This is a genomic window from Delftia acidovorans NBRC 14950 (genome assembly GCF_001598795.1).
Lineage (GTDB): Bacteria > Pseudomonadota > Gammaproteobacteria > Burkholderiales > Burkholderiaceae_C > Comamonas > Comamonas acidovorans.
In genome coordinates this window covers 57,672-106,795 of the sequence record NZ_BCZP01000018.1, presented here as the reverse complement: position 1 = coordinate 106,795, position 49,124 = coordinate 57,672, and the positions used below count along the sequence as shown (strand labels likewise).

At 67.8% G+C, this 49,124-nt stretch carries 44 protein-coding genes and 2 tRNA genes; 15 read left to right on the top strand and 31 right to left on the bottom strand.

What is annotated here, in order from left to right; all coding sequences use genetic code 11:
• Window positions 1–43: 43 nt before the first annotated feature.
• The 8 genes from DA1_RS21240 to folC form a co-directional block, all read right to left on the bottom strand.
• Window positions 44–119: transfer RNA gene (locus DA1_RS21240), tRNA-Glu, on the bottom strand.
• Between the two features lie 37 nt (window positions 120–156).
• Window positions 157–232: transfer RNA gene (locus tag DA1_RS21235), tRNA-Ala, on the bottom strand.
• 70 nt (window positions 233–302) lie between these two features.
• Window positions 303–1,709 carry a glutamate--tRNA ligase gene (gene gltX, locus DA1_RS21230; protein ID WP_034395853.1) on the bottom strand — a complete coding sequence of 469 codons (1,407 nt, stop codon included), beginning with the start codon at window positions 1,707–1,709 and terminating at the stop codon, window positions 303–305.
• Window positions 1,706–2,920, bottom strand: coding sequence for an O-succinylhomoserine sulfhydrylase (locus tag DA1_RS21225; RefSeq protein WP_013801588.1), 1,215 nt, complete (start codon window positions 2,918–2,920; stop codon window positions 1,706–1,708). The genes gltX and DA1_RS21225 overlap by 4 nt, the downstream gene beginning before the upstream one ends.
• A 213-nt stretch (window positions 2,921–3,133) precedes the next feature.
• The gene (gene purF / locus DA1_RS21220) at window positions 3,134–4,642 is read right to left on the bottom strand and encodes an amidophosphoribosyltransferase (RefSeq protein ID WP_034395856.1); all 1,509 of its coding nucleotides are present in this window, start codon (window positions 4,640–4,642) and stop codon (window positions 3,134–3,136) included.
• Between the two features lie 133 nt (window positions 4,643–4,775).
• Window positions 4,776–5,267: a CvpA family protein gene (locus tag DA1_RS21215; RefSeq protein WP_012206569.1), complete on the bottom strand. Its 492-nt coding sequence runs from the start codon at window positions 5,265–5,267 to the stop codon at window positions 4,776–4,778.
• 49 nt (window positions 5,268–5,316) lie between these two features.
• Window positions 5,317–6,252 carry an SPOR domain-containing protein gene (locus DA1_RS21210; protein WP_034395859.1) on the bottom strand — a complete coding sequence of 312 codons (936 nt, stop codon included), beginning with the start codon at window positions 6,250–6,252 and terminating at the stop codon, window positions 5,317–5,319.
• Window positions 6,253–6,322: 70 nt separating this feature from the next.
• The gene (gene folC, locus DA1_RS21205; protein ID WP_013801586.1) at window positions 6,323–7,645 is read right to left on the bottom strand and encodes a bifunctional tetrahydrofolate synthase/dihydrofolate synthase; all 1,323 of its coding nucleotides are present in this window, start codon (window positions 7,643–7,645) and stop codon (window positions 6,323–6,325) included.
• A gap of 79 nt (window positions 7,646–7,724) precedes the next feature.
• Between folC and DA1_RS21200 the strand changes: the two genes are divergently transcribed.
• From DA1_RS21200 to argG, 4 genes are all read left to right on the top strand, one after another.
• Window positions 7,725–8,102, top strand: a complete 378-nt coding sequence (locus tag DA1_RS21200) for an ArsC family reductase (protein WP_034395862.1) — start codon at window positions 7,725–7,727, stop codon at window positions 8,100–8,102.
• A gap of 127 nt (window positions 8,103–8,229) precedes the next feature.
• Window positions 8,230–8,973 (top strand): glycine zipper 2TM domain-containing protein, encoded by a 744-nt coding sequence (locus tag DA1_RS21195; RefSeq protein WP_034395864.1) that lies wholly within the window; start codon window positions 8,230–8,232, stop codon window positions 8,971–8,973.
• A 127-nt stretch (window positions 8,974–9,100) separates the two neighbouring features.
• Window positions 9,101–9,418: a pyrimidine/purine nucleoside phosphorylase gene (gene ppnP / locus DA1_RS21190; protein WP_012206574.1), complete on the top strand. Its 318-nt coding sequence runs from the start codon at window positions 9,101–9,103 to the stop codon at window positions 9,416–9,418.
• Between the two features lie 118 nt (window positions 9,419–9,536).
• Complete coding sequence (gene argG, locus DA1_RS21185) at window positions 9,537–10,871, top strand: argininosuccinate synthase (protein ID WP_012206575.1); 1,335 nt, start codon at window positions 9,537–9,539, stop codon at window positions 10,869–10,871.
• A 66-nt stretch (window positions 10,872–10,937) separates the two neighbouring features.
• On the opposite strand, the gene DA1_RS21180 is transcribed toward argG, so the two are convergent.
• Window positions 10,938–11,837, bottom strand: coding sequence for a LysR family transcriptional regulator (locus tag DA1_RS21180; protein WP_034395868.1), 900 nt, complete (start codon window positions 11,835–11,837; stop codon window positions 10,938–10,940).
• A gap of 138 nt (window positions 11,838–11,975) precedes the next feature.
• Between DA1_RS21180 and DA1_RS21175 the strand changes: the two genes are divergently transcribed.
• Together DA1_RS21175 and DA1_RS21170 are read left to right on the top strand one after the other, a co-directional pair.
• Complete coding sequence (locus DA1_RS21175; protein ID WP_034395870.1) at window positions 11,976–12,845, top strand: MBL fold metallo-hydrolase; 870 nt, start codon at window positions 11,976–11,978, stop codon at window positions 12,843–12,845.
• A 98-nt stretch (window positions 12,846–12,943) separates the two neighbouring features.
• Window positions 12,944–13,309, top strand: a complete 366-nt coding sequence (locus DA1_RS21170) for an SPW repeat protein (protein WP_034395872.1) — start codon at window positions 12,944–12,946, stop codon at window positions 13,307–13,309.
• 80 nt (window positions 13,310–13,389) lie between these two features.
• On the opposite strand, the gene murB is transcribed toward DA1_RS21170, so the two are convergent.
• The gene (gene murB, locus DA1_RS21165) at window positions 13,390–14,490 is read right to left on the bottom strand and encodes a UDP-N-acetylmuramate dehydrogenase (RefSeq protein ID WP_034395875.1); all 1,101 of its coding nucleotides are present in this window, start codon (window positions 14,488–14,490) and stop codon (window positions 13,390–13,392) included.
• 104 nt (window positions 14,491–14,594) lie between these two features.
• Here murB and DA1_RS21160 point away from each other — a divergent pair, with 104 nt between their 5' ends.
• From DA1_RS21160 to DA1_RS21150, 3 genes are read left to right on the top strand one after another with little or no spacing between them, the layout of a single operon-like run.
• Complete coding sequence (locus DA1_RS21160; RefSeq protein WP_012206580.1) at window positions 14,595–15,080, top strand: YajQ family cyclic di-GMP-binding protein; 486 nt, start codon at window positions 14,595–14,597, stop codon at window positions 15,078–15,080.
• Window positions 15,081–15,113: 33 nt separating this feature from the next.
• A complete protein-coding gene (locus DA1_RS21155; protein WP_034395877.1) occupies window positions 15,114–15,779 on the top strand; it encodes a retropepsin-like aspartic protease family protein in 666 nt (221 codons plus the stop codon).
• Window positions 15,780–15,819: 40 nt separating this feature from the next.
• Window positions 15,820–16,809 (top strand): HD-GYP domain-containing protein, encoded by a 990-nt coding sequence (locus tag DA1_RS21150; protein ID WP_034395880.1) that lies wholly within the window; start codon window positions 15,820–15,822, stop codon window positions 16,807–16,809.
• A 38-nt stretch (window positions 16,810–16,847) separates the two neighbouring features.
• Here the strand turns inward: DA1_RS21150 and DA1_RS21145 are convergent, their stop codons facing one another.
• The 9 genes from DA1_RS21145 to ybaK form a co-directional block, all read right to left on the bottom strand.
• On the bottom strand, window positions 16,848–17,816 hold the full coding sequence (locus DA1_RS21145; RefSeq protein ID WP_034395884.1) for a Bug family tripartite tricarboxylate transporter substrate binding protein: 969 nt from the start codon (window positions 17,814–17,816) through the stop codon (window positions 16,848–16,850).
• Window positions 17,817–17,908: 92 nt separating this feature from the next.
• Window positions 17,909–18,955: an amidohydrolase family protein gene (locus DA1_RS21140; RefSeq protein ID WP_034395886.1), complete on the bottom strand. Its 1,047-nt coding sequence runs from the start codon at window positions 18,953–18,955 to the stop codon at window positions 17,909–17,911.
• Window positions 18,956–19,134: 179 nt separating this feature from the next.
• On the bottom strand, window positions 19,135–20,889 hold the full coding sequence (locus tag DA1_RS21135) for an FAD-dependent oxidoreductase (RefSeq protein WP_051940935.1): 1,755 nt from the start codon (window positions 20,887–20,889) through the stop codon (window positions 19,135–19,137).
• The gene (locus DA1_RS21130) at window positions 20,868–22,412 is read right to left on the bottom strand and encodes a polyamine aminopropyltransferase (protein ID WP_034395892.1); all 1,545 of its coding nucleotides are present in this window, start codon (window positions 22,410–22,412) and stop codon (window positions 20,868–20,870) included. Before DA1_RS21130 ends, DA1_RS21135 begins: the two co-directional genes overlap by 22 nt.
• 87 nt (window positions 22,413–22,499) lie before the next feature.
• Window positions 22,500–24,659: a TonB-dependent receptor gene (locus tag DA1_RS21125; RefSeq protein ID WP_034395895.1), complete on the bottom strand. Its 2,160-nt coding sequence runs from the start codon at window positions 24,657–24,659 to the stop codon at window positions 22,500–22,502.
• A gap of 189 nt (window positions 24,660–24,848) precedes the next feature.
• Entirely contained in the window at window positions 24,849–25,067 is a 219-nt protein-coding gene (locus DA1_RS21120; protein WP_013801574.1) for a DUF350 domain-containing protein, read from the bottom strand.
• An 18-nt stretch (window positions 25,068–25,085) separates the two neighbouring features.
• Entirely contained in the window at window positions 25,086–26,618 is a 1,533-nt protein-coding gene (locus DA1_RS21115; RefSeq protein ID WP_034395898.1) for a DUF4178 domain-containing protein, read from the bottom strand.
• Between the two features lie 98 nt (window positions 26,619–26,716).
• Complete coding sequence (plsY, locus tag DA1_RS21110) at window positions 26,717–27,397, bottom strand: glycerol-3-phosphate 1-O-acyltransferase PlsY (protein ID WP_013801572.1); 681 nt, start codon at window positions 27,395–27,397, stop codon at window positions 26,717–26,719.
• Window positions 27,398–27,565: 168 nt separating this feature from the next.
• A complete protein-coding gene (gene ybaK / locus DA1_RS21105) occupies window positions 27,566–28,060 on the bottom strand; it encodes a Cys-tRNA(Pro) deacylase (protein ID WP_034395901.1) in 495 nt (164 codons plus the stop codon).
• Between the two features lie 57 nt (window positions 28,061–28,117).
• Here ybaK and DA1_RS21100 point away from each other — a divergent pair, with 57 nt between their 5' ends.
• The 3 genes from DA1_RS21100 to DA1_RS21090 are packed head-to-tail and all read left to right on the top strand — an operon-like array spanning window position 28,118 to window position 29,528.
• Window positions 28,118–28,666, top strand: a complete 549-nt coding sequence (locus tag DA1_RS21100; protein WP_013801571.1) for a DUF2975 domain-containing protein — start codon at window positions 28,118–28,120, stop codon at window positions 28,664–28,666.
• A gap of 2 nt (window positions 28,667–28,668) precedes the next feature.
• A complete protein-coding gene (locus DA1_RS21095) occupies window positions 28,669–28,884 on the top strand; it encodes a helix-turn-helix domain-containing protein (protein WP_013801570.1) in 216 nt (71 codons plus the stop codon).
• Window positions 28,881–29,528: a hypothetical protein gene (locus tag DA1_RS21090; protein WP_034395904.1), complete on the top strand. Its 648-nt coding sequence runs from the start codon at window positions 28,881–28,883 to the stop codon at window positions 29,526–29,528. Before DA1_RS21095 ends, DA1_RS21090 begins: the two co-directional genes overlap by 4 nt.
• Window positions 29,529–29,565: 37 nt before the next feature.
• On the opposite strand, the gene DA1_RS21085 is transcribed toward DA1_RS21090, so the two are convergent.
• The 3 genes from DA1_RS21085 to DA1_RS21075 form a co-directional block, all read right to left on the bottom strand.
• Complete coding sequence (locus DA1_RS21085; protein WP_034395906.1) at window positions 29,566–30,627, bottom strand: aldo/keto reductase; 1,062 nt, start codon at window positions 30,625–30,627, stop codon at window positions 29,566–29,568.
• A gap of 104 nt (window positions 30,628–30,731) precedes the next feature.
• Window positions 30,732–31,826, bottom strand: a complete 1,095-nt coding sequence (gene hppD / locus DA1_RS21080; RefSeq protein ID WP_013801567.1) for a 4-hydroxyphenylpyruvate dioxygenase — start codon at window positions 31,824–31,826, stop codon at window positions 30,732–30,734.
• Window positions 31,827–31,847: 21 nt separating this feature from the next.
• Window positions 31,848–33,272 carry an amino acid permease gene (locus DA1_RS21075; RefSeq protein WP_034395909.1) on the bottom strand — a complete coding sequence of 475 codons (1,425 nt, stop codon included), beginning with the start codon at window positions 33,270–33,272 and terminating at the stop codon, window positions 31,848–31,850.
• A 320-nt stretch (window positions 33,273–33,592) separates the two neighbouring features.
• Here DA1_RS21075 and DA1_RS21070 point away from each other — a divergent pair, with 320 nt between their 5' ends.
• The gene (locus tag DA1_RS21070; RefSeq protein WP_034395912.1) at window positions 33,593–34,237 is read left to right on the top strand and encodes a TetR/AcrR family transcriptional regulator; all 645 of its coding nucleotides are present in this window, start codon (window positions 33,593–33,595) and stop codon (window positions 34,235–34,237) included.
• Here DA1_RS21070 and DA1_RS21065 read toward each other — a convergent pair.
• The 4 genes from DA1_RS21065 to DA1_RS21050 form a co-directional block, all read right to left on the bottom strand.
• A complete protein-coding gene (locus DA1_RS21065) occupies window positions 34,213–35,121 on the bottom strand; it encodes a LysR family transcriptional regulator (protein WP_034395915.1) in 909 nt (302 codons plus the stop codon). The genes DA1_RS21070 and DA1_RS21065 overlap by 25 nt on opposite strands.
• A gap of 83 nt (window positions 35,122–35,204) precedes the next feature.
• On the bottom strand, window positions 35,205–36,296 hold the full coding sequence (locus DA1_RS21060) for an ABC transporter ATP-binding protein (RefSeq protein ID WP_034395918.1): 1,092 nt from the start codon (window positions 36,294–36,296) through the stop codon (window positions 35,205–35,207).
• Between the two features lie 6 nt (window positions 36,297–36,302).
• A complete protein-coding gene (locus DA1_RS21055; protein ID WP_034395921.1) occupies window positions 36,303–38,042 on the bottom strand; it encodes an ABC transporter permease in 1,740 nt (579 codons plus the stop codon).
• A 77-nt stretch (window positions 38,043–38,119) separates the two neighbouring features.
• On the bottom strand, window positions 38,120–39,448 hold the full coding sequence (locus tag DA1_RS21050) for an ABC transporter substrate-binding protein (protein ID WP_034395924.1): 1,329 nt from the start codon (window positions 39,446–39,448) through the stop codon (window positions 38,120–38,122).
• A gap of 209 nt (window positions 39,449–39,657) precedes the next feature.
• On the opposite strand from DA1_RS21050, the gene DA1_RS21045 reads away from it, so the two are divergent.
• Window positions 39,658–40,635, top strand: a complete 978-nt coding sequence (locus DA1_RS21045) for an alpha/beta fold hydrolase (RefSeq protein WP_034395927.1) — start codon at window positions 39,658–39,660, stop codon at window positions 40,633–40,635.
• Window positions 40,636–40,670: 35 nt separating this feature from the next.
• Here the strand turns inward: DA1_RS21045 and DA1_RS21040 are convergent, their stop codons facing one another.
• Complete coding sequence (locus tag DA1_RS21040; protein ID WP_034395930.1) at window positions 40,671–43,205, bottom strand: penicillin acylase family protein; 2,535 nt, start codon at window positions 43,203–43,205, stop codon at window positions 40,671–40,673.
• Window positions 43,206–43,390: 185 nt separating this feature from the next.
• Between DA1_RS21040 and DA1_RS21035 the strand changes: the two genes are divergently transcribed.
• A complete protein-coding gene (locus DA1_RS21035) occupies window positions 43,391–43,771 on the top strand; it encodes a hypothetical protein (RefSeq protein WP_034395933.1) in 381 nt (126 codons plus the stop codon).
• A 152-nt stretch (window positions 43,772–43,923) separates the two neighbouring features.
• Here the strand turns inward: DA1_RS21035 and DA1_RS21030 are convergent, their stop codons facing one another.
• The 4 genes from DA1_RS21030 to DA1_RS21015 form a co-directional block, all read right to left on the bottom strand.
• Window positions 43,924–44,673: a sterol desaturase family protein gene (locus tag DA1_RS21030; RefSeq protein WP_013801557.1), complete on the bottom strand. Its 750-nt coding sequence runs from the start codon at window positions 44,671–44,673 to the stop codon at window positions 43,924–43,926.
• A gap of 19 nt (window positions 44,674–44,692) precedes the next feature.
• Window positions 44,693–45,685, bottom strand: coding sequence for an LD-carboxypeptidase (locus DA1_RS21025; RefSeq protein WP_013801556.1), 993 nt, complete (start codon window positions 45,683–45,685; stop codon window positions 44,693–44,695).
• 364 nt (window positions 45,686–46,049) lie between these two features.
• Window positions 46,050–47,486 carry a tRNA adenosine(34) deaminase TadA gene (gene tadA, locus DA1_RS21020; protein ID WP_080736946.1) on the bottom strand — a complete coding sequence of 479 codons (1,437 nt, stop codon included), beginning with the start codon at window positions 47,484–47,486 and terminating at the stop codon, window positions 46,050–46,052.
• On the bottom strand, window positions 47,455–48,750 hold the full coding sequence (locus DA1_RS21015; RefSeq protein WP_034395936.1) for a branched-chain amino acid ABC transporter substrate-binding protein: 1,296 nt from the start codon (window positions 48,748–48,750) through the stop codon (window positions 47,455–47,457). Before DA1_RS21015 ends, tadA begins: the two co-directional genes overlap by 32 nt.
• Window positions 48,751–49,124: the final 374 nt, after the last annotated feature.

The window sequence follows — 49,124 nt, the reverse complement described above, 5'->3', positions numbered from 1 at the left end:
GGCAGACAGCTTTTGCGCTCTTTCGAGCCAAGTGCTGCAAACTTGGCGACCCTACGGGGATTCGAACCCCGGTACTCACCGTGAAAGGGTGATGTCCTAGGCCTCTAGACGATAGGGTCAATCCTAGAACTTGCGTAAAAACCCAAGTCTCAATTTTGGTGGAGGTAAACGGGATCGAACCGATGACCTCTTGCATGCCATGCAAGCGCTCTCCCAGCTGAGCTATACCCCCTTCATGATGCAATCGCTGCTTCTTGTTAGTTGCTGCGTTTGCATCAGAGACTCGAATTATAGACAGGTTTTTAGCGGTTTTTCAAACGGGCCAGAATTTTTTCACGACCCAGCAGCTCCAGCACCGCGTCCACCGAAGGCGTGTGCGCCGTGCCCAGCGTCAGCACGCGCACCGGCATGGCCAGTTGCGGCATCTTCAGGCCCTGGGCCTTGAGCACTTTCTTGATCAGGGCGGCAATGGCTTCCTTGCTCCACTCCACCGAGGCGATGCCTTCGGCGAAGGCGTCCAGGGCGGGCGCCACGGCGTCGGTCACATGCTTGGCCAGGTCTTCGGCGTTGCGGTCGAAGGCGTCCACATAGAACAGGCGCACCCAGCCGGCCAGATCGACCAGGGTTTCGCAGCGGTCCTTGAACAGGGCGCAGATGCGCGGCAGGCGGTCGTCGGCGTCGAGCAGGGCCTGGTCCAGGCCGGTCTTGAGCACGAAGGGGCGCACCAGCTCTGCCAGGGCCGCATCGTCCAGCGCCTTCAGGTGCTGGGCATTGACCCAGCGCAGCTTGGCCTCGTCGAACTGGCCTGCGCTGCGGCCCAGGTGGTCGAGGTTGAACCACTCCAGGAACTGGGCGCGGCTGAAGATTTCGTCGTCGCCATGGCTCCAGCCCAGGCGGGCCAGGTAGTTGACCATGGCGTCGGGCAGGTAGCCTTCGTCGCGGTACTGGGTGACGGCCTTGGCGCCGTTGCGCTTGCTCATCTTCTCGCCCTGCTCGTTGAGCACGGTGGGCAGGTGGGCGAACACGGGCACGCTGGCGCCCAGCGCCTCGAAGATGTGGATCTGGCGCGGCGTGTTGTTGACGTGGTCGTCGCCACGGATGACATGGGTGATGGCCATGTCCATATCGTCCACGCAGACGCAGAAGTTGTAGGTCGGCGTGCCATCGGGGCGCGCGATCACCAGGTCGTCCAGCTCGCTGTTCTGGAACTCGATGCGGCCCTTGCACTTGTCTTCCCAGGCCACGACGCCGCCCTGCGGCGTCTTGAAGCGCAGCACGGGGCGCACGCCTTCGGGCACGGGCGGCAGCACCTTGCCTTCTTCAGGGCGCCAGGTGCCGTCGTAGCGCGGCTTTTCCTTGTTGGCCATCTGGCGCTCGCGCAGGGCGTCGAGTTCTTCCACGCTCATGTAGCAGGGGTAGACATGGCCCGAAGCCTGCAGACCGGCCAGCACCTCCTTGTAGCGGTCCATGCGCTGCATTTGATAGAACGGACCTTCGTCATGGTCCAGCTGCAGCCAGGCCATGCCTTCGATGATCACGTCCACCGAGGCCTGGGTGGAACGCTCCACATCGGTGTCCTCGATGCGCAGGATGAAATCACCGCCCGTGGCGCGCGCGAAGGCCCAGGGATACAGGGCCGAGCGGATGTTGCCCAGGTGGATGAAGCCCGTGGGAGACGGGGCAAAACGGGTTCGTACTTTTTGTGTCATTGCAGGGTATCCAGTCCGCGGGACAGATCGTTCTTGATGTCGCCCAGGTATTCCAGTCCGACGGAGATGCGCAGCAGGCCCTGGCCGATGCCGGCGGCACGGCGCTGCTCTTCGCTCAGGCGGCCATGCGAGGTGCTGGCCGGGTGGGTGATGGTGGTCTTGACGTCGCCCAGGTTGGCCGTGATCGAGCACACCAGGGTGCTGTCGGCCACATGGAAGGCATTGGCGCGCAGTTGCTCGGCGCCCTCGCCCACCACGTCGAAGGAAAGCACGCCGCCGCCCATGCCGTTTTGCTGGCGCATGGCCAGCTCGTGCTGCGGGTGGCTGGCCAGGCCCGGGTAGTAGACACGGGCGACCTTGGGATGGGCCTCCAGCCAGGTGGCCAGCTCCAGCGCGGCGGCGCTTTGCGCCTTGACGCGCAGGGACAGCGTCTCCAGGCCCTTGAGCACCACCCAGGCGTTGAACGGCGCCAGGTTCAGGCCGCCGCTGCGCAGGAAGGTGCCCATGACCTTGTCCACCAGCGCCGTCGTGCCACAGACCGCGCCCGACATGACGCGGCCCTGGCCGTCCAGCAGCTTGGTGCCGGAGTGCACGACCAGGTCGGCACCGAACTGCGCGGGCCGCTGCAGCGCGGGCGAGGCAAAGCTGTTGTCCACCGCCAGCAGCGCGCCATGGGCGTGCGCCAGTTCGGCCAGCGCGGCGATGTCGCACAGGTCGGTCAGCGGGTTGGTCGGCGTCTCGGCGAACAGCAATCGCGTGTTGGGACGGATGGCGGCCTTCCAGGCCTGCACATCGGTCTGCGAGACAAAGCTGGTCTCGATGCCGAAGCGCGCCATCTCGCCGCCCAGCAGCTTGATGGTGGAGCCGAACATGGACTGCGAGCAGATCACATGGTCGCCCGCCTTGAGCGTGGTCAGCGCCACCAGCAAGATGGCCGACATGCCGGTGGACGTGGCCACGGCACATTCCGTGCCTTCCATGGCGGCCAGGCGCTGCTCGAAGCTGGTCACCGTGGGGTTGGAGGTGCGGCTGTAGGTGTAGCCGGGCTCTTCGTTGGCGAAGCGGCGCGCTGCCGTTGCGCAGTCGGGCTGCACGAAGCTGCTGGTCATGTACAGGGCTTCGCTGTGCTCGCCCCACTGGCTTCGTTCCACGGCCACGCGCAGGGCCAGCGTATCGGGATGCAGGCCTTCGGGAAGTGTCTTGTTCGTCACGTTGATGGTCCTTGGGGTCGGGCGCGGCCCGCCGATGGCGGCGGTGCCCGGAAAAAAGGAGCTAGAAACACTTGTCACCTGGGGACTTGCTGGGCGTTGCAGCCTGCAGTCCTCCAGCACCAGCGCTTTTAGCTCATTTGTCAAAAAAGGGCGGGCCTCAGGCCCGCCCCCGTATTGTCACTGAAGCCCAATCGCTCTGACTCAGGCTCGGGCTCAGGCTTCCTGGGCGTTGGGCAGGGATAGGCGCGAGGCGTCGCTGGACTCTTCCTCACCGCCGCGGTTGCGGCCTTCATTGAGTGCCGTGACTTCGTCCTCGGAGATGTCGCCCGTGATGTAGACGCCATCGAAGCACGAGGCCTCGAAGCCCTGCACCTGCGGGTTGATCTTGCCCACGGTCTGCTTCATGGCGGCCACGTCCTGGTAGATCAGCGCGTCGGCACCGATGACCTGGCGGATTTCCTCGACCGTGCGGCCATGCGCCACCAGTTCGGCGCGCGTGGGCATGTCGATGCCGTAGACGTTGGGATGGCGCACCGGAGGCGCTGCCGAGGCCAGGTAGACCTTGACGGCACCGGCATCACGCGCCATCTGCACGATTTCCTTGGAGGTGGTGCCGCGCACGATGGAGTCATCCACCAGCAGCACCTTGCGGCCCTTGAACTCGCTGCCGATGGCGTTGAGCTTCTGGCGCACCGATTTCTTGCGCGAGGACTGGCCCGGCATGATGAAGGTCCGGCCCACGTAGCGGTTCTTGACGAAGCCTTCGCGGTACGGAATGCCCAGCAGCTGGGCCAGCTGCATGGCGCTGGGGCGGCTGGATTCGGGAATCGGGATGATGGCGTCGATCTCGTTGGGCGGCACGGTGGAGACCACGCGCTTGGCCAGCGTCTCGCCCATGTTCAGGCGGGCCTGGTAGACGGAGATGCCATCCAGCACGGAGTCCGGGCGGGCCAGGTACACGTACTCGAACACGCAGGGGTGCAGCTCGCTCTTTTCAGCGCACTGGCGGGTTTCGACCTGGCCGTCGCTGTGCACGAACACCGCCTCGCCCGGGGCGACATCGCGCTCGAGCTGGTGCAGCGTGCCTTCCAGGGCCACGGACTCGCTGGCCAGCATCACCGAGCCGTCGGCACCGCGGCCCATGCACAGGGGGCGGATGCCGAACGGGTCGCGGAAGGCCAGCAGGCCGTAGCCGGCGATCAGCGCGATCACGGCATATGAGCCCTTGATGCGCTTGTGAACGGCGCTGACGGCCTGGAACACGTCTTCGCTCTTGAGCGGCGCGCCACTGCTGGCGCGGGCCAGCTCGTGGGCCAGCACGTTGAGCAGGACTTCGGAGTCGCTCTCGGTATTGGTGTGGCGGTGGTCGGTGTCCGACAGCTCCTCGCGCAGCTGCTTGGCATTGGTGAGGTTGCCGTTGTGCACCATGACGATGCCGAAGGGCGCGTTCACGTAGAAGGGCTGGGCCTCTTCCTCGCTGGTCGCGTTGCCGGCCGTCGGGTAGCGCACCTGACCCAGGCCCACCGTGCCCGGCAGGGCACGCATGTTGCGGGTGCGGAACACGTCGCGCACCATGCCCTTGGCCTTGTGCATGAAGAACTTGCGCTCCTGCTGGGTCACGATGCCTGCGGCATCCTGGCCACGGTGCTGCAGCAGCAGCAGGGCGTCATAGATCAGTTGATTCACGGGCGCGGTGCTGACTACACCAACGATTCCACACATAGTTGCGTTCCATCCGTTTGCGAAGGTCGCCCTTCGCTGTCTGGGCCGTAGCAGCCACCCATTGGCCACGCCTGCGCCCGATTTCTCTATCCAAACTGTTTCTGCCAGCCGACTCCTGCGCTGCAGCGCCTTGTCATGCAGCCGGCAGATAGCGTCCCCATTCCTGCGGCAGCTGTGGCAAAACCACAGCCAGCGCCTGCATCAGCCATGGCGCCAGGGCTGAATCCTGCCACCACTGCCCCTGGTGCAGCGGCGTGTAGCTGATCACCATCGTTGCCACCAGGGCCAGCAGCGCCCCGCGCAGCACGCCGAACAGCGCGCCCAGCGTGCGGTCCACGGGCCTCAGGCCCACCGCCTCGATCAGCCGGCGCGACAGCCAGGACACCAGGCCCCAGCCGAACAGCGCCAGCACGAACAAAAGCACAAAGCCTGCGGCGTAGCGCAGCTGCATGTCCCAGTCCTGCATGGGCAGCCACAGCGCCACGTCGGCCGCCCAGATGCGGGCCACGACAAAGGCCACCAGCCAGCCCAGCAGAGACAGTACCTCGTACACCAGCCCGCGCCAGGCGCCAAGCAGCATCGAGGCCAGCACGCAGGCCAGCAAAACCCAGTCCACCGTGGACATACGCTATTTCTGTGCGCCCGTGCTGCTTTGCAAGATGTACGTCACCGCGTCAGAGCTTGATCACCGACGCCGGCAGGCCCTGGCCCTTGACGCGCGCCGCCGCCTTGTCGGCTTCGGCACGGCCGTTGAACGGGCCCACACGCACCCGCGTGCGCTTGCCGTCCTTGGTGTCCACCACTTGCGTGAATGTCTTCAGGCCCGCCAGCTCCAGCTTGGCGCGGATTTCCTGGGCCTTGCCGGCGTCAGAGAAGGCTCCGACCTGCACGATGAAGCGTTCGTCCGTCGCCGCGGCCGCCGTTGAAGCGGCGGGCGCGCTGCGTCCTTCCAGCAGGGCCCGGGCACGCGCGGCATCGTCGCTCCTGGACGGCTCGGGCTTGGGTTCGGGCTTTGGCTTGGGCTCGGGTTTCGGTTCGGGCTTGGGCTCCGGCTTGTGTTCGGGCTTCGGCTGCTCCGGCTTGGGCTTGGGTTCCGGCTTGGGCTCGGGTTTGGTCTCAGGCTTGGCGGCGGGCTTGGGCTCCGGCTTTGCCTCGGGCTTCGCTTCAGGCTTGACCGGAGCCACCTGGGAAACGGGAGGGGCCACAGGCACGGACGGCACGGACGGCGCCGAAGGCCTGCCCATGGGAACCTCTTCCTCATCGGCTCCCAGCGAGGCCTGGGCCGACACGCGGCCCGTCGGCGCAGCCGCGCCATGCGAATGGGCATCCACGGCATTGGCGCCGGGCACGACCAGGGGCGCAACCTTGTCGCGGTCAGGAATCTCGATGGGGATGTCTACGGGAATCGGGCGCGGCTGGGTGTCGAACAGCAGGGGGAAGCCCACCACGCCCGCCAGGACCAGCACGGCAGCGCCGATGAGGCGGTGGCGCGCCCGACGGCGCATGACATCGACGCTTTCCGCCTGTCCCAGCCGTGTGGGCCGCCTCGATGCGGACGACGAATCACCGTCGTCTTTTTTGCCGGGCCAACGAAAATTGAAAAATGCCATGGAGTGCGGACTCGTTCATATCGGCCACCACAGCGGCCACGATGGCCGCCTGCGGTGCGGATCACTGGATTCAGGTGCCCAGATGCTTGGCGTTCAGCCGGGGCGGGCCGTCCTGCAGCACGCCGCCCACCGTGAAGAACGAGCCAAAGACCACGATTCTATCAGTGGGACCTGCGGCCAGAACCGCTGCATCCAGCGCCAGCTGCGGGTTTGCGAAGGTGGCCACCGACAGCTCGCGGGGCACGCCGGGTGCGGGCGGCAGGGCTTCGATCTTCTGGCGCAGCACTTCGGCGCTTTCAGCACGCGGCGTGGGCAGGTCGGTCAGGTACCAGCGGTCGATCAGCGGTGCGATCCTGCCCAGCATGGGCGCCAGGTCCTTGTCGTGCATGGCGCCAAACACCGCATGCGTGCAGGGGAAGTAGCCCATGGCGTCGAGGTTGGCCGTCAGCGCCGCCACCGAATGCGGGTTGTGCGCAACATCCAGCACCAGCGTGGGCTGGCCAGGAATGATCTGGAAACGCCCTGGCAGCTCGACCATGGCCAGCCCCGTGCGCACGGCCTGGGCCGTGACCGGAAGGCGGCTGCGAATGGCTTCGAGCGCGGCCAGCGCACCCGATGCATTGACCAGCTGGTTGGCGCCGCGCAGCGCCGGATAGGCCAGGCCCGCATAGCGCCGCCCGCGTCCTGCCCAGCCCCACTGCTGCTTGTCGCCCGAGAAGTTGAAATCCTGGCCCAGGCGCCAGAGATCGGCACCAATGGCCTGTGCATGGTCCAGCACGCTTTGCGGCGGCATGGGATCGCTGACCACCACCGGCCGACCGGCGCGCATGATGCCGGCCTTCTCGCGGCCGATGCTCTCGCGGTCCGGGCCCAGGAATTCCACATGGTCGATGTCGATGCTGGTGATGACGGCGCAATCGGCATCGATCACGTTCGTGGCATCCAGCCTCCCGCCCAGGCCCACCTCGAGAATCGCCACATCCAGCCTGGACTGGCTCATCAGCCGCAGGATGGCCAGCGTGGTGAATTCGAAATAGGTGAGCGCCACTTCCGTGCCCTGCACGCGCGCCTGCTCCACGGCCTCGAACTGCGGCAGCAGCTCGGCGGCCTTCACGATCTCGCCGCCCACGCGGCAGCGCTCCTCGAAATGCACCAGATGCGGCGATGTGTAGACGCCGGGACGAAAGCCCGACTGCAGCGCCACGGCCTCCAGCATGGCGCAGGTCGAGCCCTTGCCATTGGTGCCCGCCACCGTGATCACGGGGCAGTCGAAACGCAGATCCAGGCGCTGGGCGACTTCGCGCACGCGATCCAGGCCCAGCGCGATATTCTTGGGGTGCAGGCGCTCGCAATATGCGAGCCATGCATCCAATGTGGGAAATGAGGTGTGCATACTGCGCGCTATTGTTACCCAGGGACAGTGTCCTTATGGGGTCCTCGCCATCCGCGGACTGCGGCAACTGCAACCAATCATGACCACCTCAAACACTGTGACGCTCTACGGCATTCCCAACTGCGACACCGTCAAGAAGGCCCGCGCCTGGCTTGCCGACCAGGGCATCGCCTACGAATTCCACGACTTCAAGAAACAGGGCGTCCCTTCCGCACAACTGCCCGCCTGGATGCAGGCCGTGGGCTGGGAAAAGCTGCTCAACCGCCAGGGCACGACCTGGCGCAAGCTCGACGCCGACACCCAGGCCGGCGCCCAGGATGCGGCCGGTGCCGCAGCCCTCATGCAGCAGCAGCCCAGCGTCATCAAGCGCCCGGTCGTCCAATGGCCGCAGGGACGCATCACCGTGGGTTTTGCGCCCGATACCTGGGCAGAGCTGGCCCACGAGGGCAAGCGCTAACACTGCCGTCAAGCCTGGAACAGCTTATTACGTGGATTTACGCGGCCGCAAACTGCTTTTCGGGCCCGAGGAATACACTTGCATGGAGCCTGGCAGGAAGTACCGCCAGCGCAACAGGAGTGCAATCATGAAATCCCTGGTTCTTTTGACGCTGGCGGCCACGACCGCCACCGTAGCCCTGGCCCAGGAGCAAGGCCGGGTGCTTTCCGTGACCCCGGTGACGCAACAGGTGGCCGTGCCCCAGCAGGTCTGCCGCGATGAGAACGTCTACTCGGGCCAGCGCAGCACTTCGGGCGCGGGCGCCGTGCTGGGTGCGCTGGCGGGCGGCGTGGTGGGCAACGCCATTGGCCACGGCGGCGGACGCGCTGCGGCCACGGCAGCCGGCGTGATTGGCGGCGCCATGCTGGGCAACCAGGCGGAAGCCTCGGGACAGCAGCCCCAATACCAGACGGTGCGCAACTGCACCACCCAGACCTACTACCAGAACCGCGCCGTGGCCTACGACGTGGTCTATGAGTACGCGGGCCGCAACTACACGACGCGGACCGCCACGCCGCCTGGCGACTGGATTGCACTGAGCGTGCAGCCCGCAGCCAACAGCGGCGCCTACGGCAGCAATGGTTACTACAGCACCAACCAGCCGCCCCAGGCCGCGTACTCCACCACGCCCGTGCCGCCGCCCGTGGTCTATGAAAACAATTACTACGGCGGTGGTTACTACCCGGCCCAGCCGGTGCAACCGGTGTATTCGGCCGGTGACTATGTGGCGCCCGTGGTGATTGGTGCAGCCCTTGCTGCCGGCGTGTACTACGCCTCGCGCCCCAGCTATCACGGCTGGCGCGGCGGCTACCGCCATGGCTGGCGCCGCTGAGGCCGCCATGCGCTCGCCCCGCAAGCCCCGACAAGGGGCTTTTTGCATGGCGGCGGCCAGCACGTACGGGCAGCGGCCGGGTGCTGGCCTAAAATGGGCGATTTAGTCCACCCTCTGCCCAGCTTCCATGACCACCGAAACCATCTCTGGCATCACCCTGACCACCAAGGCCAATGTCTATTTCGACGGCAAATGCATCAGCCACGGCTTCACGCTGGCCGATGGCACGAAGAAGTCTGCCGGCGTGGTGCTGCCCAGCCAGCTGACTTTCGGCACGGCCGCTGCCGAGATCATGGAATGCGTGGCCGGCTCCTGCGAGTACAAGCTCGACGGCTCGGACCAGTGGCTGACCTCCAAGGCCGGCGAGTCCTTCCAGGTGCCTGCGAACTCCAAGTTCGACATCCGCGTGACCGAGGCCTACCACTACATCTGCCACTACGCCTGAGCGCCTGAGCGCCTGAGCAGACCGACGCATTCGACCTGACGGCGCCCAGGCGCCTTCCGTGTTTTCCGGCAGCCGCGTCCCGCACGCCAGCCGCCATCGTTATTGAGAGAAGCATCGTATGGAAACCATCCTGCAAAACGTTCCCGTCGGCCAGAAGGTCGGCATCGCCTTCTCGGGCGGCCTGGACACCAGCGCTGCCCTGCGCTGGATGAAGAACAAGGGCGCCCTGCCCTACGCCTACACGGCCAACCTGGGCCAGCCCGACGAGGCCGACTACGACGAAATCCCCCGCAAGGCCATGGAGTACGGCGCCGAGCAGGCCCGCCTGATCGACTGCCGCTCGCAGCTGGCCGGCGAAGGCATTGCCGCCATCCAGGCCGGCGCCTTCCACATCTCCACGGGCGGCATCACCTACTTCAACACCACGCCCCTGGGCCGTGCCGTGACCGGCACCATGCTGGTGGCCGCCATGAAGGAAGACGACGTCAACATCTGGGGTGACGGCTCGACCTTCAAGGGCAACGACATCGAGCGCTTCTACCGCTACGGTCTGCTGACCAACCCCGCGCTGAAGATCTACAAGCCCTGGCTGGACCAGACCTTCATCGACGAGCTGGGCGGTCGCGCCGAGATGTCGGCCTTCATGACCAAGGAAGGCTTCGGCTACAAGATGAGCGCCGAGAAGGCCTACTCGACCGACAGCAACATGCTGGGCGCCACGCACGAGGCCAAGGACCTGGAGTTCCTGAACAGCGGCATCCGCATCGTCAACCCCATCATGGGCGTGGCGTTCTGGAAGCCCGAAGTCGAGGTCAAGGCCGAGGAAGTGTCGGTGACCTTTGACGAAGGCCGCCCCGTGGCCATCAACGGCAAGGAAATCGCCGACCCCGTGGAGCTGTTCCTGGAAGCCAACCGCATCGGCGGCCGCCACGGCCTGGGCATGAGCGACCAGATCGAGAACCGCATTATCGAAGCCAAGAGCCGCGGCATCTACGAAGCCCCCGGCATGGCCCTGCTGCACATCGCCTACGAGCGCCTGGTGACCGGCATCCACAACGAGGACACCATCGAGCAGTACCGCATCAACGGCCTGCGCCTGGGCCGCCTGCTGTACCAGGGCCGCTGGTTCGACCCGCAGGCCATCATGCTGCGCGAAACCGCCCAGCGCTGGGTGGCCCGCGCCGTGACCGGCACCGTGACGCTGGAACTGCGCCGCGGCAACGACTACTCCATCCTCAACACCGAATCGCCCAACCTGACCTACGCTCCCGAGCGCCTGTCGATGGAAAAGGTCGAGGACGCGCCCTTCAGCCCCGCCGACCGCATTGGCCAGCTGACCATGCGCAACCTGGACCTGATGGACACCCGCGACAAGCTGGCCATCTACGCCAAGGCCGGCCTGCTGTCGCTGGGCACCAGCACCGCCCTGCCCCAATTGGGCGGCAAGGAATAAGCCAACCTGCGGCACCCTGCCGCAGATTGCCAAGAGCCGCCGCAAGGCGGCTTTTTTACGCCCCTGCTACCAGCGCGCGCCCTCGAAGCGCTGCACGAGAAAATCCAGCAGCGCGCGCACGGCCACCGGCAGGTGGCGGCGCGAGCTGTACAGCGCATGCACGGTCAGCGGCTGCGGGCGCCAGTCCGGCAGCACCAGCTCCAGCTGGCCGGCCTGCAGCATGGGCTGGACCAGGTAGGTGGGCTGGAAGGCGATGCCCGCACCCTCGACGGCAGCGGCGGCCAGCACGGTGGCTTCGTTGGCGTTGAACCAGGTGGTGACGGCGATCTGCTGCTCATCGCTTTCATCGTCACGCCGCGCCAATTGCCAGACACTGCGGCCCACGCGCATGTGGCCCAGGCAGCGGTGAGCCTGCAACTGGGCCGGTGTCTGCGGCCGCCCTGCCGCGTCCAGGTAGGCGGGCGAGGCCACCAGCACCGATTCGCACACGGCCAGCGGCCGGCCGATGAGTGCGGCGCCCGGATCGGCGCTGATGCGTATGGCCAGGTCGATGCGCTGCTGCACCAGGTCCAGCGCGCCGTCGTCCACCAGCAGGTCGATCTTGAGGTGCGGGTGCAGCCGCATGAACTGCGCAATGGCCGGCGCCATCTGCGCATGGCCGAAGGACATGCTGCAGGTCACGCGCAGCAGGCCGCGCAGCTGGCTGTCGCCGGCGCGCATTTCGCCTTGCACCTCATCGGCCAGGGCCAGCATCTGCTGGCTGTAGCGCAGGCACTGTGCACCGGCATCGGTGAGCGAGACGCGGCGCGTGGTGCGGTGCAGCAGGCGCGCGCCCAGCCACTGCTCCAGCGACTCCACATGCCGCGTGGCCATGGCACGCGACAGGTCCAGCCGTTCGGCCGCCGCCGTGAAGCTGCCGCATTCGGCCACCGTGGCAAACACCTGCATCGCCAGCAATCGGTCCATGAATCTGCTCGATTTCTGCAACAAACAAGCGCATATTCTGCGGTTTATCTGCTCGATTTCAAAAACTAAAGTACGACACATGGCAGCACGGCGCTGCCACCCGTTTTCTGTCTTGTGCTTTTTTCAAAGGAAATCGACATGCTTCGCACCACCGTGCTTTCGCTCACCCTGGCCCTGTCGGCCGGCCTGTCCCATGCCCAGGCACCCGCCCCGCTGCAGATGAAGGTCTACCAGGCCGACGAACACAGCTTTGCCGTGACCTCCACCCTGATCACCGGCGCCAAGGAGGCCGTGGTCGTGGACAGCGGCTTCACCCGCGCCGACGGCCTGCGCATTGCCGCCAATGTGCTGGACAGCGGCAAGCAGCTGACCACCATCCTCATCAGCAATGCCGACCCCGACTACTACTTCGGCGCCGAGGTGCTGAAGAACCTGTTCCCGCAGGCCAAGGTCGTGGCCACGCCCGCCGTGCGCGAGAAGATCGAGTCCAAGCTGCAGGGCAAGCTGGCCTTCTGGGGCCCCAAGATGGGAGCCAACGCACCCGGCAAGCCGGTCCTGCCCGAAGCCCTGCAGGGCAATACGGTGACCGTGGACGGCCAGACGCTGGAGCTGCGCGGCACCACCGGCCCGCTGGCCCACCGCCCCTATGTCTGGGTGCCTGCGCTGCAGGCCATCGTCGGCAACGTGGGCGTGTTCGGCAACCTGCATGTCTGGACGGCGGACACGCAAAAGAGCGCCGAGCGCAAGGCCTGGCTGGCGCAGCTGGACGAGATGCAGGCCCTCAAGCCCGCCGTCGTCGTGCCCGGCCACATGCAGGCCGGCACCGCCATGGACGCCAGCGCCATCGCCTATACACGCGACTATCTCCAGCGTTTCGAGGCCGCCGCCGCCAAGGCCGCAAACAGTGCCGAGCTGATCGGCGCCATGAAGCAGGCCTACCCGCAGGCCGGCATGGCGCTGTCGCTGGACATTGGCGCCAAGGTGAACAAGGGCGAGATGCCCTGGTAAGCAGGCACTTTCACAAAAATCCTCATGGAACCTGCATGCTGCGGCCTTGATCCAACGAATTGCCGCCCTCATTCGTCGTGGCGGCAGGAGGTGCAGCCATGAAATACATGAAGCATTGGCAGGACCCGATCAATGTCCTGCTGGGAGCCTGGTTGGCGGTCTCGCCCTGGGTGCTCGGGTTCCAGGACCAGATGGCGCCCACGGCCAATGGCGTGGTCATCGGCCTGGCGCTGATTGCCGCTGCGCTGGGGGCCATCTTCATGCCCCGCGCGTGGGAGGAATGGACCGAAGGCCTGCTGGGACTGTGGATGGTGATCTCGCCCTGGGTGCTGGGCTATGCGGGCCAGATGGATGCCATGCGCAATGCCGTGGTGTCCGGCGTGGTGGTCATGGTGCTGGCGCTGTGGGTGCTGATGACCGACAAGGACTACATGAGCTGGCGCAGCAGCCACTCCGCCCACTGATGCGCTGATACAAAGCAAGCAAAGCGGCCCGCAGGCCTTCATGGTCTGCGGGCCGCTGTTTTCTTGAGGCCGTCGATCGATCAGACCACGACGGGCTCGGGCTCCAGGCGGATGCCGAATCGCTCGTAGACGCTGGTCTGTATCGCGCCGGCCAGCGTCATGACCTCGCCGCCGGTGACGCTGCGGTCCACGCTGTGCCGGTCGCCCCGGTTGACCAGCACCAGGGCCTGCTTGTCATACACCCCGGCGCGGCCCATGGATTTGCCCTTCCAGCCGCAGGCATCGATCAGCCAGCCGGCGGCCAGCTTGATGGAGCCGTCGTCCATGGGGTAGTGCACGATCTTGGGCTCGCGCGCAATGATGTCGGCGCACTGCTCGGGCGTCACCGTCGGGTTCTTGAAGAAGCTGCCGGCGTTGCCGATCTGATCCGGGTCCGGCAGCTTGGCGCGGCGGATCTCGCAGACCCAGTCGAAGATCTGGCGGGCCGTGGGCTCGGCCACGCCGGCCTCGGCCTGGCGGCGCTGCAGGTCCAGGTAGCCCAGGCCGGGCTTCCAGTCCTTGGGCAGGGCCAGGCGCACGCGCGTGATCACGGCGCGGCCCTTGAGGCCCATGCCGCGCGGCGGCACGCCGCTCATGCGCGCCCGCGCCACGGGCGTGGGTTCGGCCGGGGCGTGCTTGAACACCGAGTCGCGGTAGCCGAAGGCGCATTGCGCGGCATCCAGTGTGAAGGATTCACCCGTGGCCAGGTCGACGGCATCCAGCGACTCGAACCGGTCCTGCAGCTCCAGCCCGTAGGCGCCGATGTTCTGCACCGGCGATGCGCCCACGGTGCCGGGAATCAGCGCCATGTTCTCCAGGCCGCCATAGCCCTGCGACAGGGTCCAGGCCACCAGGTCGTGCCAGCGCTCGCCGGCACCGGCCTCGACGATCCAGTGGCGCTCGGTCTCGCGCAGCAGGCGCATGCCCGCTATCTCCATCTTGAGGACCACGGGATCGACATCGCCCGTGATCACCACGTTGCTGCCGCCGCCCAGCACGAACACGGGCTGGCGGCCCCACAGCGGATCGGCCAGGAAATGGCGAACATCCTCATCGCTGCGCACACGCACCAGGGTGTGGGCACGGGCGGCGATGCCGAAGCTGTTGCAATGCTGCAGCGGAACATTTTTCTCGACTAACATCAGCCGGATTGTCGCACCGCGTCCCCACGCCTCCGGCACCGTGCCCGCATCGCCCGGTCCCGCGCTGCGATACTTTTTCAGAACATTTACAGGAAATATTTGCCATGCCTTCTTTTGACACCGTGTGCGAAGCCGACTTCGTCGAAGTGAAGAACGCCGTGGAGAACACCGCCAAGGAAATCGGCACGCGCTTCGACTTCAAGGGCACCTCGGCCGCCATCGAACTCAAGGACAAGGAAATCACGCTGTTCGGCGATGCCGACTTCCAGCTGCAGCAGGTCGAGGACATCCTGCGCAACAAGCTGACCAAGCGCAGCGTGGACGTGCGCTTCCTGGACATCCAGAAGGCCCAGAAGATCGGCGGCGACAAGCTCAAGCAGACCATCAAGGTCAAGAACGGCATCGAGGCCGAGCTGGGCAAGAAGCTGCAAAAGCTGATCAAGGACAGCAAGCTCAAGGTGCAGGCCGCCATCCAGGGCGACGCCGTGCGCGTCACGGGCGCCAAGCGCGACGACCTGCAGGCGGCCATGGCCCTGATCCGCAAGGACCTGGCCGACCATCCCCTGTCCTTCAACAACTTCCGCGACTGAACGCCCGGCCTCCGCCCCTGCACCACAAGCCCCATGCGCCACCTGCGTGCCGTACTTCTGAGCCTGGCCGGCGTGGCCGTGCTGGCTCCGCCACCGGCGACAGCGCAGTCCGTGGCACTCCGCGGCGTGCTGGGCAACAAGGCCCTGCTGGTCATCGACGGCGGCACGCCACGCGCTCTGGCGGCCGGCGACAGCCTGCAGGACGTGCGCGTGCTGCAGGTATCGGGCGACACGGCCGAGGTGGAAATCAAGGGCCGCCGCCAGACATTGCGCCTGGGCGAAGCGCCCATCAGCCTGGGCGGCCGGGGCGCGGCAGCGGGCGATCCCGCGCTTGGCCGGCGCGTGGTGCTCAAGGCCGACAACCGGGGCCATTTCATCGAACGCGGCCAGATCAATGGCAAGACCATGGTCTACATGGTGGACACGGGCGCCAGCTCGGTCGCCATAGGCCGGTCCGACGCCGAACGCATGGGCCTGCCCTTTCTCAAGGGCCAGCCCGTGATGATGCGCACCGCCAACGGCGACGCCCAGGGCTGGAGCCTGCGGCTGGACTCGGTGCGCGTGGGCGATGTCGAGGTCTTTGGCGTGGACGCCGTGGTCGCCCCTCTTGCCATGCCCTATGTGCTGCTGGGAAACAGCTTTCTTGCCCACGTCCAGATGACCCGCCAGGGCAGCGAGATGGTGCTGGAGCGGCGCTGATGCGGCCTGCACGCGCCCCGTTTTCCGCACCCCGCCACCGATGAGCCGACGCCCCGACGATTCCTACGAAGACCTGCTGGGCCTGTGGTCCGACCTGGAGGCCGCGCTGTCCGTGCTGCTGTCCGCGCCGCTGCAGGTGCAGGGCTTCCTGGTCAAGCTGCAGCAGATCGACCTGTGGCTGCAGGAGTTGATCGCCCACGACAGCGATGCCGCGCTGTACCTGATGTTCCAGCGCGCCTGCTCCTCCACCGTGGGCTACAGCGCCTCCCATGCCCTGGTCTGCGCCTGCCTGTGCCATGTGCTGGCGCGCGAGCTGCGCCTGAACGAGACCGAGCACCGCACCCTGGTACGCGGCGCGCTGACCATGAACATCGGCATGAACGCGCTGCAGGACGAACTGGCGCTGCAGCGCGAGCCGCTGACCCCCGCCCAGCAGCAGGCCGTGCAGCGCCATCCGCTGCAAAGCCAGGCCCTGCTGGCGCGTCTGTTCGTCAACGACGCGCTGTGGCTGGAACTGGTGGCCCGACACCATGAAGCCGTGCCCCAGCAGCCCTTGGCCACACTGCCCCCGGTGCAGCGCCTGGTGCGCATCCTGGGCACGGTGGACCGCTACGCGGCCCTGATCAGCCCGCGCAAGTCACGCGAAGGCCGCAGCGCCGCCGAGTCGCTGCGCGCGCTCACCCAGCAGCAGCGCTACTCCGACGAGGTGGGCTTCGCGCTGGTGCGCGCCGTGGGCCTGTGCCCGCCCGGCACCTACGTGCGGCTGGACAACGGCGACATCGCCGTGGTGCTGCGCCGTGGCGAGCCGCCGCAGCCGCCGCTGGTAGCCAGCGTGATCGGCGCCGACGGCGCCAGCCTCTACCCGCCCGTCATCCATGAAGGCGAGGACGGCCCCCGCATCCGCTCGGCACTGGCGCGCGCCGCCATCACGCTGGAGCTGGACCCGCGCACGCTGGCGCAGCTGGGCGTGCTGGCCGCACGCGGCAGCCAATCGCTGTACCGCATGGTGCAGGTGCCGGGTCCGCTGTAGCGCGTCCTGCAGGCCGGCCATCGGCCTTAAATCGGTCGTCAATCGGCCTTGATGCCCGCCTGCCGGATCACGGCGCTCCAGCGCTGTATCTCGTTCTGCACCCATTGCGTGGCCTGCTCGGGCGTGTTCGCCACCACGGACAGCCCCATCTCCGCCATCTTCCGGCTGGCCTGCGGCTGGGCCAGTGCCGCGTTGAATTCCTTGTTCAACCGGGCAACGGCGGCCGCAGGCGTGCCGGCCGGGGCGCCTATGCCAATCCAGTAGTCGATGTCCATGGCGGGGATGCCGGCCTCTTTGGCACAAGGCACATCAGGCAGCGTTACATTGCGCTCCGAGCCCGTCACCATCAGTGCCCTGAGCTTGCCGCTTCGGATGTAGGGCAGCGCCGTGGGGACCGAGGTGATCAGGGCCTGCACCTGGTTGCCCATCAGGTCGGCCAGCACGGCGCCCGCGCCCTTGTACGGCACATGGACCAGGTCGGCGCCCGTTGCGCTTTTGAACAGCTCGCCGGCCAGGTGGGTGTTGGTGCCGTTGCCGCCAGAGCCGTAGTTGAGCTTGCCGGGCTGCGCCCTGGCCAGCGCAATGAACTCGCCCACGCTGCGCGCCTGCACCTGGGGGTTGACCACCAGCACATGGGGCACCTTCACCACCGTGGTGACCTGGGTGAACGCCTTGCGCGGATCGAAGGGCAGGTTCGGCATCAGGCCGGCTGCAATGGCATAGGACAGCTCCACGGTCAGCAGCGTCTGGCCGTCGGGCGCGGCACGCGCGGCCGCGCTCCAGCCCACCACGCCGCCACCGCCGGTGCGGTTGTCCACCACCAAGGCAGAGCCCAGTCCCGGCGCGGCGAACTGCGCGATCACGCGCGTCACCAGATCGGCGCTGCCGCCCGGCGCATACGGCACGATGATGGTCACGGGCTTGCCCTGGGCCGCCGCCCAGGCGGGGGCTAGGCAGGCTGTGCCGGCCAGCGCCAGCATGGCGCGACGAGAGATGAGGGATGGCATGGCGGTCTCCTTGGAATGATGGCTTGGACGAATAAGTCGGGTGAGATGGGATCGATGGGGCAGGCGAGGCAGATGGCTCCTGTGACGCAGCGTCATTCGCGCTGCGCCTGGCCCAGCCGGTACACGCGGCTTGCCGTTCCTTCGAAAAGGGCCTGGCGCTCGGCGGCACTTGCGCCCGCCGCCAGCCGCTTGAAGGCGTTCCAGCAGGTGGCGTAGCTGAAGGAGCCCTTGTCCACCGGGAAATTGCTCTCGAACATGCAGCGGTCGGCGCCGAATGCCTCGATGCAGGTCTCCATCCACGGTCTCCAGGCCGCAGCCAGTTGCTCCGAGGCCGCAGGCCTGTCCGCTTTCTCGAAGCCGAATCCGTTGATGCGCATGCCCAGCCCGCCGAGCTTCACGTACACATTGGGCAGCCGGGCCAGGGCCTGCATGGAGGTCTTCCAGCGCTCGAACACCTCGGCATGCCGGCCTTCATAGGCGCCGATGCGCGCCACGCCCCCGCAGTGGTTGATGATCACGGCCGTCTGCGGAAAGGCCAGTGCCAGGTCCAGCAGCTCCGGCAGCTGCGGAAAAAGCAGCCAGGCATCGAAGGAAAGCCCCAACGGCGCCAACTGCGCCACGCCCTGCCGGTAGGACCGGTCCAGCAGCAGGCCCTGCGGCGCGGCGGTCAGGGGATTGACCAGGGAACTGTCCGCGTCCCAGGTCACCAGGTGCCGGATGCCACGAAAGCGCCCCTTGCCGGCCTCCAGATGGGCCAGCAACACCTCGCGCACCGCCGCACCGGCGCGCAGGTCCGCATATCCGACGATGCCCTGCGCAAGGGCACAGGCCGCATGGCCTTGCCTGTGCTCTTGCACGTCCTGCACGCCCTCCGCCGCCTGCACCACGAACTCGGTCTCGCCCACCGGCTGCATCGCCTGCGGGCCGGCAGTGCGGTAGCGCGTCAGCGCCTGCATGTAGACCGAGGCACGGACCCTGTGGCCCGAGCCCGCGTCGGCCAGGTACTCGTCCGCCAGGTAGCGCCAGCCCGGTCGATCGTAGAAATGGTGGTGGGCATCGACGATGGCCAGCGATGGCTCAAGGATCTCCTCCTCGTGCAGGCCCAGCCAATCCGGCCTCACCGGTAGATAGTTGCCCATGTGCGTTTCGTACCCTTTTCAAAGTTCTATCCAACAGAATCAAGATCTATCAAATAGAACTATAGCCAGGCATCTACGGCACACGGACAAGGGCAAACCCGCTGGCGGACGCGGCCAGCGACGAACCGGCAGCAGCTTGCCCGGCGATCAGGAATCCACGAAAGAGGTCGGTATGGAGATCAGGCGCCAGCCCACAGGCCCGCATGGTGGCCGCGCGTGAAGGCCTCCTCCAGTACCGAGTAGCCGGCCCAGTCGGAATGCGCGAACCACAGGCGTCTCGTGCCCGGCGTGGGCAGCAGGGCCACGCGCTCGCCGGCGCACTGCGCGCTGCGGCCCCGGTGGTGCGACTGCAGCGCCACCTGGCTGAGCAGTTGCTGGTCGCCAGGCCGGGGAATGGCCATGGCGTGGCCGTAGCGCGTGATCTCCATGCGCGTGGCCTTGTGCAGCAGGTCGGGATGGGGGACGAGCAGGCTGCCGACGATGCGGTCCCGCCAGAAGCCGAAGGGCTGGCCCAGCAGTTGCGCGCGCCCGTCAGGCCAGTCGCCCAGCGCCTGGTAGTAACTGAGCACCGTGGGACGGGGCGTGAGCCGGTCCAGGCCCTGGTGGCCCGCGTCCACGTAGCCCAGACCGCCCGCATTCGGATCGGCAAACAGCACGTTGTCCCAGGCCGGATCGGCGCCGGGCCGGTCGGCCAGCGGCCGCTGCAGATGGATGTTGGCCACCAGCCAGGGCGCCCAGTCCAGCCGGCCCGCCACCGCGCGCAGGAAATCCGGCGCATCGCGTACCACGCGTGCCGCGATGAAGCTGGGCAGGGCCACGACGCAGCGCGCGGCCAGCCAGCGCTCGTGCTGCTGGCGGCCATGGTGGTAGACGTCGATCTCCACACCGTCGGCACCTTCGGCGATGGATAGCACGCTGCAATCCGTCTGCAGGTCGGTGGAGCCCAGCCCTGCCACCAGCTGCTGCGACAGCCAGCCATTGCCCTGGGGCCAGGTCAGCACGGCGTCGCCGGCGTCTTCGGCCGTGCGCTCGTCCTGGCGGCGCGGGGCCGAGAAGCCATGGCGGCTGGCGAAATAGTGAATGCCTGCCCAGGCCGATACGCGCGCCAGGCCCGCGCCAAAGTCGTCGCGGCAGCAGTACTCCAGATACCAGATCAGCTGCGCATCATCGATGCCCTGGCTGGTCAGCCAGGCCTGCATGGTCTGGCCGTCCAGCGCGGCATGGGCGGCGGGCAGCCGGCCCTCGCGCTGCCAGACACGGATGGACGGCATGGCAAAGGCCGCCCTGTCCATCTCCTGGGCCACGCTGCGCGCAAAGAGTTCGTACTGCTCCAGCGTGCGCGGCGCCACGCCATCGACGGGCAGCAGGCCCTCATGCCAGGCGCCCTGCCAGAACAGGCGCTCCTGCGGGCTGTGGCACAGATGGCGCTCGTCGTACTGCCAGCGGCCCGCGCGGCGCTGGCGCAGGCCCAGGGCCTCCAGCCAGTCCTGCACCTCGGCCGCATCGTCGCTGGGCAGGGGCAGATAGTGGGCACCCAGCGGACAGGGCAGGCCCGCAATGCTGCCGCCCTGGCTGTTGCCGCCCATGGCCTGCTGCGTGTCCAGCAGGGCCACGCCCTGCACACCCGCCAGCTCCAGTGCGCGCGCGGCGGCCAGGCCTGCCATGCCGCCGCCGGCAATCACCACCTTGGCACGGTGCACCACGGCCGGCGCCGGCAGCGCCAGGCCCTGGCCCAGGCGCTGCCAGAAAGCGCGCAAGGCATGGCCGCGCTCCAGCGCCACGCCGCTGAATCCGCCGGGCAGGTTCTCAAGCCGCGGTGGCGTTGGCGTGCAGCCGGACAGGCCCAGGGCCGCGCCGCCGGCCAGGCCCTGCAGCCATTGGCGCCGGCTCCACAGGGGCGAGAGGCCGGTGCTCAACGCTCCACCCTGCCCCATTCGCGCTCGTAGGTGTTGACCAGCACCTGGTTCGACAGGCGGTTGACCTCGGCCGGCACACGCGCCATGTCCAGCGGGAAGTCGAACATCAGCGCCATGGTCTGCGCGCTCAGAAAGCGCAGGCCCGCAGGCAGGGCATCGGGCTCGCGCCAAGGCCGGTGGCTGGCGATGACGAAGCCCCATTCGCCAAAACTGGGCACATGGGCGTGGTAGGGCGTGGCCTGCAGGCCGATGGATTCGATGGTCTGCACCACGGTCCAGTAGCTCTTGCGTGCGATCAGGGGCGAGGTGGTCTGCACCACGGCGTAGCCGCTGGCCGCCAGGCGCTTGTCCAGCAAGGCATAGAAGCTGTTGGTGAACAGCTTGCCGATGGCGAAATTGGTCGGGTCGGGGAAATCGACGATGACCACGTCGAAGGTATCGCCGCCCTGCTGCAGCCAGTGGAAGGCATCGGTATTGAGGATGTGCACGCGCGCATCGCTGAGCGCTTCGCCGTTGAGCCGGCGCAGCATGGCGTTGTCCTTGAACAGGTCGGTCATGGCCGGGTCCAGCTCCACCAGGGTGACCGACTCCACCGAGGGGTACTTGAGCACCTCGCGCACGGCCATGCCGTCGCCGCCGCCCAGCACGGCCACGCGCTTGGGCGCGCCATGCGCGGCCATCACGGGGTGGACCAGGGCCTCGTGGTAGCGGTACTCGTCGCTTTGGGCGAACTGCAGGTTGCCGTTGAGGTACAGCCGCGCGCCCTGGCGCCCCTGCGTCACCACGATGCGCTGGTAGGGCGAGCTGCTGGAGAGCACGATGCGGTCCTGGTAGAAATGGTCGTCGGCCAGGCGCGTCAGATGGTCGGCGCCCCAGATGCCCGTGCCCAGCAAGGCCAGCACGGCAGCGCAGGCCAGGGCATGGGCACGCGGGCGCCGCAGCTCATGCCGAAACAGCAGCAGTGCCCAGACCGCCACCGCCGCATTCATGAAGCCGAACAGCAGCCCCGTGCGCACCAGGCCCAGCTTGGGCACCAGCAGCAGCGGAAATGCCAGCGACACGGCCAGCGCGCCCAGGTAGTCGAAGGTCAGCACCTGGGACACCAGGTCCTTGAGCGTCACATTGCGCTTGAGGATGCGCATCACCAGCGGAATCTCCAGCCCCACCAGCGTGCCCACCACCAGCACCATGCCGTACAGCAGAAAGCGGAACGCGCCGGGCGCGTAGGCATTGGCAATGAACAGCGTGGCCGGCAGCGCGCCGCCGACCAGGGCCACCATCAGCTCGATGCGCAGAAAGTGCGCGGGCAGATGGTCCTCGAAATAGCGCGAAAGCCATGAGCCGATGCCCATGGCGAACAGGTAGCTGCCGATGATGGTGGAGAACTGCAGGACCGAATCGCCCAGCAGATAGGAAGCCAGCGCACCCGCAGCCAGTTCGTAAAGCAGGCCGCAGGCCGCGATCACGAAGACGCTGACCAGCAGGGCGATGTCGATGGGACGCGCCGGCTGCGCGCCGGCAAGAGGGGCTGAGGTTTGCACGGCCGGTATTGTGCGCGATGCGCCCCTTCCCGCGTGCAACGGACACCGTGCAAAGCGGGAAGGAGCGCAGCGCCTCGGGCTCCGCCGTCAGAACTGGTAGTTGGCGCTGACCAGAACGCTGCGCGGTGCGCCTGGCATGGAGCTGGAGCGCCAGTACTGCTTGTCGAACAGGTTGGACAGCGCCACGGTCACCGTCCAGGTGTCCTGGCGCCAGCCCACCAGCGCATCCCAGCGCGTGTAGCCGGGCAGGAGGGCCGTGTTGGCGGCGTTGGTGAAGCGGCTGCCCGTGTAGGTCACGCCGACTTCGCCATACCAGGGGCCCTTGGGCGCATAGCGCAGGAACAGGTTGCCGTTGCGCTTGGCCGTGTCACGCAGGTACAGGCCCACGTTGGCGGGGTTTTGCGCGTCTTCAGCCACCTTGGCCTCCATGAAGGCCACGCCGCCTCGCACATACCAGGAACTGGCCACGCGGCCGGCCGCGCTGAACTCGATGCCGCGCGAACGGTCCTTGCCCCGGATGGCCCAGGTGTAGGGATCGTTCTCGGGATCGGGGCGGTAGCGGATGTTGTACTTCTCCAGCTGGTAGACGGAGACCTGGGTGGACAGCGCACCGCCGAGCCAGTCGCTCTTGACGCCGACCTCGGACTGGCGCGAGTACTGGGGCTCGTCGTCCGGCACCGCGCCCACGGCGGTTTCCACGGTCAGGATGCCGCGGCCGCCATAGGGCGAGTAGCTCTTGTTCCAGGACGCATAGAAGCTGTGCTCACGCACCGGCTGCCACACCACGCCCACGCGCGGGCTGAAGCCGTTGCCGTCGGTCTTGCGCGTGAGATTGGCGATCTTGTTGGTGCTCTGGAAGTCATAGCTGTCGTAGCGCAGGCCCAGCAGCAGCTTCCACTGCTCGGTCAGGCTGACCAGGTCCTGCATGTACAGCGCCTGGCCCTTGCCCTTGTGATAGTTGTCCTGGGTCGGCTTGCCCTGCACCGGACGGCTGGGCCAGACGATGGGCTGGAACGGATCGTAGGAGAAGGTGCTGCCGGGCTGGCCGACGCGCGGCGCGCGCTCTTCCTCGCTGGCCTCCAGGCCCACCAGCAGATCGTGCTTGATGCTGCCCGTGCTGAACTTGCCCGTCAGGTCCAGCGTGTTGGACAGCGTGGTGTTGCGGGTCTGCTGCCAAGCGTAGTTGGGCGTGATCTTGCCGGTGGCGGCGCGGTAGGTACCGGCGAAATAGTGGTCGAAGTCCTGGCTGGCCTCGCGCTTGCTGGCCACCCAGCGCAGGTTCCAGCGGTTGTTGAAGTCATAGGACAGGTCGGAGCGCAGCACGCGCAGGCGATCTTCCACGTAGTCGCCCGGCGCCGCGAAGCCCTTGCGGATGGAAACGCCGGCTGGCAACTGGTCATAGACCGGACCGCGATCGGGCACGCGCCAGACGTTGTCATAGGTGTACTGGCCGGTCCAGCGCCATCCCGTGCGGGTGTCCACCAGGATGCTGGGCGAGACCATCTCGTTGCGGTTGCGTATGCCTTCGCGGAAGCTGTGGGCCTGCTCGCGGTCGGCCGTCAGGCGCACGGCCACGTTCTCGTTGAGCACGCGGTTGATGTCGATGGTGCCGCCCACGTTGTCCCAGGAGCCGCCGCGCAGCGTGATGCTGCTCTTGGCGTCGAAGCGCGCCTGCTTGCTCACCATGTTGACCACGCCGCCGCCCGCGCTGCGGCCGTAGAGCACGGAGGCCGGTCCCTTGAGGATCTCGATGCGCTCCACATTGGCCGTGCTGCGGCGCACCTGGCCGCTTTCGCGCACGCCGTCGCGGTAGATGTCGCTCTCGTCGGCCTTGAAGCCGCGGATGTACACGCCCTCGCCACGCATGTCGTAGGTGGTGTTCACGCCCGGCACGCCGTCCAGCATGGTGGCCAGGTCGTTGATGCCGTAGCTCTTGTACTTGTTGACCTCCAGCGTATCGATGGTCTGCGGGATGTCCTTGGGCGCCAGATAGGTCTTGGTCGCCGTGGTCACGCCTTCGGGGCGCACGTCGTCAGGGTCGTACTGGGAGGCGTTGACCTGCAGCGTGGGCAGGGTGTGGGCCTGTTGAGGCTGCGTCTGCGTCTGCGTCTGTGCCTGGGCCGGATCGGCTGGAACGGCTGGAGCGGCCTCCTGGGCATGGACCGCGCCCGCCAGCGCGGTGGTGATGATGCCAGCGGTCACACCCGCTGAAAGCCTTGCCCTGCGGGCGGCTTGATGGTCTGTCATGGAAACCCTCTCTTCGAATGAAGGGGGCGATTCTATTTAGAATGCAAACGAATATCATTTGCAAACTCACTATCAACAAGGAATTTGTTGCCACGCAACAACGCCGCCATGCGCAGCGCAGCCGCACCTTTTCAGGCGGGCTGCGTGTCGGCGGGAGATGGGGAGTGCGGGGGGGCCAGGCGGCCCCGTTCAGTGGATGGCGGCAGCGACGATGATGCTGATGCCCAGGCACATGGCGGCCACCACCATGGCCAGCGCCTTGTTGTGCTTCTCGACGATCTCGGCCCACATGTCCACGGGCGTGATCTTGTCGATGATGATGAAGCACAGCCAGAACACCACCACGCCCACCAGCGCATAGAGGATCGAGCCGAAGAAGGCGGCGGGGTTGAACCAGTCGAAGTTCATGATCAGTTTCTCCGTTGTTTACTTGTGGCTGCCGCCCGAGGTGTAGCCACCCCAGGAGCCGCCGCTGCTGCGGGTGTAGCTGTTGCAGTTGGGATCGGTGTTCGGGTCGCAGTTCGGGCGCGACATGCAGCCGCGCAGCATGACGAACACCAGCCACAGGATGACCACGCCGATGACGATGGTCCACAGGCCGAAGCGGCTGCCCGACATCACGCCGACCTGCGAGCGGTCCCGCAGCTGCTTGAGGCCGAAGGCCGTGGCCAGCGTGGTGGCCGAGACGGCGCTGCCATGCGACCAGGTGGTCTCGCCGTTCTCGGTCTCGCTGGCCAGAAAGGCCTTGTTCTGCGCGCCTGCGCTCACATAGTCCACATTGCGCGTGGTCTGGCCGCGCTGCACGGGCCAGTAGAACTCGCCCAGCGCATAGGTGGTCTCGGCCGTGTAGCGCGATTCAAGCTGGTACTGCCGGCCCATGTACTTGGCCGTGCTGCGGTTCTTGGAGAGCTTGGGCACGCCCGTGGTCACGCGGGCCATGCTCCAGCCATCAGAGGAATCGACCAGGAAGGCGAAGCCGGCCTTCTGGCTGAACAGCAGGTATTCCTCCCAGCCAAAGCTCTCGTCGTCGCCAGGCTCCTGGCCCATGCGGTGCTGAAAGCCCACCACCTGCCATTGCAGGCCTTCCAATGCGCCCTTGCTGCCCAGGGGGATGGCGGGGCGCACGGGCTCGTTCTGTTCGGCATAGGACAGTTCCTTGCCAATGCCCTGGCTCAGGTCCACCAGCGATCCGCAACTGGGGCAGCTCAGGCTCTTGGTGGTGGTGAAGCGCACGGGCACCACGGCGCCGCACTTGGGGCAGTTGAAGTGCCTGCCCTGCTCGCCCTTGAGCGAGGCGCCGTCGCGCAGGCCCTGCAGCCTGAGGTCGTCCAGCACCACGCGTTCGCCCAGGCTCAGCGCAGGCGGCTGGGCCGAGAAGTCCACGGACAGGACCTGGCCCTGCTCGCTGCGCAGCTCCACCAGCCAGTACGGCGTGCCGGGCTCGGGAAGCTGCGCCAGCTCGCCCTGGGCCGATACCAGCCGCGCGTTCTGCACGCTGCTGACCGTGAAGCTCTTGCCGCCGAGCACGCGCTGCGAGCCCAGCAGCCAGTCGGAGGCCTTGAACGGCCCGTTGCGCAGGGCCTCGGCCTCCCAGGGCCAGGACCAGACGAACTGGCCGTTGTCCTCGCTCAGAAAGCCCAGCGCACCATCGCTGAACGCGGCAACCCATTCGCTCCAGGCCCCCGCCTCGCTCTTGAGTTGCAGCCGCCCGACCAGGGTGAAGTGCTCGGGCTTGCCGTTGCGCAGCATCTGGCCCGTGGCGCCGATGCGCAGGGGGCTGTAGTCCTCGAAGACCTCGGCCATGGAGCCGCGGCGCTGCAGCACATCGCCCTGGCGCACCACGGTGCTGCGGCAGAACTCGCAGACGGCGTAGCTGGCCTGGGCGCTGGAAAATTCCACGGGCGCGCCGCAGCCGGGGCAAGGTGCGCGGTAGACGCGCTGCGATGGACTCGATGCCATGTGGGAAGGTCGTCAGTGGTGAGAGGGCCTGGAGCGCGGCTGGCCGGCCACGCCATTCACGCAAGCTGCGCCCGTGGAGCGCAGCGCGGTGGCGGCGGTCAATGCGGCTTGCCTTTGGCCGTGCCGGGCTTGGCCGCGGCGGCTGCCGGGTCGGCCTTCTTGCTGCCCAGCCTGGATTCCTTGCCGGCCATCAGGCGCTGGATGTTCTCGCGGTGGCGCCAGATCAGCAGGGCAGCCATGGCGACGATGGCGGCGGCAATCGGCGTCTCGGCATACCAGACCACGCCACTGCACAGGAGGTAGTAGACGGGGGCGAACACGGATGCCACCAGGGCCGCCAGCGAGGAATAGCGGAAGAACACGGCAATGATCAGCCAGGTCAGCGCCACCGCCAGGCCCAGCCAGACGCTGATGCCCAGCAGCACGCCCAGGGCTGTGGCCACGCCCTTGCCGCCCTTGAAGCGGAAGAACACCGGGTACAGGTGGCCCAGGAAGGCGGCCAGCGCCACCATGGCCACCGTGCCGTCGCCCAGGCCGAAGCGGCTGCCGAACCATTGCACCAGGGCCACGGGCAGCCAGCCCTTGGCGGCGTCCAGCAACAGGGTCACGGCTGCGGCCGCCTTGCTGCCGGAACGCAGCACATTGGTGGCACCGGGGTTGCCGCTGCCATAGGTGCGCGGATCATTCAGGCCCATGGCCCGGCTGACGATGACGGCGAACGACAGCGAGCCGATCAGGTAGGCCGCCACGGTGGCGAGAAGGGGGTAGAGCGCGTTCAATTGAAGTCCTTGGCCGGTCTGTGGAGCGCCGGCGCGCGATCCGGCCGGCCATGATGGCCCGCCCTCCCTGATCGCCGACACATGTTTTTCATCAGGACCTGCGCGAACCCGTTGGAGGCGGTGGCCGCCTTCCCGTGTGCGCAAGTCATGTTCATTTCTTCAGGGCATCTATTCTGCCAGCGCGCAGTGCACGGGCCGTGCATCCAGCAGCTGCACGCAGACCTGCGGGTCCAGCTGCACCAGAAAGCCCCGGCGCCCGCCGTTGATGGCGATGCGCGGCAGCGCCAGGATGCTCTCTTCGATATAGACCTGCATGTCGCGGCGCGTGCCGAAGGGCGAGGTGCCGCCGACCAGGTAGCCGCTGTGGCGGTTGGCGACTTCGGGCTTGCAGGGCTCCACGCTCTTGGCGCCGATCTGCCGCGCCAGGTTCTTGGTGGAGACCTTGCAGTCGCCGTGCATGAGCACGATCAGCGGCCTGGCGTCCTGGTCCTGCATCACCAGGGTCTTGACCACCATGTGCTCGTCCAGGCCCAGGCTGGCCGCGCTGTGCTCGGTGCCGCCGTGTTCCAGGTACTCATAGGGGTGCTCGGTGAACTCCACCTTGTGGGCGCGCAGCAGCTGCGTGGCCGGTGTCTCGCTGACATGAGAGTTTTTCTTGGACATGAATTTTTTATCGTTTTACAATAATTTTTTATCGATTCATCAATACAAGGCTGTGCCATGAACTATACGCCCCACGCCGCGGGCAACGCCCTGAGGCGCCACTCCCAGGCGGCGCGCATCCTGATTGCGCTCGGTGCCGTCGCGCTGCTGGCCCTGCCGGCAGCCGCCCTGCTGTCGCCGCAAGATCTTTCGGGCCAGGCGGAAGGCCTGCTGGGCATGCCGCCCGGCCAGCCGCTGGACATGGCTGCGCGCTGGCGCACCGCACTGGTCAGCCTGCTGCCCGTGGGCTGCGGCCTGTATGCGCTGCGCCAGTTGTGGACACTGTTCGGCGAATACCTGCAGGGCCGTGTCTTCGGCCAGCAGGCGCAGCACGCCCTGATGCGCTTTGCCTGGACGGTGCTGGCGGGCGCGCTGGCCCTGCCCTTCACGCGCGCGCTGATGTCGGTGGCGGCCAGCATGGGCAATCCGCCAGGGCAGCGCTTCGTCACGCTGGGCCTGTACTGGCACGATGGCCTGCTGGTCCTGCTCGGCGTGGTGCTGGTCTCCATCGCCCATGTGATGCTGCAGGCGCGGCGCATCGCCGACGAGAACGCGGGATTCGTCTGAGCATGCCCATCATCGTCCACCTCGATGTGATGCTGGCGCGCCGCAAGATGCGTTCGCGCGAACTGGCCGAGATGGTCGGCATCACCGAACAGAATATTTCCCTACTCAAGAGCGGCAAGGTGCGCGGCGTGCGCTTCGACACGCTGGAGCGCATCTGCGAGGCACTGCAGTGCCAGCCCGGCGACCTGCTGGAATGGGTGGCAGGGCCCGAGGCTTGAGCAGCGGACGGCTGCGGCTGATCGCGGGCCTGCTGCTGTCGCTGCTGCTGCACGGGGCGCTGCTGTGGCAGGGTCTGTCCCCGGACATTGCGCGGCCCGGCACCGGGCAGGCCGAGGCGCACCGCCTTCAGGTGGTCTGGGTCGAGACGCCGATGCCGATGCCGATGCCGATGCCGACGCCGACGCCGGCCCCCTCTCCTGCTCCAGCGGCTGCCCGGCCCGGACCGGCGCCCGCGCCCAGTTCCGCGCCCAGGCCCAAGCCTGCGCGGCGGCCGGACACCGCCGCACCGCCTTCAAGGCAAAGCGCAGGGGCGGCAAAGGCCATGGAGGAAGCCGCAACAGCCGCCGCGCCGCAAGCGCCTGTGCCCGCCGACACCGAGGCCGTCCCGGACACCGCGCGCAGCGCCAGGGCCATGAGCCGCCTGCTGGACTCGGCCGCAGGCCGCGAGGCCGTGCAGTCGGCGGCCCGGCAAGGCCTGGTCAGGCCCCAGATCCATGCGCAGCGCGAGGACCCGCTGGCCAGCGGCATGCGTGAGGCCGCCCAGGGCGATTGCATGAAGGGCGAGTTCAAGGGCGGCGGCATGGGCCTGCTGAGCCTGCCCATGCTGGCGGCCGCTGCGCTCAAGGGCGAGTGCAGCCGCTGAAGATGCAGTGGCGAGGCCTATTGCGCAGGGCCTAGGCCTATTGCGCAGGGTCGCGCACTTCCCAGCGGATGGCGTCGATGGCCGACAGCAGTTCGGGCGACAGTTGCGTGCCCCAGGCGTTCAGGTCCTCATCGAGCTGGGCCACCGAGGTCACGCCGATGATGGTGCTGGCCACCTGCCACTTGGTGTAGCAAAACGCCAGCGCCAGCTGCGTGGGCGTCATGCCGTGCTCGCGCGCCAGCGCGTTGTAGCGGCGCGCGGCGGCCAGGGCTTCGGGCCGGCCCCAGCGCTGCTTGCGCACGGACTCGTAGCGCGCAATGCGTGCGGCCTGCGGCGCAGCGGGATCGGTGGGCGCATGCACGTCGAACTTGCCCGTGAGCAGGCCGAAAGCCAGCGGCGAATAGGCCAGCAGCGGCACGCCCAGGCGGTGGCAGCTTTCGTCCATGCCGTTTTCCCAGCTGCGGTTGAGCAGGCAGTAGGCGTTCTGCACCGAGGCCACGCGCGGCAGGCCGTGCTGCTCGGCCAGGCGCACGAATTCGTGCACGCCCCAGGGCGTTTCGTTGGACAGGCCGATGTGGCGCACCTTGCCTTCCCGGACCAGGCGGCCCAGCGCCTCGAGCTGCTCGTGGATGCCGGTCTGCGAGCTTTCCTTGGACGGGTCGTAGTACAGCTGGCCGAAGGCCGGCACATTGCGCTCGGGCCAATGGATCTGGTAGAGGTCGATCACGTCCGTGCCCAGGCGGCGCAGGCTGCCTTCGCAGGAGGCGGCGATGTCGGCCGCCGTCATGCCCTTGCCCTCGCGCACCCAGGGCATGCCCCGCGAAGGACCGGCCACCTTGGTGGCCAGCACGACCTTGGCGCGCGCGCCGGGGCGCTGGGCGAACCAGCGGCCGATGATGGTTTCGGTGGCGCCACAGGTTTCGGCGCGTGCGGGCACGGCATACATCTCGGCCGTGTCGAAGAAGTCCACGCCGCGCTCCAGCGCGCGGTCCATGATGGCAAAGGCCTCGGCCTCGCCGACCTGCTCGCCGAACGTCATGGTGCCCAGGCAGATGGGGCTGACTTGCAATGCGCTTTGACCGAGCGCCACCGGTTGCATCGAGGGGGAATTCATGGGCACCGAGTGTAGGGCCGCCCGTGTTTACCCTGACGACAGCGCGCCCACCTGGCCAGGGCCGGGCGGGCGCGCTGCGTCTGCCGGAATCAGGCGCCCTGCGGTGCCTCGGTCTGCAGCACGCCGCGGTTGATCTGGTCGCGCTCCATGGACTCGAACAGGGCCTTGAAATTGCCTTCGCCGAAGCCTTCGCGGTAGTTGCCCTTGCGCTCGATGAACTCGAAGAACACGGGGCCCAGCATGGGCTGGGAGAAGATCTGCAGCAGCAGGCGCGGCTGGCCGCCCTCGGTCGTGCCGTCCAGCAGGATGCCGCGTGCCTGCAGCTCGCCCACGGGCTGGCCGTGACCGGGCAGGCGGCCTTCCAGGTTCTGGTAGTAGATGTCGTTGGGCGCGGTCAACAGCGGAATGCCGGCCATCTGCAGCTGGTCGATGGAGTCCAGCAGATTGTCCGTCAGCAGCGCGATGTGCTGGATGCCCTCGCCGTTGAACTGCATGAGGAACTCCTCGATCTGGCCGCCGCCCTGGCGCGATTCCTCGTTCAGCGGAATGCGGATCAGGCCGTCGGGCGCGGTCATGGCCTTGGAAGCCAGGCCGGTGTACTCGCCCGAGATGTCGAAGTAGCGGATCTCGCGGAAATTGAACAGCTTGCTGTAGAAGTCCGCCCAGTAGGTCATGCGGCCACGGTAGACGTTGTGCGTCAGGTGGTCCACCACATGGAAGCCGTGGCCCTTGGGGTTGCGGTCCACGCCGGGCAGGAACTCGAAGTCGATGTCGTAGATGGACTTGCCTTCGTCGAAGCGGTCGATCAGGTACAGCGGCGCGCCGCCGATGCCCTTGATGGCCGGCAGGCGCAGCTCCATGGGACCCGTGGGGATCTCCACCGGCTGCGCGCCCAGTTCCAGCGCGCGCTTGTAGGCCTGGTGCGCGTCCTTGACGCGGAAGGCCAGGCCGCAGGCCGAGGCGCCGTGCTCGGCCGCGAAATAGGCGGCCTGCCCCGGCTCATTGTTGATGATGAAGTTGATGCCTCCCTGGCGGTACAGCAGCACGTTCTTGGAACGGTGCTTGGCCACCAGGGTGAAGCCCAGCTTCTCGAACAGCGGCTCCAGCACGCCGGGCGCGGGCGACGCGAATTCCACGAATTCGAAGCCCATCAGGCCCATCGGGTTGTCGAACAGGTCTGCCATGGTTGGTTCTCCTTGAAGGTTTCAACGGGGGATGTGCGCGGGTTCCAGTACGGATTCCAGCACAGGCGTGGGACGTTGGCGGAACACGAGGCGATAGGCCCCGTAGACCACCAGGACCCAGATCGGAATGGCCAGCGCGGAGGACCGCACCGACGGTGTCAGCAGCATCACGCCCACCACCAGGGCCATGGCGGCCAGGCCGATGGCGTTGGTCAGCGGCGCAGCCGGTGCGGGAAAGCCCAGCACGGTCTTGCGCGCCACATGCGCCCGGCGAAAGCGCCAGTGCGCCACGATGATGATGGTCCAGGTGATCACCAGGGCCGCCACGATCAGCGACATCAGCAACTCCAGCACGCCGGCCGGCGCCACATAGTTCAGCACGATGGCCAGCGCCGTGAAGATGGCCGGATAGACGATGGCCCGCACCGGCACGCCGCGGCGGTTGACCTGCATCAGCGAGCGCGGCGCATTGCCTTCGCTGGCCATGCCGTACAGCAGGCGGCTGTTGCTGTAGACCATGCTGTTGTAGACCGACAGCGTGGCCGTGAGGATCACGAAGTTCAGCAGGTGGGCGGCCGTGTTCTCGCCCAGGCCCGAGAACACCAGCACGAAGGGGCTGCTGCTGTAGGTGTCGCCGCCGGCCTTGAGCTGGCCCAGCAGGACGGTCCAGGGCATCAGCGACATCAGCACGGCCATGGAGCCGATGTAGAACACCAGCACGCGGTAGATGAGCTGGTTCACGGCCTTGGGGATGACGGTACGCGGCTGGTCGGTCTCGGCCGCCGCGAAGCCCAGCATCTCCACGCCGCCGAAGGCGAACATGATGAAGGCGAAGGCCATCACCAGGCCGGACAGGCCGTTGGGGAAGAAGCCGCCGTGCGTCCACAGGTTGCGCACGGTCTGCTCGGGCCGGTCGGCGTTGGCCAGCAGATACACGCCCGCAGCGATCATGGCCAGCACGGCCGCGATCTTGATCAGCGCGAACCAGAACTCGAACTCGCCATAGGCTTTGACGTTGATGAAGTTCACGCCGTTGATCAGCACGAAGAACACCGCCGCCGTCACCCAGGTGGGTATGCCGGGCCACCAGAACTGGATGAACTTGCCTGCGGCCGTCAGCTCCAGCATGCCCACGAGCACATACAGCGCCACACAGTTCCAGCCCGCCAGAAAGCCCGCGAAGCGGCCCAGGTAACGGTTGGCGAAATAGCTGAACGAGCCCGCGTTGGGCTCCTCGACCAGCATCTCGCCCAGGAAACGCATGATGAAAAAGATGATCAGCCCGCCAATGGCGTAGCCGAGCAGCACGGACGGGCCGGCCAGCTCGATGATGCCGGCCGAGCCCAGGAACAGGCCCGTGCCGATGGTGCCGCCCAGCGCGATGAGCTGGATATGGCGGTTCTTGAGCCTGCGCTCCAGATGGCCCTGCGAAGAAGAACTGTGCATCAAGGGGGTGCTCCGGCTCTCAGCAAGGCGCGCGGCGGCGCAGGGGTTGGAACACTTCGGTGGTCTTCACGGCAATGTCTCCTCGTGGGGTGCCTGTTGGAATGCGGGGCCTTGTGCGCCCCTTGTTGATGGGTATCAACTATAAAAAACAATAAATTATTATTTCTTGTAATTTATCCCTATGGACAAGCCCAAAAAGAAGGAGTAGCGAAGGCGATCGACACATTGCCGCCCGCCATGCCGCACTGCGGCAACGGTTGAACGCCCGCAACAAACAAAAACAATCTACTATTATTTTTTTGCCCTCTGGAGCCCAGAACATGACGACGTCCGCCACGCAGCGGCGCGCACGCACGCCGCAGACCGAGCGTGTGGAGACAACGCAACGCAAGATCATCGACTCCGCCCTGGCGCTGCTGCGCGAGGGCGGCTTCAAGAGCGCCACGCTGCAGGCCATCGCGCGCGGCGCCGATGTGTCGCTGGGCGCGCTGCAGCACCACTTCGAGAGCCGCGATGCGCTGATGGAGCGGCTGGTCATCGAGGTCATGGAGCCGCTGAGCGACCAGGGCACGGTCTGGCCCGACAAGGCCCTGCCCCTGCGCGAGCGTGCCGAGGCCTTCGTCACCCTGGCCTGGGACAACATCTTCGGCGCGGCCAACTACCAGGCGGCCTGGAGCATGTTCTTCGGCTGCAAGGCCTCCCCCTCGCTGTTCGACCGCGTGGACGCGCGCCGCGTACATGTGGACAGCGTGTTCTACACCCGCTTCCTGGACGTCTTCCCCGAGATCGCGGCCCACCATCCCCGCCCCCAGGGCTTTGCGGCCATGGCCTTCGCCATCCTGCGCGGCACCGGCGTGCTGGAGCTGTTCGAGGTGGGCGAGCAGGAACGCCAGGGCAGCCTCGATGCGCTGGTCGAGGCCATCGTCCAGGCAGGCACCCCTCAGGCCAGCGGCGGCGCCGCCTGAACCTCGGTCAGCCCCCAGACCCTGCGCAGCTGCGACAGCGTGGCCACCAGGGCCGGGTCGTGCTCGGCCTCGCGCGGGTGGATGAAGCCCAGTTGCGCCACCACGCGCGCATGCGGCCAGATGGCCACGCAGCCATGCTCGGCCGCGGCCAGGGCGCGGTCCTCGCGCAGCAGCGCCAGGCCCAGGCCGGCGCGCACCAGGCTCTCGGGCGCGGCGGCGGCATCGCTTTCCACGATCTGATTGGGGCTCAGCCCCTGGCGGGCGAACAGCGCCAGCAGCAGGGCCTGCTCATGGTGCTGCGCGGGCGCACCGATCCAGGGCAGTTGCGCCAGGTCTTTCCAGCCCGATTGCAGGACGCGCTCGCGCAGCGCGGGCGGCGCCGCCACGCGGTAGTGCAGCGTCTGCAGCACCAGGGCGCCCAGATCGCGCGGCATGTGGGCGCCGATGTAGAACGCGCCCTGCAGGCCGCCGGCCGCGACCTGCGCGCGCAACTCCTCTGCCCAGCCCTGGCGTGTCTTGATGTCCAGCAGCGGCAGCGCCTCCACCAGGCCATGCAGCAGCGAGCCCAGGCGCAGCGCCTCGGGGTCGGCCACCGTGCCCAGCAGCAGCTGGCCGGTGATCTCGCCCTGCAGCTCGCGGGCCTGGCCCTGCAGGCGTCCTGCAGCATCCAGCACCTGCCGGGCGGGCTCCATCAGGGCCTCGCCGGCCCGCGTAAGGCTGATGCGGCCCGGGCGCCGGTCGAACAGCGCCACGCCCAGCTCTTCTTCCAGTGCCTTGATCTGGGCCGTGATAGCGGGCTGCGTCAGGTGCAGGGCCTCGGCCGTGCGCGTGACGCTGCCCAGCGTGGCCGCCGTGACGTAGGCGCGCAGCTGATACATCTCCATGGGCGGCCAGCCTAGCGCAGGCGCCAGGGCCTGCGGCCCGGGCAGGCCCGGGTTTCAGGGAACATCCCTAGCCGTCTCATCGTTCACTCGTCGAGGTAGCGCAGCTGCGTGGGCTCGATGCCCAGGCGCACCGGCATGCCCATGGGGAACATGGCAATGCCCGCGTAGTGCGCCTGGTCGGCGACCACGGCCACCTCGCCCACGCGCACGCGGTAGCGCGAGAACTCGCCCAGGAACTCGGCGCTTTCGATCTGCCCTTCCACCCACACACGCGAGGCATCGCCCGCATCGTCGCGCACCGCAATCTGCACCTGGTGCGGCCGGAAGGCCAGCGCCGCACGCCCCGGCGCGGGCGGCTGGGCCGGGCGCGGCAGGGTCAGCGTGCCCAGGCCCGGCACCTTGAAGGCCAGCGACTCGCCTATCGTCGGCAACACCTCGCCCTCCAGCACATTGGCCGTGCCGACAAAGCCCGCCACGAAGCGGTTGGCCGGATAGTCGTACAGCCCCGCCGCCGAGCCCACCTGCTGCAGCACGCCCTTGTCGAGCACGGCCATGCGGTCGGCCGTGGTCATGGCCTCTTCCTGGTCGTGGGTGACGAAGATGGTGGTCAGGCCCAGCTTGCGCTGCAGGCTGCGCAGTTCCTCGCGCATCTGCACGCGCAGCTGCTTGTCGAGGTTGGACAGGGGCTCGTCCAACAGCAGCAGCTTGGGCGCGATGACCACGGTGCGCGCCAGCGCCACGCGCTGCTGCTGCCCGCCCGACAGCTGGCCCGGGCGGCGCTGCGCGTACTGCGACAGGCCCACCAGCTCCAGCACTTCGCCCACCTTGCGGCGGATGGTGTCGCGGCTTTCGCGGCGCTCGACCAGGCCGAAGGCCACGTTGTCGTACACCGTCATGTGCGGCCACAGCGCATAGTTCTGGAACACCATGCCGATGTTGCGCGCATGCGGCGGAACCCCCGTGATGTCCTGCCCGCCCACCAGCAGCTCGCCGCGCTGGTGCCGGTTGAAGCCCGCGATCAGCCGCAGCAGCGTGGACTTGCCCGAGCCCGAAGGCCCCAGCAGCGCGAAGAACTCGCCGGGCTCGATCTTGAGGTTGACGTCGCGCAGCACTTCGTTGCTGCCGTAGCTCAGGCTGATGTGCCTGCATTCGAGGGAGACAGGGTCCAGGTGCATGGCGTTTCACTCCGAAGTCGATTGCACGGTGGCGCGCGAGCGCTCCACGAAGCGGTGCGAGAAATACGTGCCCAGGCCGACCACGACCACGGCCAGCACGCCCAATGCCGCACCGGGTCCGCGCCCCGAAATGCTTTGCATGTACAGGTAGATGCCGTAGCTCATGGGCGCCTGGCTCTGGGCCGAGGCCAGCATGATGGTGGCCGACAGTTCCACGGCCGCCGTGATGAAGCTGGTGACGAAGCCGGCCAGGATGCCGCCGGCCATCAGCGGCACCATCACGCGCCGTATCACGCTGGTGCGGCCCGCGCCCAAGCTTTGCGCGGCCTCCTCCAGCGAGATGTGCACCTGCTGCAGCGCCGCCATGCACGAGCGCAGCGCATACGGCAGCCGCCGCACCGCATAGGCCAGCATGATCAGCACCCAGGTGGTGACGATGGGCGTATCGGTGAAGGGCAGGTTCACGCCCTTGAACAGCCGCAGATAGCCGATGGCCAGCACCAGCCCCGGAATCGCCAGTGCCACCGAGGCCAGATAGTCCAGCCACTGCCGGGCAGGCAGCCGGGTGCGCAGGATCAGGTAGGCGATGGCGGTGCCGATCACCACGTCGATGCCCGCCGCCATCAGGCAGTACAGCAGCGTGTTGCCGATCATGTAGCCCGAGTCGGTGAACACCGTGGCGTAGTGCTCCAGCGTGTAGCTGTCGGGCAGCACCGAGAAGCTCCAGACCTTGGAGAACGACATCAGCAAGATGCCGATGTGCGGCGCCAGCACCACCAGCAGCACCAGGGCGATCCAGCCATAGGCCAGCAGCGCCTCCCAGGCCGACAGCCGGCGCTTTTGCAGCGCGCTGCCGCCCTTTTGCAGCGTGGCGTAGTCCTTGCCCTTCATCACCCGCGCAGCCAGCCACAGGGCGACGATGGAGAACGCGATCATGATCACGCTGATCACATAGCCCAGCGGATCATCGAGCCCCACCGAGGTGATGCGCAGATAGGCCTGGGGCGCCAGCATATTGGTCACGCCCATCACCAGCGGCGTGCCCAGGTCGTCGAACACTTTCACGAACACCAGGGCCGCGCCCGCCAGGTAGCCGGGCATGGCCAGCGGAAAGATCACGCGCCGAAACAGCCGAAAGCCACGCGAGCCCAGGTTCAGCGCCGACTCCTCCATGGCCCCGTCGATATTGCGCATGGCCGCCACGAGGTTGAGCAGGATGAACGGGAAGTAGTGGATGCTCTCCACGAAGATCACGCCCGTCAGCCCCTCCATGATGGGCACGGTGAAGCCGAACCAGTCGTCCAGCAGCAGGTTGACCGAGCCGCTGCGCCCGAAGATCAGCTGCAGCGCCACCGCCCCCACGAAGGGCGGCATGATCAGCGGCAGCACGCCCAGCGTCTGTATCAGCAGCGCGCCCCGGAACTCGAAGCGCACGGTCAGGTAGGCCAGCGGCACGGCGATCAGGCTGGCGAAGAACACGCTGGCCAGGGACACGCCCAGGCTGTTGAAGAACGACTCGCGGAAGACGGTCTGGCCGAAGAAATTGCCGAAGTGCCCCAGCGTGAGCCCGCCGCCTTCATTGACGAAGGCGGTGTAGACCACCATGCCCACGGGCACGATGAGAAAGGCCAGCAAAAAGGCCAGGATCAGCGCGAAGGCCAGCCACGGCCCCCAGCCCGACGGAATGCGCCGTGCGCGCGCAGCAAGGGGGGCGGCGGCGGGCGCCGCCATGGAATCGATGCTCATGCGAATGCTCCGCAGCGAAAGAGACTGTCAAGGGGAGTGCATGCAGGCGCCCGGTGCCGGGCCCCTGCGCCCGCCACTTACCGGGCCAGGCCGCGCGCCTCGGCGGCCAGCTTGGCCGCGCGCTCGTAGTTGGCACGCGCCTTGTCGGCCCACATCTGCTCCAGGCCCGTCAGCTCCTTGGACACGGCCACATCGCGCCGGCTCTTGCGGAACAGCTCCAGGAATTGCTCGTCCTTCACATTGGCTTCGCCCACCAGCGGCGAGTAGGCGATGTCGCGCGCCTGCGTCAGCAGCTCCTGCCCCTTGGCATTGGGCTTGGCCTGCAGGGCCTTGTGCGCCTCCTGGATGGCGCGCGTGGCGGCCTGCAGCTCCTTGAGGCGGAAGGTCACCATCTGGTCGAACAGGCTGATCACCACGGCATAGCGCGACTCGGACAGATTGGCGTCGAACTGCACCTTGGCGCGCTGCGCCACCTCCTGCGGCACGGGGTAGCCGGCCGGCGCCTTGAGCTGGCTGTAGGGCAGGATGGGCAGGCGGCTGATCTTGGGGTCGAAAAGCAGCTGCTGGCCCGGCACCGACATGGTGAAGGCCATGAACTTGCGGGCCTCATCGGCATTCTTGGCGCCCGCGATCAGCGCGATGTTGGCCGGCACCACGGCCGTCATCGCCGGGTAGGCGAAGTCCACCGGAAAGCCCGAGTACTTGCCCGCCAGCCCGAAGAAATCGATCACGATGCCTATGCCGTACTGGCCGTTGTTCACGCCATCGGGCACAGCAAAGCTGCGGTCGGTCACGGCGGCGGCATTGCCCATCATGGACAGCAGCTGGCGCCAGCCCTTGTCCCAGCCCTCGCCCTGCAGGATGGTCTCCACCGTCAGCTGCGTGGTGCCCGAACGCGAGGGCGAGGAGATGGCGATGTGGCCGAAGTACTCGGGCCGCGTCAGATCGCTCCACTCCTTGGGCGCCGCCAGCTTGTGCGCCTTCAGGTAGCGCGTGTTCCACATGATTCCGTAGCCGGCCAGCGCCTGGCCGTAGTACAGGCCCTGCGGGTCGTTGAGCGGGTAGTTGCCGATCTTGGCGGGCGCGGCCGGATTGCGCGTCTCGGGCGCGGCGGTCAGCAGCTTGTTGCGCGCCAGCACCTCGAAGGCATCAGGGGCGCTGGCCCACATGATGTCGGGCCGCTGGCCCTCGGGCAGCTCGCGCACATAGGCCACGGCGGCCGTGGTGTTCTTGTTCAGGATCTCTATCTTGATCCCCGGATTGGCCGCCTCGAAGGCCTTCTGGTAGGCCGTGGTCAGCTCCTTGGGAAACGAGGTCAGCACCGTCACCGTGCCGGCCTGGGCCGCCATGGCGGCGCCCCACAATCCTGCGGCCATGGCGGCCGTCAGCCATCTGCGTTGCTGCATTGCTGTCTCCTTCGGGTTGTTGTGCGGTCAATCTGCAACCCACTGTAGGCAGCGCCGGCCCGGCCGGCCAATCATTGTTTCTGATGCCGTGCATCAGCGGCGGCGGCGCTCGGGTTACTACCTGCGGGTCTGCCGCCACAGGGAAATCCCGCGCAACCGCTGTCCCGCCCCTGACTGCTGCACAGCAGCAAACCGGAATAATCGGCGGGATGCTGCAAGCCCCCTCTTCCCTCCCCGCCACGGCCGCTGAAGAAGCGCCCATCTACGTTGCCAGCCGCCCCTGGCGCTCGCGCATGGTGCCGGTGCGCACCATGGAGTACCACGTGCGCGAGTGGGGACCTGTGGATGGCGATCCTGCCCTGGCGCCGCTGGTGCTGGTGCACGGGTGGATGGATGTGGCGGCCTCCTACCAGTTCGTGGTCGATGCCTTTGGCGAGGCCTTCATGGCGGGGCGCCGCATCATCGCGCCGGACTGGCGCGGCTTCGGCCTGAGCCGGCCGGCCTGGCCTGCCGACCGGCATGACTTTGCCGACTACCTGGGCGACCTGGACCATCTGCTGGAAACCCTGGTGGGCGATGCGCCCGTGGACCTGGTGGGCCACAGCATGGGCGGCAACGTGTCCATGATGTATGCGGGTGCGCGGCCTGCGCGCATACGCCGGCTGGTCAATCTGGAGGGCTTCGGCATGCCGGCCACCCGGCCCGACCAGGCGCCTGCGCGCTACGCGCAGTGGATGGACGAGCTGCGCCAGCTGCGCAGCGGCGGCATGGAGCTCAAGAGCTATGACAGCGTGCAGGACGTGGCGCGCAGGCTGATGAAGACCAACCGCCGCCTGCCCGGGGACAAGGCGCTGTGGCTGGCCCACCACTGGGCGGCGCCCAATGCGCAGGGCCGCTGGGAAATCCTGGGCGACACGGCGCACAAGCTCATCAGCGCACAGCTGTTCCGCGTGGAAGAAATCCTGGCCCTGTACCGGGCGATCACGGCGCCGGTACTGGCCGTCGAGGCCAGCGACGACAGCCTGGGCATGTGGTGGAAGGACCGCTACACGCTGGCCGAGTACCACGAGCGCATCGGGCAGATTGCCGACTGCCGCACGGCCGTGGTCCAGGACGCGGGCCATATGCTGCACCACGACCAGCCGGCGGCCGTGGCCGGGCTGATCGAGCAATTCCTCAGCACCTGAGTCCTGCGCGCGCCGCTACTGCAGCCTATTGCAACCTACTGGGGCCGCAGCATCATGGAATGGCGCCAGCGCGCGGGCGCCATCTGCAGCGGCCGGTAGCGGCCGTCGGCCCATTCGGCAGACATGTCCGCATAGCGGCTGGACAGGGCCACGCCGCTTTGGCCGGTCTGGTAGATGAACAGCGAGCGCTCGGGCTCGGCCAGGTCGTAGATGGCGCGCAGGGATGCCGCATGGCGGTTGGCGAACGGCGCCCTGGCATCGCCGGGCAGGTACTGGCCCACGTTGACGGTGTAGCTGTCGCCACCCGAAGGCACGCTGACATTGAAGATGCCTGCCAGCAGCCCCACGCTGCCCAGCGGCCGGTGGCTGCTCAGGGCCGCATGCGCCGTGCCCCAGCGCCAGCGGCCCAGGTCGCTGCCCTGCATGGACTGCAGGCGCACCAGCGCCCGGTCCAGCGCCTGGCTGACCTGGGCACTGCAGCCTGCATCCGCGCACCACCAGCCGTCGCGGCGTTCCAGCATGCCTTCGATGCCTGCGCGGTAGTCGCGCTTGCCATAGGTGGCCGCAAAGGTCTGGGCGCCAATGCGCGGGATCACCAGGCCGCGCGTCAGTTCGTCCACCCAGGCGGCAAAGATCAGGGGCGCGGCCTGCGCAGCGTCCATGCGGCCGTCGAACTGCTCCATCACCCGGCGCGCCTGCGGGGCCAGCGGATGTGTGGCCGGCGCTTCGTCCAGGGCCTTGAGCATTTGCGGTAGCAGGGCGCGGGCGGCCAGCGAGGTCTGGTCGTTCTGGATGGAGGCCATACTGACCATGTCGTGCCTGTCCTTCGCCTCGATGAGCTCGGAGATGCGGCGGTGCCGGTACGGCAGGCTCCAGTCCTGGGTGAGAAAGTGGGCATAGCCCTCGCGCGTGATGCGCTGGTTGGCGGTGGCCAGATAGCCCAGCGCCGTTCCATCGTCCTGTGGAGCCTGGTCGTAGGGCAGCCAGCCCTGCCAGTCGTAGCGTGCCTCCCAGCCCGGCGCGGGCGCCACGCCGCGCAGGTCGTTGTCGACCGCACGCAGCGGCACCCGGCCTGCGGCCTTGAAGCCGATGGCGCCATGCACATCGGCCGCGACGATGCTTTGCATGGGCGAGTGGTAGTCGGCAAAGGCCTCGAACAGCTGGGCCACGCTGCGCGCCTCGTTGGCCCGCAGGCCCGCCTGCACGGTGAGGTTGTCGGTGTCCAGCGCCGCCCAGCGCAGGGCCACGGCGTAGCGGCGCTTGTCGAGCACGGCCTCGTACTGGGGCTGCACATCGCTGATCACGGGGCCGTGGCGCGTGCTGCGCAGCGTGAGCTGCACATCGGCCCGACCCTTGACCCTGATGCGCTCGCTGCGCTCGGTGAAAGGCGCCCAGCCATCCGGCGTGCGGTAGCGGCCCGGGTTGCCTGGATCGATCTGCTCCAGGTACAGATCCTGCACATCGGGATTGGTGTTGGTGAAGCCCCAGGCCACCTCGCGCGTGCGCCCCAGCACCACGAAGGGCAGGCCCGGCAGGGTGGCCCCCACCACGTCGATGGGCGACAGCGGCGTGCCGTCCTGCGCCTGGCCGGCGGGCGACTGCAGGCGCGCGTAGTACCAGATGGCGGGCGCGCTCAGGCCCAGATGGGGATCGTTGGCCAGCAGGGGTTTGCCGCTGGCCGTGCGGCTGCCCGACAGCACCCAGTTGTTGCTGCCCTTGCCGTCGTTGGTGCCCGCATCGCGCACCATGTCGCGGGACCAGCGGGCCCAGGCATCGCTCGCCTCGCTGGCGGCAGCCACCTTGGGCGCAGACGCAGCCTGTGCCTCCTGGCGGTACACGCCCAGGCCCCGATAGAGGGCAGCAAGGTCGGTGGAGGTGGCCGGCGCCTCGCCGGGATAAGGCGGCATCAGCTGCCACAGCTGCTGTGTGTCCAGTTGCGAGAGCGCGGCCAGCCGCGCGAACTCGTTGCCCCAGTTGCCGCCCAGGTCCAGCGCCATCATCAGCGCCCAGCCCACGCTGTCCTCGGGCGCCCAGGCCGAGTTGTCGCCGCCGCCCGGCGACGTATCCAGCAGCATGAACTCGGGCACCTGCGGGTGCTGGCGCATGGGCAGGGCCGCATAGAAGGCTGCAATGCCTTCGCTGTAGGCCTGCAGCGCCTCGCGCGCGTTGGCGGGCAGGGATGCGTACTGGCGCCGCGCCGCGCCGCGTATGTCCAGCGCGCGCATGAGCTTGTCGGTATCCAGCGTGGCCGGCCCGAGGATCTCGGACAGCGTGCCATGCATCAGGCGGCGGTTGAACTCCAGCTGCCAGCCGCGTTCCTGCGCATGCACATGGCCCAGCGCGCGCCACAGGTCCTGCGGCGAGAAGGCGCTGATATGGGTGACGTCGGCATCATCGCGCCGCACGCGCACGGGCTGCTCCAGCCCGGCCAGCGTGAGCTGTCCGTCAAGCACCGGCTGCACGCGCACGGCATAGATGGCCAGCGCGCTGCCGGCCAGCAGGGCCGAGCCGACCACCGCCACGGCGCCCACACCCCACCACCGCGAGTTCAGGATTCGCATGATTCCCATTCTTTTCCCCACCCTCTGCTTTTTTCGTATCGTAGTGTTGCAGTTTGTAGCATATGCGCGCGCGACATGCTCACATTGCTCACGACAGAAAGCCGCGCCTGCAGGGCGCAGGCTTCAGGCGACAATCACTGCCGGCCCTGCGCACATGGATGCAGGGCAACCGACAGAAACAGGAAGTACGTGGAATGTGGCCTTTCAGCCTCTTGAAGAAGCTCACCCAGGACCCGCCCGTGGGCCAGCCCCGTGGTGACTACATCGGCTGCTACCTGCTGGGCACCGAGGCGCCGGGCCAGGCCGGCGTCAGCTATGTCTCGCTGGCCACCACGCGCGAGCAGCTGGAGGCCGACGCCCGCGCCTACCTTGAAGGCTTCGTGCGCGACCACCCCGAAGCGGCCGACACCGACCTGTCCGCCATCCACTCCCTGCTGGAGAACCTGCCCCAGCGCCTGGACGCCCACCTGTCCGGCGACACGCGCGTGCCGCTGGCCGAGCAAGGCGGCACCGTGCTCTTCCTGCGCACCGGCATGCGCGCCCGCCGCAAGGAAAACGGCCGGTATCTCGAATAGCAGTAAGCCACCCACCGCCACCGTACAGAGCCTCAAAAACTGGCGCGGCCAAGAACAAGGGACAGCGAGCAAGGGCCTACGCCGGCCGCGCCGCCCCGCAGCGAGGCTGTCGTCCCCCCCCGCGAAGCGAGAGGGGGAAGGCGCGCAGCGCCTCAGGGGGAGTTCTGCTTGTGCACGTCTTGCCAGCGCAGCATGTCGGTCACGCGCTCGGCCTTGTCAGCATCAAAGCCCAGGCGCTCCACCCGCTCGGCCGGATTGGCCCAGGTGCCGAACAGCAGGTCCCAGACGGGCAGGCCATAGTTCTGCGCATGGTGGCCGTACTGGTGGTGCACGGTGTGCATCTCGGGCCGCTGCACGATGTATCCCAGCCAGCGCGGCGTGCGGATGTCGGCATGCAGGAACAGATCGAACGCCCCCGTGAGGCCGATGGCGAAGGCGGCAGCCAGCGGGCTGGCCCCCAGCACCCAGTAGCTGGACAGCGCGCTCAGCAGCACGGCGGCCGCCGTGTCCATGGGGTGGGCGAAGAAAGCCGTGAGCGCCTCCACGCGCGGCGCGCTGTGGTGCAGCTGGTGGAACAGGCGCCACAGCGTGTCCGACCGGTGCGTGGCGCGGTGCCACCAGTAAAAGACAAAGCTGGTCAGCACAAAGCTCAGCGCGCCGACGGCCCAGGCCGGCCATTGCCGGCCCACGTCCAGCAACGCATGGCGGCGGATGCTGTCCGAGAACAGATGGCCTACCGCCAAGGTGGTGGCCAGCGTGCCCAGGCCCAGCAGCGTGGACAGGATCAGCCAGCGCCGGTCGCAATGGTTGCGCGAGGCCGGCGCGATCACCTCGCGCGTGAAGATGCCGACGAACATCAGCGCCAGCAGCGGGTAGGCCGCGAACTCCCACATCTGCAGCATGCCGTCCGCTCCTTGCCGCTCAGTGCACGTGGCCCCAGTAGATCAGCGCATCACGCCCTTCGACCGACAGCGACACGGGCGCGCCCACGGGCAGCATCACCTTGGTCGGCACATGGCCGTAGGGCAGGCCCTGCAGCACGGGGCACTTGACCTGGCTGCGCAGCCAGTCGATCACGGTCTGCAGCTTGAAGCCCTTGTCATGCGAGCTGAGCTTGAACTCGCTGAACTGGCCGAACACGATGGCCTTTTGCTGGGCCAGCACGCCGGCATGCAGCAGCTGGGTCAGCATGCGTTCCACGCGGTAGGGATGCTCGCCCACGTCTTCCAGGAACAGGATGCCGCCCTTGATCTGCGGGAAGTAAGGCGTGCCCAGCAGGGAGACCAGCACGGCCAGGTTGCCGCCCCACAGCGTGGCGCCGCCGCTGATGTAGAAGTCCTTGACGGCAGGCTTGCCGTCTTCGCGCAGGCCGATCTTCGGCATCTGCCAGCCCGCGCCCTCGCCCTGGCCGCTGAGCAGGTCGTTGAAGCAGTCCAGCATGATGTCGTCCACGCCGCCCTCGTCGTCGGGGCGGCCGAAGTCGTGCACCAGCAGCGGGCCGGCCCATGTGGTGGCGCCGGTCCTGGCCAGCAGGGCCAGCGACAGCGCCGTGAAGTCGCTCAGGCCCACGAAGCGCGTGCCGCCTGCGATGGCCTTGGCCACGGCCTTGTACTTGATGCCCGGCAGGATGCGCGTGAGGCCGTAGCCGCCGCGCGTGGGCAGCGCCAGGTCGGCACCGCTGGCCGCTGCGCGCTCGATGGCCGCCAGGCGCGTGGCGTCGTCGCCTGCAAAGCGCTGGTGGCTGCTCAGTGCATCGGCATCGATCTCCACCTGATGGCCCATGGCCTCCAGGCGGCGCACGCCGCGCTTGAAGCCGGCCTTGTCGCGCACGGCACCGGCGGGCGAGTAGATATAGATGTGGCGCGGACCCTGGTCATGCGCATGGCCGCAGCAGCTGCCGTCGGCGGCATGCACATGGCCGTGATCGTGATCGTGATCGTGATCGTGATCGTGCTCGTGGTCGTGGTCGTGGTCGTGGTCGTGGCTGTGGGCAGCGCCATCGTCATGTGGATGTTCGTGCCCATGGGCACAGCAGGTGCCGTCGGCGGAATGCACATGTTCGTGCGCATGATCAACGGGTGCAGGCGCGGCAGCGGCTGCCTTTTTGCGGGGCGTGCCGGATGTGCTGGGTGTGCCGGGCGTGCTGGAAGAGCGGGAACTGCGCGAAGTGGCCAAGGTGGTTCCATGCCGGCCCTGGCCGGCATGCTCCATATTGCAAGGGGAGTGAAGACGGGGCACTGCCGCTGCGCAGCCCCGGCAAGGGGCCGGCGGCGCAGGCCTACGGGCGGAAGTATTCCACAGCGTCGGCCACCATGCCGGCAGCGCACAGGGGAACCCAATGGCCGCACGGGGATAGGCGCAGTTGCGCTGGCGGCAGCTGTGGCAGCGCCTGCAGCCAGGCCTGGCGCCATGCGGGCGCAGGCAGCAGCGCATCGTGCTCTCCGCCCTGCACCCACAGGCGCTGCTGTTGGCTCCACTGCGCCAGCAACGCCATCGGCAGGGCCGGCATTTCGGCCTGCACGCGGGGCCAGGCCTGCAGCGCGGCGCGGTGGCCGGGCTGGGAAAACGGCAGGTTCCAGGCCTGCGGCTGTGCGCCGGCCTCCCCACCTACCTCGCCCACCTCGTGCATGGCGCGGCCCACGGGCCATGACGGCTTGCGCGCCGCCTGCGCAAACCATTGCACGCAGCCATCGGGCGCCTGGCCCGCGGGCCAGGCATTCATGAGCCAGGCGCCGCAAAAACGGGCGGGCTCGGCCTGCGCCACGGCCAGGCCCAGGCGCGCGCCATCGTCATGGCCGACCAGCACGATGTTCCGCAGGTCCAGCGCCAGCACCAGCTCGCGCAGCACTTGCACATGCCAGGCCGCGCTGTGCGCCTTCTCCTTCTTGGGCTGGTCGCTGCGGCCAAAGCCCGGCAGGTCGGGGACCACCACGCGATGGCCGGCCTGGAGCCAGCCGGGCAGCATGGGCTGGAACAGCTGGCCCCATGAGGGGCTGCCGTGCAGGCACAGCCAGGTCAGCGGTGCATCGCGCGGGCCTTCGTCACGCACGGCCAGGCGCAGGCCTGCCAGCGCCGGCAGGTCGCTGCGCCACTGCGGCTGGGCAAAGCCGCCAAAGGTGGAATCCGCATGGCGCAGCGCCGTGTCCTTGAGCGGATGGGGCTGGGCCGCGCGCTGCTCGGCGCGGCGCGTGCGAAAGAAGTCCGACATCAGGGCCGCGCATTCCCCGGCCAGCACGCCGCGCGTCACCTGCGTGTGGTGGTTGATCTGCGGCAGCGCAAACACGTCCAGCACCGATCCGGCCGCGCCCGTGCGCGGCTCGGCCGCGCCATAGACCACGCGGCCCAGGCGCGCATGCAGCATGGCGCCGCTGCACATGGTGCAAGGCTCCAGGGTCACGTAGAGCGTGCAATCGTCCAGCCGGTAGTTGCCCAGGCGCGCGGCCGCGTCGCGCAGCGCCAGCACCTCGGCATGTGCCGTGGGGTCGCCCTGGGCCACGGGCGCATTGCGGCCCTGGCCGACGATGGCGCCGTCCTTGACGATGACGGCGCCCACGGGCACCTCGCCTGCCTGGGCGGCGGCACGCGCCAGCTCCAGGGCGGCGCGCATCCAGGCCTCGTCATCGGCCTGCGGCAGTGGACGGTGCTCGGCAGTCAAGGTGTCACAGTGTCCGGGCGACTGGGGGTCATGGCAGCGGCTTGCGCACGCCCTGCGCATAGTGGTAGAGCGTGACGACCGGCGCCTGCAGCTCGCCCTGGGGCGTGAAGGCAATCGGTGCCGTCACGCCGTCATGCCGGGTCTGGCGCAGATAGGGGATATAGGCATCGGGCCGGATGGAGTCGGCCCGCACCATGGCCTGGGCCAGCACCATGGTGGCGTCGTAGGCGTAGGGGCTGAAGACCTGGTACTGGTCGGGAAAGCGCTGGTCGTAGCGCTGCTTCCAGGCAGCGCCGCCCGGCATGCGCTCCAGCGGGCTGCCGCCCACGGCGCAGGTCACATTGCGCAGCGGGGACGTGTTGCCCGCCAGCTCGGGCAGGCGCAGCGTGCACAGGCCGTCGCCGCCCAGCAGGCGCACCTTGTCCATGGCCAGCTGGGCCATCTGCCTGAGCATGGGGCCGGCCTGGGCGTCCAGGCCGCCGAAGAAGATGGCGTCCGGCTTCTTGCCCTTGATGGCGGTGAGGATGGGCACGAAGTCGGTGGCCTTGTCGCCGGTGAACTGCTTGTCCACGATCTCGATGCCCTGCTCGCGCGCCTCGGCCTCGAACAGCGCCACGATGCCCTGGCCGTAGGCCGAGCGGTCATCGATGATGGCCGCGCGCTTGACGCCCAGCTTGCCCACGGCGTGCGCGACCAGCGCATCGACCATGGCGCGGTCGTCGGCGATCACGCGGTAGGTGGTGTCGTAGCCCGCCTGGGTGATGGCCGGGTTGCTGGCTGCGGGCGTGACCATGACGATGCCGCAGTCGTGATAGATGGATGTGGCCGGCAGCGTGGTGCCCGACTGCAGGTGGCCGACCACGGCCGCCACCTTCTTGTCGCACAGGCGCCGTGCCAGGGCCACGGCCTGGCCGGGGTCGCCGCCATCGTCGCCGGCCTCCAGCTTCCAGCGCAGCTTGCGCCCGCCGATCTCCAGCCCCTTGGCGTTGAGATCGTCCAGGGCCATGCGCACGCCGTTTTCCTCATCCTTGCCCAGGCTGGCGATGGGGCCGGACACCGGCCCCGCATGGGCAATACGCACCACCAGGGGCGCATCGGCGGTACTGGGTGCAGCGGGTGCAGCAGGTGCAGCAGGTGCAGCAGGTGCAGCAGGTGCAGCAGGTGCAGCGGCCGTACCGGGCGCAGCCGCCGCAGCGGAAGCCCCTGCCGACTGCCCGTTGGCCGGGCCGCTTCCCGGCAGCGCCCAGGCCAGGCCGCCGCTGCCCAGCAGGGCGCACAGCAGGGCCGGGCCGGCCCACGGGAAATGGCGAATCGAGGCGTGCATGGCAACTCCTGGAAAAAACGGTCAATCTGTGAAACAGGCGCCCTGGCAAACGAAATCCGCTGCGGCGTGGCCCACTCGGGCGCTGCCCGGCCGGGCAAGGCCTGGCGCAGAAAGCGCGCATCAGGCCCGGGGCGGGGCAGGCACGGGCCGGGGTATCCGGCATGGCGGCCCGGCCCGTGCAGTGCGCATCCTAAAGGATAGGCAAAAACCGGCGCCGCCCGCCAGGGCATCGGGCGCATACCCCCTGGCGCGCGTTTTTTCGGTGCTGCGGCGATAATGCTGCGCCTCACCGCAAGCGGGCTGCGAGGTTTTCGTCGCCGGACCGCCCCAAGAGTGGGGGCCTTTTTTTGTCGCCGGGCCGCCCCAAGACAAAA

What these genes read in the sequence shown, in the direction of transcription:
- gltX (WP_034395853.1), bottom strand. Translation starts at nt 1,709, where the DNA reads ATGACACAAAAAGTACGAACCCGTTTTGCCCCGTCTCCCACGGGCTTC.
- purF (WP_034395856.1), bottom strand. Translation starts at nt 4,642, where the DNA reads ATGTGTGGAATCGTTGGTGTAGTCAGCACCGCGCCCGTGAATCAACTG.
- DA1_RS21215 (WP_012206569.1), bottom strand. Translation starts at nt 5,267, where the DNA reads ATGTCCACGGTGGACTGGGTTTTGCTGGCCTGCGTGCTGGCCTCGATG.
- DA1_RS21210 (WP_034395859.1), bottom strand. Translation starts at nt 6,252, where the DNA reads ATGGCATTTTTCAATTTTCGTTGGCCCGGCAAAAAAGACGACGGTGAT.
- folC (WP_013801586.1), bottom strand. Translation starts at nt 7,645, where the DNA reads ATGCACACCTCATTTCCCACATTGGATGCATGGCTCGCATATTGCGAG.
- DA1_RS21200 (WP_034395862.1), top strand. Translation starts at nt 7,725, where the DNA reads ATGACCACCTCAAACACTGTGACGCTCTACGGCATTCCCAACTGCGAC.
- DA1_RS21195 (WP_034395864.1), top strand. Translation starts at nt 8,230, where the DNA reads ATGAAATCCCTGGTTCTTTTGACGCTGGCGGCCACGACCGCCACCGTA.
- ppnP (WP_012206574.1), top strand. Translation starts at nt 9,101, where the DNA reads ATGACCACCGAAACCATCTCTGGCATCACCCTGACCACCAAGGCCAAT.
- argG (WP_012206575.1), top strand. Translation starts at nt 9,537, where the DNA reads ATGGAAACCATCCTGCAAAACGTTCCCGTCGGCCAGAAGGTCGGCATC.
- DA1_RS21180 (WP_034395868.1), bottom strand. Translation starts at nt 11,837, where the DNA reads ATGGACCGATTGCTGGCGATGCAGGTGTTTGCCACGGTGGCCGAATGC.
- DA1_RS21175 (WP_034395870.1), top strand. Translation starts at nt 11,976, where the DNA reads ATGCTTCGCACCACCGTGCTTTCGCTCACCCTGGCCCTGTCGGCCGGC.
- DA1_RS21170 (WP_034395872.1), top strand. Translation starts at nt 12,944, where the DNA reads ATGAAATACATGAAGCATTGGCAGGACCCGATCAATGTCCTGCTGGGA.
- murB (WP_034395875.1), bottom strand. Translation starts at nt 14,490, where the DNA reads ATGTTAGTCGAGAAAAATGTTCCGCTGCAGCATTGCAACAGCTTCGGC.
- DA1_RS21160 (WP_012206580.1), top strand. Translation starts at nt 14,595, where the DNA reads ATGCCTTCTTTTGACACCGTGTGCGAAGCCGACTTCGTCGAAGTGAAG.
- DA1_RS21155 (WP_034395877.1), top strand. Translation starts at nt 15,114, where the DNA reads ATGCGCCACCTGCGTGCCGTACTTCTGAGCCTGGCCGGCGTGGCCGTG.
- DA1_RS21150 (WP_034395880.1), top strand. Translation starts at nt 15,820, where the DNA reads ATGAGCCGACGCCCCGACGATTCCTACGAAGACCTGCTGGGCCTGTGG.
- DA1_RS21145 (WP_034395884.1), bottom strand. Translation starts at nt 17,816, where the DNA reads ATGCCATCCCTCATCTCTCGTCGCGCCATGCTGGCGCTGGCCGGCACA.
- DA1_RS21140 (WP_034395886.1), bottom strand. Translation starts at nt 18,955, where the DNA reads ATGGGCAACTATCTACCGGTGAGGCCGGATTGGCTGGGCCTGCACGAG.
- DA1_RS21135 (WP_051940935.1), bottom strand. Translation starts at nt 20,889, where the DNA reads ATGGGGCAGGGTGGAGCGTTGAGCACCGGCCTCTCGCCCCTGTGGAGC.
- DA1_RS21125 (WP_034395895.1), bottom strand. Translation starts at nt 24,659, where the DNA reads ATGACAGACCATCAAGCCGCCCGCAGGGCAAGGCTTTCAGCGGGTGTG.
- DA1_RS21120 (WP_013801574.1), bottom strand. Translation starts at nt 25,067, where the DNA reads ATGAACTTCGACTGGTTCAACCCCGCCGCCTTCTTCGGCTCGATCCTC.
- DA1_RS21115 (WP_034395898.1), bottom strand. Translation starts at nt 26,618, where the DNA reads ATGGCATCGAGTCCATCGCAGCGCGTCTACCGCGCACCTTGCCCCGGC.
- ybaK (WP_034395901.1), bottom strand. Translation starts at nt 28,060, where the DNA reads ATGTCCAAGAAAAACTCTCATGTCAGCGAGACACCGGCCACGCAGCTG.
- DA1_RS21100 (WP_013801571.1), top strand. Translation starts at nt 28,118, where the DNA reads ATGAACTATACGCCCCACGCCGCGGGCAACGCCCTGAGGCGCCACTCC.
- DA1_RS21095 (WP_013801570.1), top strand. Translation starts at nt 28,669, where the DNA reads ATGCCCATCATCGTCCACCTCGATGTGATGCTGGCGCGCCGCAAGATG.
- DA1_RS21085 (WP_034395906.1), bottom strand. Translation starts at nt 30,627, where the DNA reads ATGCAACCGGTGGCGCTCGGTCAAAGCGCATTGCAAGTCAGCCCCATC.
- hppD (WP_013801567.1), bottom strand. Translation starts at nt 31,826, where the DNA reads ATGGCAGACCTGTTCGACAACCCGATGGGCCTGATGGGCTTCGAATTC.
- DA1_RS21075 (WP_034395909.1), bottom strand. Translation starts at nt 33,272, where the DNA reads ATGCACAGTTCTTCTTCGCAGGGCCATCTGGAGCGCAGGCTCAAGAAC.
- DA1_RS21070 (WP_034395912.1), top strand. Translation starts at nt 33,593, where the DNA reads ATGACGACGTCCGCCACGCAGCGGCGCGCACGCACGCCGCAGACCGAG.
- DA1_RS21065 (WP_034395915.1), bottom strand. Translation starts at nt 35,121, where the DNA reads ATGGAGATGTATCAGCTGCGCGCCTACGTCACGGCGGCCACGCTGGGC.
- DA1_RS21060 (WP_034395918.1), bottom strand. Translation starts at nt 36,296, where the DNA reads ATGCACCTGGACCCTGTCTCCCTCGAATGCAGGCACATCAGCCTGAGC.
- DA1_RS21055 (WP_034395921.1), bottom strand. Translation starts at nt 38,042, where the DNA reads ATGAGCATCGATTCCATGGCGGCGCCCGCCGCCGCCCCCCTTGCTGCG.
- DA1_RS21050 (WP_034395924.1), bottom strand. Translation starts at nt 39,448, where the DNA reads ATGCAGCAACGCAGATGGCTGACGGCCGCCATGGCCGCAGGATTGTGG.
- DA1_RS21045 (WP_034395927.1), top strand. Translation starts at nt 39,658, where the DNA reads ATGCTGCAAGCCCCCTCTTCCCTCCCCGCCACGGCCGCTGAAGAAGCG.
- DA1_RS21040 (WP_034395930.1), bottom strand. Translation starts at nt 43,205, where the DNA reads ATGGGAATCATGCGAATCCTGAACTCGCGGTGGTGGGGTGTGGGCGCC.
- DA1_RS21035 (WP_034395933.1), top strand. Translation starts at nt 43,391, where the DNA reads ATGTGGCCTTTCAGCCTCTTGAAGAAGCTCACCCAGGACCCGCCCGTG.
- DA1_RS21030 (WP_013801557.1), bottom strand. Translation starts at nt 44,673, where the DNA reads ATGCTGCAGATGTGGGAGTTCGCGGCCTACCCGCTGCTGGCGCTGATG.
- tadA (WP_080736946.1), bottom strand. Translation starts at nt 47,486, where the DNA reads ATGCGCAGGGCGTGCGCAAGCCGCTGCCATGACCCCCAGTCGCCCGGA.
- DA1_RS21015 (WP_034395936.1), bottom strand. Translation starts at nt 48,750, where the DNA reads ATGCACGCCTCGATTCGCCATTTCCCGTGGGCCGGCCCGGCCCTGCTG.